The sequence below is a fragment of the Nostoc sp. DedSLP03 genome, from assembly GCF_034530815.1.
Lineage (GTDB): Bacteria > Cyanobacteriota > Cyanobacteriia > Cyanobacteriales > Nostocaceae > Nostoc.
Window position 1 is genome coordinate 1 of record NZ_JAVRCK010000064.1, and the last position, 42516, is coordinate 42516.

41 protein-coding genes are annotated in these 42516 nt (G+C 40.5%); 23 read left to right on the plus strand and 18 right to left on the minus strand.

Annotated elements, in window-relative coordinates; all coding sequences use genetic code 11:
• Positions 1 to 402: 402 nt before the first annotated feature.
• A complete protein-coding gene (gene lepB / locus RM368_RS25740; protein WP_322696664.1) occupies positions 403 to 1044 on the minus strand; it encodes a signal peptidase I in 642 nt (213 codons plus the stop codon).
• A 422-nt stretch (positions 1045 to 1466) separates the two neighbouring features.
• Here lepB and RM368_RS25745 point away from each other — a divergent pair, with 422 nt between their 5' ends.
• The 3 genes from RM368_RS25745 to RM368_RS25755 all read left to right on the plus strand — a co-directional run bounded on the left by RM368_RS25745 (position 1467) and on the right by RM368_RS25755 (position 5557).
• A complete protein-coding gene (locus RM368_RS25745) occupies positions 1467 to 2786 on the plus strand; it encodes a dihydroorotase (RefSeq protein ID WP_322696665.1) in 1320 nt (439 codons plus the stop codon).
• A gap of 557 nt (positions 2787 to 3343) precedes the next feature.
• Complete coding sequence (locus RM368_RS25750; RefSeq protein WP_322696666.1) at positions 3344 to 4519, plus strand: patatin-like phospholipase family protein; 1176 nt, start codon at positions 3344 to 3346, stop codon at positions 4517 to 4519.
• A gap of 477 nt (positions 4520 to 4996) precedes the next feature.
• Positions 4997 to 5557, plus strand: coding sequence for a nitrate transporter (locus RM368_RS25755; RefSeq protein WP_322696667.1), 561 nt, complete (start codon positions 4997 to 4999; stop codon positions 5555 to 5557).
• A 128-nt stretch (positions 5558 to 5685) separates the two neighbouring features.
• On the opposite strand, the gene RM368_RS25760 is transcribed toward RM368_RS25755, so the two are convergent.
• The gene (locus tag RM368_RS25760; RefSeq protein WP_322696668.1) at positions 5686 to 7110 is read right to left on the minus strand and encodes a collagen-like protein; all 1425 of its coding nucleotides are present in this window, start codon (positions 7108 to 7110) and stop codon (positions 5686 to 5688) included.
• Between the two features lie 97 nt (positions 7111 to 7207).
• The gene (locus tag RM368_RS25765) at positions 7208 to 8095 is read right to left on the minus strand and encodes a pirin family protein (RefSeq protein ID WP_322696669.1); all 888 of its coding nucleotides are present in this window, start codon (positions 8093 to 8095) and stop codon (positions 7208 to 7210) included.
• Between the two features lie 169 nt (positions 8096 to 8264).
• Here RM368_RS25765 and RM368_RS25770 point away from each other — a divergent pair, with 169 nt between their 5' ends.
• Complete coding sequence (locus RM368_RS25770; protein WP_322696670.1) at positions 8265 to 8756, plus strand: rhodanese-like domain-containing protein; 492 nt, start codon at positions 8265 to 8267, stop codon at positions 8754 to 8756.
• A 200-nt stretch (positions 8757 to 8956) separates the two neighbouring features.
• A complete protein-coding gene (locus RM368_RS25775; protein ID WP_322696671.1) occupies positions 8957 to 9712 on the plus strand; it encodes a TIGR04283 family arsenosugar biosynthesis glycosyltransferase in 756 nt (251 codons plus the stop codon).
• Here RM368_RS25775 and RM368_RS25780 read toward each other — a convergent pair.
• Positions 9697 to 10398: a DUF547 domain-containing protein gene (locus RM368_RS25780; RefSeq protein WP_322696672.1), complete on the minus strand. Its 702-nt coding sequence runs from the start codon at positions 10396 to 10398 to the stop codon at positions 9697 to 9699. The two genes, RM368_RS25775 and RM368_RS25780, sit on opposite strands and share 16 nt — an antisense overlap.
• A gap of 227 nt (positions 10399 to 10625) precedes the next feature.
• Between RM368_RS25780 and RM368_RS25785 the strand changes: the two genes are divergently transcribed.
• Positions 10626 to 11015: a hypothetical protein gene (locus RM368_RS25785; RefSeq protein WP_322696673.1), complete on the plus strand. Its 390-nt coding sequence runs from the start codon at positions 10626 to 10628 to the stop codon at positions 11013 to 11015.
• A 283-nt stretch (positions 11016 to 11298) separates the two neighbouring features.
• Positions 11299 to 12408, plus strand: a complete 1110-nt coding sequence (locus RM368_RS25790; protein WP_322696674.1) for a DNA-methyltransferase — start codon at positions 11299 to 11301, stop codon at positions 12406 to 12408.
• Positions 12409 to 12419: 11 nt separating this feature from the next.
• Here the strand turns inward: RM368_RS25790 and RM368_RS25795 are convergent, their stop codons facing one another.
• Together RM368_RS25795 and RM368_RS25800 are read right to left on the minus strand one after the other, a co-directional pair.
• On the minus strand, positions 12420 to 13109 hold the full coding sequence (locus RM368_RS25795; protein ID WP_416212261.1) for a BglII/BstYI family type II restriction endonuclease: 690 nt from the start codon (positions 13107 to 13109) through the stop codon (positions 12420 to 12422).
• Positions 13091 to 13339, minus strand: a complete 249-nt coding sequence (locus RM368_RS25800; RefSeq protein ID WP_099103407.1) for a helix-turn-helix domain-containing protein — start codon at positions 13337 to 13339, stop codon at positions 13091 to 13093. The genes RM368_RS25795 and RM368_RS25800 overlap by 19 nt, the downstream gene beginning before the upstream one ends.
• A 292-nt stretch (positions 13340 to 13631) precedes the next feature.
• Here RM368_RS25800 and cobJ point away from each other — a divergent pair, with 292 nt between their 5' ends.
• Positions 13632 to 15350, plus strand: a complete 1719-nt coding sequence (gene cobJ / locus RM368_RS25805) for a precorrin-3B C(17)-methyltransferase (protein ID WP_322696676.1) — start codon at positions 13632 to 13634, stop codon at positions 15348 to 15350.
• A gap of 615 nt (positions 15351 to 15965) precedes the next feature.
• Positions 15966 to 17012: a glycosyltransferase family 2 protein gene (locus RM368_RS25810; RefSeq protein WP_322696677.1), complete on the plus strand. Its 1047-nt coding sequence runs from the start codon at positions 15966 to 15968 to the stop codon at positions 17010 to 17012.
• 434 nt (positions 17013 to 17446) lie between these two features.
• Here the strand turns inward: RM368_RS25810 and RM368_RS25815 are convergent, their stop codons facing one another.
• From RM368_RS25815 to RM368_RS25830, 4 genes are all read right to left on the minus strand, one after another.
• Positions 17447 to 17809 (minus strand): DUF2809 domain-containing protein, encoded by a 363-nt coding sequence (locus RM368_RS25815; RefSeq protein WP_322696678.1) that lies wholly within the window; start codon positions 17807 to 17809, stop codon positions 17447 to 17449.
• A gap of 602 nt (positions 17810 to 18411) precedes the next feature.
• Positions 18412 to 18840 (minus strand): hypothetical protein, encoded by a 429-nt coding sequence (locus RM368_RS25820; RefSeq protein WP_322696679.1) that lies wholly within the window; start codon positions 18838 to 18840, stop codon positions 18412 to 18414.
• Between the two features lie 111 nt (positions 18841 to 18951).
• Entirely contained in the window at positions 18952 to 19884 is a 933-nt protein-coding gene (locus tag RM368_RS25825; RefSeq protein WP_322696680.1) for an FAD-binding domain-containing protein, read from the minus strand.
• Between the two features lie 275 nt (positions 19885 to 20159).
• On the minus strand, positions 20160 to 20363 hold the full coding sequence (locus tag RM368_RS25830) for a hypothetical protein (protein WP_322696681.1): 204 nt from the start codon (positions 20361 to 20363) through the stop codon (positions 20160 to 20162).
• Between the two features lie 127 nt (positions 20364 to 20490).
• On the opposite strand from RM368_RS25830, the gene bcp reads away from it, so the two are divergent.
• From bcp to RM368_RS25845, 3 genes are all read left to right on the plus strand, one after another.
• Positions 20491 to 20970, plus strand: a complete 480-nt coding sequence (bcp, locus tag RM368_RS25835; RefSeq protein WP_322696682.1) for a thioredoxin-dependent thiol peroxidase — start codon at positions 20491 to 20493, stop codon at positions 20968 to 20970.
• Positions 20971 to 21077: 107 nt separating this feature from the next.
• Positions 21078 to 21704: a type I restriction endonuclease gene (locus RM368_RS25840; RefSeq protein ID WP_322696706.1), complete on the plus strand. Its 627-nt coding sequence runs from the start codon at positions 21078 to 21080 to the stop codon at positions 21702 to 21704.
• A 5-nt stretch (positions 21705 to 21709) separates the two neighbouring features.
• Positions 21710 to 22867, plus strand: coding sequence for an IscS subfamily cysteine desulfurase (locus tag RM368_RS25845; protein ID WP_322696683.1), 1158 nt, complete (start codon positions 21710 to 21712; stop codon positions 22865 to 22867).
• Between the two features lie 48 nt (positions 22868 to 22915).
• Here the strand turns inward: RM368_RS25845 and RM368_RS25850 are convergent, their stop codons facing one another.
• Both RM368_RS25850 and RM368_RS25855 read right to left on the minus strand, forming a co-directional pair.
• Positions 22916 to 24691 carry a GmrSD restriction endonuclease domain-containing protein gene (locus RM368_RS25850; protein WP_322696684.1) on the minus strand — a complete coding sequence of 592 codons (1776 nt, stop codon included), beginning with the start codon at positions 24689 to 24691 and terminating at the stop codon, positions 22916 to 22918.
• 108 nt (positions 24692 to 24799) lie between these two features.
• Positions 24800 to 25741: a 1-aminocyclopropane-1-carboxylate deaminase/D-cysteine desulfhydrase gene (locus RM368_RS25855; protein WP_322696685.1), complete on the minus strand. Its 942-nt coding sequence runs from the start codon at positions 25739 to 25741 to the stop codon at positions 24800 to 24802.
• Positions 25742 to 25960: 219 nt separating this feature from the next.
• On the opposite strand from RM368_RS25855, the gene RM368_RS25860 reads away from it, so the two are divergent.
• From RM368_RS25860 to RM368_RS25885, 6 genes are all read left to right on the plus strand, one after another.
• On the plus strand, positions 25961 to 27691 hold the full coding sequence (locus RM368_RS25860) for a diflavin flavoprotein (protein ID WP_322696686.1): 1731 nt from the start codon (positions 25961 to 25963) through the stop codon (positions 27689 to 27691).
• A 209-nt stretch (positions 27692 to 27900) separates the two neighbouring features.
• Positions 27901 to 28413, plus strand: coding sequence for a phosphate-starvation-inducible PsiE family protein (locus RM368_RS25865; protein WP_322696687.1), 513 nt, complete (start codon positions 27901 to 27903; stop codon positions 28411 to 28413).
• A gap of 171 nt (positions 28414 to 28584) precedes the next feature.
• Positions 28585 to 30321 carry a diflavin flavoprotein gene (locus RM368_RS25870; RefSeq protein WP_322696688.1) on the plus strand — a complete coding sequence of 579 codons (1737 nt, stop codon included), beginning with the start codon at positions 28585 to 28587 and terminating at the stop codon, positions 30319 to 30321.
• A 212-nt stretch (positions 30322 to 30533) separates the two neighbouring features.
• The gene (locus RM368_RS25875; protein WP_322696689.1) at positions 30534 to 31400 is read left to right on the plus strand and encodes a GNAT family N-acetyltransferase; all 867 of its coding nucleotides are present in this window, start codon (positions 30534 to 30536) and stop codon (positions 31398 to 31400) included.
• A 47-nt stretch (positions 31401 to 31447) separates the two neighbouring features.
• Positions 31448 to 31576 (plus strand): hypothetical protein, encoded by a 129-nt coding sequence (locus RM368_RS25880; RefSeq protein WP_322696690.1) that lies wholly within the window; start codon positions 31448 to 31450, stop codon positions 31574 to 31576.
• A 910-nt stretch (positions 31577 to 32486) separates the two neighbouring features.
• Complete coding sequence (locus RM368_RS25885; protein WP_322696691.1) at positions 32487 to 34286, plus strand: iron uptake porin; 1800 nt, start codon at positions 32487 to 32489, stop codon at positions 34284 to 34286.
• A gap of 204 nt (positions 34287 to 34490) precedes the next feature.
• Here the strand turns inward: RM368_RS25885 and rpmA are convergent, their stop codons facing one another.
• Positions 34491 to 34787, minus strand: a complete 297-nt coding sequence (rpmA, locus tag RM368_RS25890) for a 50S ribosomal protein L27 (protein WP_322696692.1) — start codon at positions 34785 to 34787, stop codon at positions 34491 to 34493.
• Positions 34788 to 34816: 29 nt separating this feature from the next.
• The gene (gene rplU / locus RM368_RS25895; protein ID WP_322696707.1) at positions 34817 to 35224 is read right to left on the minus strand and encodes a 50S ribosomal protein L21; all 408 of its coding nucleotides are present in this window, start codon (positions 35222 to 35224) and stop codon (positions 34817 to 34819) included.
• A 566-nt stretch (positions 35225 to 35790) separates the two neighbouring features.
• On the opposite strand from rplU, the gene RM368_RS25900 reads away from it, so the two are divergent.
• Complete coding sequence (locus RM368_RS25900; RefSeq protein ID WP_322696693.1) at positions 35791 to 36024, plus strand: Nif11-like leader peptide family natural product precursor; 234 nt, start codon at positions 35791 to 35793, stop codon at positions 36022 to 36024.
• A gap of 315 nt (positions 36025 to 36339) precedes the next feature.
• Positions 36340 to 37434 carry a DNA polymerase beta superfamily protein gene (locus RM368_RS25905; RefSeq protein ID WP_322696694.1) on the plus strand — a complete coding sequence of 365 codons (1095 nt, stop codon included), beginning with the start codon at positions 36340 to 36342 and terminating at the stop codon, positions 37432 to 37434.
• A 117-nt stretch (positions 37435 to 37551) separates the two neighbouring features.
• Here RM368_RS25905 and RM368_RS25910 read toward each other — a convergent pair whose 3' ends face one another.
• On the minus strand, positions 37552 to 37848 hold the full coding sequence (locus RM368_RS25910) for a hypothetical protein (RefSeq protein ID WP_322696695.1): 297 nt from the start codon (positions 37846 to 37848) through the stop codon (positions 37552 to 37554).
• Positions 37849 to 38027: 179 nt separating this feature from the next.
• Entirely contained in the window at positions 38028 to 39152 is a 1125-nt protein-coding gene (gene bchI, locus RM368_RS25915; protein WP_322696696.1) for a magnesium chelatase ATPase subunit I, read from the minus strand.
• A 335-nt stretch (positions 39153 to 39487) separates the two neighbouring features.
• Here bchI and RM368_RS25920 point away from each other — a divergent pair, with 335 nt between their 5' ends.
• Positions 39488 to 40753: a glycoside hydrolase family 10 protein gene (locus tag RM368_RS25920; protein WP_322696697.1), complete on the plus strand. Its 1266-nt coding sequence runs from the start codon at positions 39488 to 39490 to the stop codon at positions 40751 to 40753.
• Between the two features lie 93 nt (positions 40754 to 40846).
• On the opposite strand, the gene RM368_RS25925 is transcribed toward RM368_RS25920, so the two are convergent.
• Positions 40847 to 41548 carry an ATP-dependent Zn protease gene (locus RM368_RS25925; protein WP_322696698.1) on the minus strand — a complete coding sequence of 234 codons (702 nt, stop codon included), beginning with the start codon at positions 41546 to 41548 and terminating at the stop codon, positions 40847 to 40849.
• Between the two features lie 224 nt (positions 41549 to 41772).
• Between RM368_RS25925 and RM368_RS25930 the strand changes: the two genes are divergently transcribed.
• Complete coding sequence (locus RM368_RS25930) at positions 41773 to 41988, plus strand: DUF2945 domain-containing protein (protein WP_094348753.1); 216 nt, start codon at positions 41773 to 41775, stop codon at positions 41986 to 41988.
• 9 nt (positions 41989 to 41997) lie between these two features.
• A complete protein-coding gene (locus RM368_RS25935; RefSeq protein ID WP_322696699.1) occupies positions 41998 to 42324 on the plus strand; it encodes a DUF3140 domain-containing protein in 327 nt (108 codons plus the stop codon).
• 6 nt (positions 42325 to 42330) lie between these two features.
• Here RM368_RS25935 and RM368_RS25940 read toward each other — a convergent pair.
• A partial coding sequence (locus tag RM368_RS25940) for a hypothetical protein (protein ID WP_322696700.1) occupies positions 42331 to 42516 on the minus strand: 186 nt, incomplete at its 5' end.

Sequence of the window (42516 nt, forward strand, 5' to 3'; positions counted from 1 at the left end):
CAAAATTCAAAATTCAAAATTCAAAATTCAAAATTCAAAATTCAAACATTTTAGACACCAGTCAAAAGAGGCAGGGGAGCAGGGAGCAAGGGGGAGAATTGGACGAAGCTTGATACTCCGACCAATCAAGAACGTCCTTTATGACGGGGCTTGATACCCCATGTTCCGCTTTGCTTCACGGCTTCGAGGCAGGGATTGCTCTCCCTGCCTCTTGCCCCTTTGCCTCTTCGGTCATAGCAATATTTGGATTTGAGATTTGGCGAAAAGTCGCAATATCTCGCAAACAGCGAACTGAACTTTTCAAGACGGATTTTGGATTTTAGATTGGTGATTTAGTAGTCCCCAATCTAAAATCTAAAATTCTTTTGTTAATGAGCTATTTCAGCAATATTGTTTGTTAATTTATGGATATACTGGCGATTTATCGATTCCGCCAACATGATTTAAAGGCCAGAAACGAACTACAGCACGTCCAATGATATTCTGGCGAGGGACAACACCCCAGCAACGGCTGTCATAACTACTGTTACGATTATCACCCAGTACCAAATATGAATCGGCTGGTATAGTCTGGGGTTTGGCCAAAAAAGGTGGCTGTGGCCCTGATTGGCAAACATCAATAACTGTGGTCTGCCCAGAACTGAGGTAATTAGATTCTGGGAGAGGTTTGTCGTTGATATAGACTTTGCCATCCTTAAGTTGTATTTTCTCTCCAGGTAAGCCAATTATACGTTTAATAAAAGCATCTTGATATTGTTCTTTTTGTAGCTCTTTCGTTGGTGAAAATACTACTATATCTCCCCGCTGTGGGTCAGCAAATTTATACTTCAACTTATCGACAATAATTTTGTCTGCCTCCCACTGGTTTGGCGTACCATGCAGAGTTGGTTCCATTGAGCCAGAAGGAATCCAGCGTGCTTCAGCAACAAAGGTACGAATTCCCAGAGCTAGAACGATGCTCAATACAATTGTTCTACCTAGCTCTGCGATCCAGGAATTATCGGGTTGTTGACTAGAGTTGTTATCAGACACTTGATTATGCATGAAATTACTTAACTTAACGAAAGACGTAGGTAATTAACTCGCCTAGTGAGACTTTATCTGTTAATCTTAACGGGAAAATTTTAATTTCCTAATTATGTTTGCATCTTGACTACCAATTTGAGATTGTGGATTGGGAAGAAGGCAGGGGGCAGTGTTTCGACTACGCTCAACAACCAGGTAGGGGGCAGGAGGTTTGAATTTAGATAAGGCTTCTATATGAGACGCTCTCGCGTTCAACTTTATCTTGCAGTCCACCAAATCGGAGATTTTGTGGCGGAATTAAACTCCTGCTGCCTCTATTGTTAAAAATAAACTTTTTTTTAAGGTGGGGCAAAAATTGGTTACTCCGATCGCGAATAAGTTTAACCTAAAAGCATGGTTCTCTGTAATACATAGCTCGCTGTCTAAACTTGGTTATCTTTATGTCATCGCCAAAAATGTTGCTGATTCGCCAAGCTCGCATAATCTTACCCGATGGTGAACTGATGGTTGGAGATGTGTTGACGCGCGATCGCCAAATAGTCGAAGTTGCGCCAGAAATCTCTCAAACACCACTAGCCACTGAAATTGACGCAGAAGGCTTAACTTTGTTGCCAGGAGTTATCGATCCGCAGGTGCATTTTCGGGAACCTGGATTAGAACACAAGGAAGATTTATTCACCGCCAGTTGTGCCTGTGCTAAAGGGGGAGTCACTTCTTTTTTAGAAATGCCCAATACGCGTCCCCTAACTACAACACAACAGGCTTTAGACGACAAGCTAGACCGGGCCTCACACAAATCCTTAGTTAATTATGGCTTTTTTATTGGGGCAACAGCAGAGAATTTACCAGATTTGCTTTTAGCAAAGCCAACACCGGGAATTAAGATTTTCATGGGGTCGATGCATGGTCAGTTGTTGGTTGATGGCGAAACAGCATTGGAGGCGATATTTGCCAAAGGCGATCGCTTAATTGCCGTTCATGCCGAAGACCAAGCTAGAATCAACCAACGCCGCCAAGAATTTGCCAATATTCACGATCCAGCCGTTCACTCGCAAATTCAAGATAATCAAGCGGCGTTGCTGGCAACCCAACTAGCATTAAAACTTTCTCAAAAATATCAACGTCGGTTGCATATTCTCCATATGTCAACAGCCGAAGAAGCAGATTTGCTGCGTCAGGAGAAACCGAGTTGGGTGACAGCAGAGGTGACACCACAGCATTTGTTATTAAATACTAGTGCCTATGAAACAATTGGCACATTAGCACAGATGAATCCACCTTTGCGATCGCCCCACGATAACGAAGTTCTCTGGCAAGCTTTGTGCGATGGCGTGATTGATTTCATCGCTACAGATCACGCGCCACATACCTTAGAAGAAAAAGCTCAAGAATACCCCAATACTCCTTCGGGAATGCCTGGGGTGGAAACTTCCCTCGCTTTGATGTTAACTGCGGCAATGGAAGGCAAGTGTACTGTGGCTCAAGTTGTGAACTGGATGTCTAAAGCTGTAGCTGTGGCTTATGGTATTCCGAATAAGGGAGCGATCGCCCCTGGTTATGATGCCGATTTGGTGCTTGTAGATTTAAACACATACCGTCCAGTCCAGCGCGAAGAACTTTTAACCAAATGCCATTGGAGTCCTTTTGAAGGCTGGAACCTCACCGGCTGGGCTAAAACCACCATTGTCGGCGGTGAAATAGTTTATGACAAAGGCCAGGTAAATACGCAAGTGCGGGGTCAAGCTTTAACTTTCTTGTAGCAAATATTTATTTAACTTTACTGAAACCTTGAATTTACAGCAACTACATAAGATATATTCCTCCCCAACCTTCATGCCAGATTGTGCAGGTGGGGTATTTCTGTAGCTCACAACGTGGAATTTTGCTGTATTTCTAAGTGTTTCAAGTTAAACGCTCGCAAAGACGCGATAAATCGCCGTCTCTACGAAAGATTGACTATTGTAGAGACGGCGATTCCTCGCGTCTCTTGCCTTAACCGAACAGTGTTGAGGGAGGCGGAGCCTCTAGGACGGCATTCCCAGTCGAAGACTGGGAACGAGATAACGAGATAATATTTAAAAGCTGGTTTGAGGCTAGCTTTCAGGTTAAGTTGACACCAATGCTACGCATACCCGTTCTACAGATAAGCAAGCTATAGGTAGTGTCTCGTAGAGAAGGCGATTTGTAAAAAAAAACTTAGGTATTCTTCCAGTCGGATAAATCGGATAAGTCGGATAAGAGTAAACAAGCTAATGGAATTGTATTGTGGTTCATCTCACGTTCCTTGTCCACAAAAAAATAATCAAAGAGAATTACTATGGCCTTCAAAATTTTGGCTTTAGACGGTGGCGGTATTCGTGGAGTTGTTGCAGCACGAATACTTCAACAAGTAGAACAAGAAATTAGAACTCAGGGAAAAGGAGAGTTTTTACACGAATATTTTGACATGGTTGCTGGTACTTCTACTGGTTCGATATTAGCAGGAGGGATTGCTATCGGAAAGGAGAGTGATGAACTCATTAAAATGTATAAAAATAGAGGTAAAGATATATTCCCTCTGGAAATAGAAGAGCGCTACAAAAACTTTCCATCCATCATCAAATCAATTATTGATGTATTTTCTCCATCTAAATATTCTCATGATGGAATTACTAGCGTACTCAAAGATGCCTATAAATTCACAAGAATCAAGGATATCGAAAAACCCATTCTTTTGATTCTTGCTTACGATACGCTATATCGCAACACCACCTTTTTTACAAATTGTCATCCCGATTTAGGAGACAGATGGTACGATGACTGTTATTTATGGGAAATATGTACCGCTTCTGCCTCAGCACCTACTTTTTTTCCACCATATAAATTAGAACCTGTAGATAAACAAAAATTTGGTGACTGGGAATTCCCCCACATTGATGGAGGAGTTTCTGCTAATAACCCTGCTCTGGCAGCTTTGAGTTTAGCGATGAGGATTAGCCAGTCTTCAGTATCTCCAGAAATCAAGCACCAATATAAACTAAATAATCTGCGATTAGAAGATATTTCTATCCTTTCTATTGGCACAGGTCAAACTGGTCAACCATATCAATATAAGCAAATCAGCAAATGGAGAGGTTTGGATTGGATCAAAAATCTTACTAATATCTTCATGGAACCTACATCTGAGATTGATAGTACGATTTGCCGACAAATTATGGGTGGATATGAGTCTAAACGTTACTTACGTCTTCAATTTGACTTAAATGAGACATTTAAACCCAAACCAAAAGAGACTTATAAAGATCCTCGCATTGTTTTACCTCCAGAAGAGCGGAAAAATAAATTTACAGGGGAAAAAGTCACTGAAGAAATAGATAATACTAATTCCGTGATTCTTCAGCAGTTAATAGATACTACTTCTGCATTCATTGAGGAAGGTCTTACGTACTATACCAGAGACGATTCCGGTTCTCCGATAAAAAAGGCGATCGCGTCTTTTATTAGAGATAACTAGCCATCTGTGTCATTATTTACAAGTTTCTACAATTGGTTGGGGTTTGAATACCCATCCAATTGATTTTTATATGTCGTTCAAGACTTTTTTTGGCTCGTTTCATCAGCTTAGATAATCAAGGAGCGATGCCCTTCGACAGGCTCAGGGTAAGACCTACGGCAGTAAACTACGCACGTCAGATATAACAATAACTGCCTTCTTTGATAAATTCTCGAAATTGTATTTAATTTACTAATTAAAATTTGCTTTTCTGATAAAGTTTAGTCAAGTCAAGCTTTACCTCTTCTTTGTACTACTCCTATCACATCGTAATAATACCTAAGTTTTTTAATTAATAATTAACAGGAGAAGATATAAAAAATCTTTTAGCAACAAAATAGAATGTGTAATCAAATACATTTTTCTCAGCCCTGTTTTGTGTTGTTGCCGCAGTATTTACCGAATGTTTTCCATGAGAACTGAGGCAGAGAAAATAATATGTTTTTAGACATTTTAGCTAGCCTACAACGGTTATTTGTTGGTTATATTCCAGCCGCTGTCTTGGGTAGTTTTATCGGATATTTCATCGGCATAAATAGCATGGTTTATCAGCTATTTCGGCTGATATTTCAGATACCTCATAGTATCCCTCCTATCGCTTTGCTACCTATTGCTCTCATCGCGTTTCAAGAGAGCGACTCGGCTGCTATTGTAGTAGTTTTTGTGGGAACTCTTTGGACAATGATTATTAACACAGCAATAGGGATGCGGCATTTCAAGAGACAGAATAATAACTTTCGAGTAGCTATTTTTCACATATTTCATGCCTTGAAAGTTAGCATTTGGGTAGCCTGGTTTATCGTTATTGCCACAGAAATGTTAACAGGCCCAAGAGGACTTGGCTTTACCCTCTGGGATGCTTATAAAGCTGGCAATGCTGATTACATAATACAGGAAATCTTATACATCGGCATCATTGGCTTTTTGCTGGATCAGTTACTAGATTTCGCAGCCTATATTCTCTCGCAAATGGTTTCAGATGGAAAAAAATCTTCTTAAGAATTCAGGAGTCAGGAGTCAGAATGAATTGTGTACGACTGGTGGTTAGCGCAGCGTAAAGTCTTCTCTTCTCCCAAAAGGAGATCGCGCAGCGTCTTGATTCTGAATTCTGTATTCTGAATTCTTCTTTATCTAGGCTTACGGATTGCACCCTGCCAGCTAATAGTTTGCTTGGCAGAACGTCTTCCTAAAGAACGAGTTGCTACGACTTCAACATCAACGTTGACACCAGGGCGTAAAGCTTCGTCAGGAATTTTGAGCTTACCCAAAGCTAGAATAAAACGGTTGTAGTCACGAGTCACAAGTTCTGTGGGAATATCCCCTTCAAATTCAGTTTTGTAGCTAGAAAAACCGTGCGAACTATCCTGGGCGCGGAATTTGACGCGAAACTGAGTATTAATAGCATCAGACTTGGCTGCCAAATCAACTATTTTTAAGTTGAGATTTTGTCCGACATCGGCAAACTCTGCCACAGCTAACCGAGTGACATCTTTTTTGGGAATTGCATGGTTAACGGTAAATGTTGTTAAATTAGCCTCACTTTTGCTGTTACCTTCAACCCATAATTCCTCAGAAAAAGTAATTTCTACTTGTTTGTTATCAGTTAAATTTAGTCTTACGTCTTGATTGCCAAAGCTGGTAATAGGTTGTCTTTCTTGCCAAACTATTTGAAAAGCCTCTTCTAGACGCTGTTCAAACTCAAGGTAATCATCGGCGATCGCAGAACCAGGCGCAAGTAGAGAAGCTGCCCCTATGCGTTGATTCCACTTATTCTTCGAGAGTTGAAACTGTTTGTTTATCAGTTCCGACATTGCTAGCTGCACAGTTGGAGTATCAGCTGCCAAAGGTTCCTTACTATTGACAATACTCAAAGTTCCTAAGCGCCCTTGGCTACCATCGCTACCATCGCTGCCATCTCGCCCATCGCTACCATCGCTACATCGATAAACCTTTTCGGTACACTTATAATCAGGGCTACCAGGAGTTCCTTGGCAGGTTTTTACTTCCCATCTTCGTCTGTGACAGTTACAGCCTTCCGTACCCCTACCACTTCTACCGCCGCGCCCACCTTCTCCACCAGTTGCCCGAACAGAAATATTCCGTAAGTCTGCTAAATTGCTGTAATACACTGTCAAAGAACCACCATTTCCCCCATCTCCTCCTTTGCCACCATTACCACCACTACCACCATCTGGTGCGTTTATATCATGGCTAACTCGTTGGCGTAGCCCGCCGTCGGCATCGCGTCGGGAACCACAGTCAGGTTGATAACCATCTTCGCCGTCTTCCCCGTCTTCACCATCTTTACCAGACAAGTCAAGATTTACAGGTGAACCATTGACAAAAATATTTTGGTTTTTACCGCTGCTACCATCTCTACCCGATCGCCCATCGGTTCCTGTGCGTCCATCTCTGCCATAATTTCTAGCTATTTTATAGTATTCATCAGAGGCAACGGCTGGACATAAAACTGAACCAGAGGCAGGCAAAAAGCTAGTAAATAAGCAGAATGTCAGTAGTAGTGGCAGTTTACTCCTAAAACCATTGTGCATCTATTTACACCTAAAACTTTAGTTGAATTATCTACTCCTGACGCTGACTTTCAACAATTTGCTCCCTCTTGTCCAGTGATATCGAAGTGTGACACACTTATGAAAAAGGATTAGCTTCTGTTACCACTTCTGGCAGTGGAATAAACTCCGTTTCATCTGGCACGTTAGCAAAGCGATAGTCGCGCCAATCAGCTTTCGCTTGCTCTATTCGCTCTGGTCGGCTAGAGACAAAATTCCACCATTTGTAGCGTGTACCTAACGGCTCACCGCCAATAATAATACATCGAGCAGCAGCTGTAGCAGAAACCTCAACCCGATCGCCTGGCTCTAGAATAGCGAGACGATATTGCTCGATCGGTTCACCATTAATCCTCAATCCCTCTGTGACACTGTATACTGCCCTTTGTGAATAATCTGTAGGGATAGTGAAGTGGGTGTTAGCAGACAACACTGCATCTAAATAGAGGATAGGTGAGAGAACTTTTACAGGTGAGGTATAGCCAAATGCTTGCCCAGCAATAAGTTTGATCGTAACGCCATTCTCTTCCCAGGAGGGAAGGATTTCAGCCGGATAGTGAATGAACGTTGGTTCGGTTTCTTCGTGTTCAACAGGTAAGGCAACCCAGGTTTGAATGCCATGAATAGTAGTTTCTTGCTGACGGTCAAAGTCAGGCGAGCGTTCTGAATGGACAATCCCCTTTCCTGCTGTCATCCAGTTGACTGCACCTGGTTGGATTTCCTGCACAGTACCCAAACTATCGCGATGCATCAAAGCACCATCAAATAAATAAGTTACCGTTGCTAGATTAATATGAGGATGTGGTCGGACATCGATGCCTTGATTGGGGGGCATAACGGACGGTCCAAGATGATCGAAAAAGATAAACGGCCCAACCGTTTGGCGATTAGGATATGGCAAACTGCGGCGGGCAGAAAAACCACCCAGATTTTTAACTTCGGGTTCAATCAGTTGAAGAATTGCCATAAATAATCGCAGGTGATTAGTAAATGCTGTAATTATTATAAGTATATTTACTTGCAAATAAGCTAATCTGGATGAGTTATCTGTTGATTTTGGAGAGTTGATGCCAATGCGATCGCCTGTTTTTGACTAGTTTTTTCCGATTAAATATGAAACACAGCCCCAGTCAGTATTGTTTCTCAACCAGAGAGTTTTTTCACAAGTGCGATCGCTCACCTTTAACTTTATTAAACTTCTGATTGGATTTCAGTTTCCTACTGTTGAGGAAATTAATTGTAACCAATTAGCTCAATTACTATTAGATTCTACAAAGCCCCATCCATTATTACTAGATGCACGAAGTCAGACTGAGTATGCAGTTAGTCATATCGAAACAGCACTACGCATAGATCCTCTCACAGATGACTTAACAGCAGTTTCAACAGTTTCCCAAGATAGACCAATTGTTGTGTACTGTGCTGTTGGCTACCGGAGCGCAAAATTAGCCCAAAAACTAGATGAAGCCGGGATTAAGTGCATTTATAACTTGAGTGGTGGAATTTTTCAGTGGGCAAACGAAGGCAGGCTGATTTTTCAAAATGGTCATCCGACAAAGGTTGTACATCCTTACAATGCAATCTGGGGAAAACTGCTAAAAGCTATTTATCATACTCAGGAGTGTTGACCTTTGGATTAAGAGCTTGTCAACATTAAGCAAGTAGAATAAAAGCAACGATAAAACTACTACTCTGCCAACCCAAAAATGCCAGGTGGAGGTTGGGGAAAGGTTAAAGGGGAAAGGGAAAGGGATTAAAAACATGAGTCCCTTTTCCCCTTACCCTTTACCCCGCTTGCGTCACGAAAGCGAACTACTACTTATACTGCATGTCTCAAGTTTCGATTATCATTCCTACTTTAAACGAAGCAGTTAGCTTAGAGCGGACATTGCGCCAATTGACTTTACTTAATCCGCCTGCTTTTGAAGTGATAGTAGTAGATGGTGGCAGCGATGATCGGACAGTGGCAGTTGCAAAGCAATGCTTTGGGTCATTCAATCAATCGCTAGGCGTACAAGTTCTTTCATCTGAACAGCGTGGGCGTTCTATTCAGATGAATTATGGAGCATCGGCTGCAACTGGAGATATTCTTTGTTTTCTTCATGCAGATACTTGGGTGCCGGATGACTTAATCACTGTAATAGAGCAAACTTTAGTAGAGTCAACCATTGCCTGTGGGGGGTTTATTTCTCTGATGAGTGGATCTCAAACGACTCGCTGGGGCATCTCTCTACATAATTATTTAAAAACCTACTATGCACCACTACTATTTAAGCCTCACCTGTTTTTTCGAGGATTGCGCCTGTTGTTCGGAGATCAGGTAATGTTTTGTCGTCGCACTGACTTTTGGGATTGCAATGGATTTGATGAGACATTACCGATTATGGAAGATGGAGATTTATGCCTGAGATTGGTTAAAAAAGGACGTATTTATCTGGTGAACCGCATTGTTCACTCTTCAGATCGTCGCGTCGCAAAATGGGGTAGCTGGAAAGCAAACGCAATCTACCTTTATATCGGTTTTTTGTGGGGAATTGGCGTTGATGCAAATTATCTCAAGCAATTTTATCAAGATATTCGCTGATTCAGGCTCCAGTCATAGTAGAGATAGGAAATCGGCGTTGAGGCATTTATTGGCAGGTCTGTTTCTAGGTAGGAGCGGATATATTCTGGAATGGAGGGTTTGACCTTAAGAAAATCTTGACGATACCATTTAAAGATTTTGCTACAGTAGAGCGTTTTAGTATCTAAGTCATAACGGACTTTTTCAGGATTGTTAATGAAGCGACGGGTATCTTCATCTAACTGCTGAGTAACTTGTTGAGGAAAATAAGCTCCAGCCCGCAGTAACGGGCAACCAACCGAAGCGCAGACAATTGCAAAATGAATTCGTGGCTCCTGTAATTTATTCCGCAGAATTTGGTTTTCTATTTGGGCTAAACTGTAATGCTTGTCAAATATATAATAAGCACGACGTTGGAAGAACCACAAAAAAGCCAGCCAGTTGGGAATGCCTAAGATGCGCGGACGAATTGACTCAAGCGGGTATCTCTCCAAAATTGTCGAAATGGTGAACGCATTGTAAAGGTTGATCCACAATGCCAATTGCTCAGAAATGTTGCTATTAGTTGTAAAAGCCAGATTTTTTTGACTCGACAACCAATTTGCGATCGCTTGAGGTTGCTCAGTTTTCCAAGCAATATAGTTTACACGACCTTGGCGATCGACATACTGACGCAACAACCTATCCCAAGGTTCAAAATCAATCATTATTGCTATGTTTATATGTTATCCGTTGTTTTTACTTATACCTATACCAATTGAATTCTCAAAATAGAATCAAATAGCCCTGATTTAAAGCTAAAGGAATTTTTTGGTTTCGCGATCGCAACGTAGAGTTGATTTGTACAAGTATTTATTTAACGAATTATAACAATACTATCTTTGGCAACTTGAAATCAGCGATACACTGAGGAAAATTCCTTGAGGAAGCGTTGATGGCACGGTCAAACGGGGTTACAAGTGAAACGTCTGTAGAGGAATTGCCTACAGCTTCAGACAAAAATGCGATCGCAATTGAAAATCCACCTGAGCCAGTGGAGGATGCCCAGGATATTGACGACATATTGAACTCACTAAAAACCTTGCTGAGTTCTTTAGAAAAGCTCCAAAAAGTCCGGCAAGAAGTAGGCGATATCAAACCGTTGATTGGGCGGATGCTTGATGGAGAACTAGTTGCTGGTGAAGAACTTGAGCAACTTAAGACAGGTGTGAGCAGTCTTTCTCGCCTTGTTCGTGCTTATAATGACCATCAAGTAGCGTTGGCTAAAGCACAACCTGCAAGAGACTTGCTAGATCGAGTTCTGAAAGAACGTAAAGCGAATTGAATTGAGACTGGAGATTGGGGAAGAAATTCTTTGGATATTTGGTTGGAGTCCCAATCTCCAATTTAACAAGCGATGTCTGGCGACAAGCCGCTTTGCGTCTACGCGCTTTTTTGAGAGAATGCGATCGCTTCTCCATCGCCTTTAGGTATGTATGTCTACGGCGGCAAGGTATATTGTTAAAGTAAGTATGGTATTATATTTCGTCTACTATTTAAATTTGCTAATAACCTAAAATAGGTTATTATGACAAAAGCCTAGTATTACTTGCAAAGTAGGTATCGTAATGAAGACTAATAGAGAGAATCTACCCTTAGACCAGATTCTCTTGGAGGATAGCTTACAAATGCTGAGTAATCTGCCAGATGAATGTGTTGATTTAGTTGTATCTTCTCCACCTTATAATCTAGGCAAAGAATACGAATCAAGGCAAGCTCTTGAGATTTATTTGGCAGAACAAACAGCCGTTCTGCTTGAATGTAGCCGGATTCTCAAAAATACAGGTTCACTGTTTTGGCAAGTTGGTGCTTTTTCTGACCGAGGAATGCTGATTCCTTTGGATATTCGCTTTTTTCCGATTTTGGAGTCATGCAGACTAATTCCTCGCAACCGAATTATATGGGCTAGGCAACATGGTCTTCATGCCCAGAAAAAGTTTTCTTGTAGACATGAAACTATTCTTTGGTTTACTAAATCAGATAACTATAAATTTAATCTAGATGCTATTAGAGTTCCCCAAAAATATCAAAACAAGAAACATTATCGAGGAAATCGAAAGGGGGAACTTTCATGCAATCCAGAAGGTAAAAATCCTGGTGATATTTGGCTGTTTCGGAATGTTAAGCACAATCATGAAGAACAAACTATACATCCCTGCCAATTTCCAGAAGACTTGGTAGCTAGAATTATATTAGCTACAACTAACGAAAATGATATTGTTTTAGATCCATTTATGGGATCGGGTACTACGGCAGTAGTTGCGAGAGATCGTAAACGTCATTTTATCGGGTCAGAAATTGAAGCGAAATATCATCAAGTTGCGTTGCGTCGTCTCAGTGGCAATCCAGATAAAAATGGTTGTTTTCCAAATTTAAAAACATTGCGTGATTATGTTGAAAAAACTGGTCAATCTATTGATAAATTTAAGTTTGATGTGCAAGTAGGAAATAAAGCTTCAGAACGCAGCAAAGCAAAGATTTATCCAGAAGAGTATCACTTGCAAGCAATGGAAGATAGATTAATTTATGAAGAATCTGCTTTTGCAGCTAATCTAAGAGGTGAAGAGATTCCAGTAGATGCAAAGCTTAATGGTAATGGTAAAAAGACCTCTTTACAAAATCAAATAGTAAAACAAGTAGAAGAAGTAGAACAAATTGAATTGAGATTATGGACTTAATAGATTAATTTTTACAATAAGTTAATTAGACAACGACTACGGGCTGAACGTCCCGCAATAATTTGGCATTGGCGATTAACTCTAGTATTTCCAGTTCTCGAATATCTTTTAGATAAATACTCAGTCCAGATGATAGGCACTATTGTATTTTGTTGTTCAAATAATCCAACTAGTCTGATTGGTACATCAAAAACTTGGTTTTTAGCCAAAGCTGTTAACTGATTAACAGCTTGCTCGTAATAAAGAGTGCTATTGGAGGCAGGAAACATCAGAGCCTTTGTTACTATAATTACCAAATTAGTCGGGTATCCAACAAATTCAGTTTTAGCTTTGAAGAACAATTCTGAGCGCAAAGTGTTATTGAGTAGAAAGGGATAGTTAGAAAATTGAATTTCAATGATAATGCCAGTTTTAACAAAATCAACATCTGTACCTAAAAATCTATAAGGTGCCGGAATAGGAATATTTGATTGCCAGCCATCATGAATAAAAGCAGCTTTAATATATTCGTTTGTACCTACTGGATCGAATATTGCATTACCTTGAATTCCAGCTTGATCTGAAGCCTTGATATGCAAAGGCATTTTAGTGAGAGTAGTACTAATCTCATGCCATTCGTTTTGGTATTGGGTATCAATTATTGTATCTGCTGCGTTAAAGTCAACATATTGAATAATGATTATTATGTCTCCTTTTGGTATTTCAACAGTTCTTTGATAAAAGCAAGCGGATCGATTTCAAGAACTTGGGCAACTTGTAAAAATTCAATCACGTCAAGACGACGCTCTCCACGTTCATACTTTGATACATAAGATTGTGGAAGCTCTAGCTTTGCTGACAACTCTGTTTGAGTGAGCTTTGCAGCTTTCCGCGCTTCTATAAGTAACTGGCGAAACCGATTGTAATCTTCGCTGAAAACTGATTTAGGCACTTTAGCTTGCCTTTTTTCTGGCGATGGTTTATTCGATCTCGATGAGAGTTATTACATATCGCTAAACTCATTTAAATTCTAAAACCTAATATAGGATAAACCCAAAATAGGTTTTTAACAGCTATTATGAGGACAGCACGCGCGTAGGTGTTGGCGTAGCTTCTCCAAAAGTTGCCCGTCGTAGATATGACACTCTCAATTCTGCAAGCTTGTAAATGTGAAGTCGCTACATGTCTAAATCTGTGGTTTCATTTGAAGGATATCAAATTTTGCAAGATATCTACTTACGATCATGAATGTTGCACCCGCCATTGTAGTACTAGGTCAAAATAGCGTGACAGTAGCACGTAAAATAATCAGCGTCTTGCCAGGAGCAACGTTATACGGTCTAGAGGGTCGTACATCGCAGGTTGATGTCAGTTTCACAAATTTTGGCGAGACGTTGCGCGAGTTATTTGTGCAAGGAAGACCACTGATTGGCATTTGTGCCACCGGCATTTTAATTAGGACGTTAGCTCCGGTAATCTCGGATAAACGACAGGAACCACCAGTGCTAGCTGTGGCTGAAGATGGTAGCGCTGTTGTCCCCCTATTGGGCGGACTTGGTGGGGTAAACGATTTGGCACGTCGCATTGCTGAAACGCTGGATGTCAAACCTGCAATTACGACCACAGGTGATTTACGTTTGGGCACAACGCTGTTATCTCCTCCCCCTGGATACCATTTAGCGAACCCAGATGATGCGAAGACATTTATCTCAGATGTCCTAGCTGGCGCGCAAGTCAAGCTCGAAGGAATAGCGCCTTGGTTGAGCAATAGTAAACTGCCCATAGATCCCAAGGGAGATTTGACCATTCAAGTTACAGAACGTTTGGTGACTCCTAAAGCTAATTGTCTTGTCTACCATCCAGCAACGATCGCGATCGCAATGAGTGGCATGATTGACGATCCAGTAGCTTTAGTACAACAGCTACTAGTTGATGCCAAACTAGAAAAAGCATCGGTTGCCGGGATATTTGCACCCATTACCGCCGCCGCCGATCCCGCAATCCACGCGGTAGCTAGCACCTTAAAAGTGCCCACCCGCTTTTTTACCCCAAATCAGCTAGAAAGTCTACTTTCACAAGGTTATAGCCCCGCCCAAGCCGCAGCGATCGCCGCCACAGGTACATCCCCCTTATCTCCATCTCCCCACATTGCGATCGCTATTGCTCCCCAACCAATTGACCCCAACACCATTGGTCAGCCACGGGGACGGTTAGCGATTATTGGTACAGGCCCTGGTGGTTCGCTGTGGATGTCTCCAGAAGTGAAGGAGATTCTCAAGTCGGCAACTGACCTAGTGGGTTATAAAACTTATTTAGATTTAGTTGGTTCTCTGGCTGATGGCAAGGAACGGCATGAATCTGATAACCGCGAAGAAGAAGCACGAGCAAAGATGGCCTTAGATTTAGCCGCATCTGGACGATATGTAGCTGTAGTTTCATCTGGCGATCCCGGTATCTTTGCAATGGCAACAGCGGTTTTTGAGGTGTGCGATCGCCATGCCAAACCAGAATGGGACAGTATCGACATTCATGTGGCCCCAGGCATCTCTGCAATGCAGGCAGCAGCAGCAGCCATTGGTGCGCCCCTGGGACATGATTTTTGTGCGATTTCTCTCTCTGATATCTTGAAACCTTGGTCGGCGATCGCCCAACGAATTGCGGCGGCGGCTGAGGCTGATTTCGTTATTGCTTTCTACAATCCTGTTTCCAAAGAGCGTACTTGGCAACTGGCAGAAGCGAGAAATATTTTGCTGCGACATCGAACGCCAGATACACCAGTAGTATTGGCCCGGAATCTCGGTCGTCCAGGACAAACGATAAAAGCGATCGCACTTGAGCAGTTAACACCAGCAAGCGCTGATATGCGGACAATTATTCTCGTTGGTTCCACAAAAACCCGAACTATCAACCGCCGCGATGGTAATATCTGGGTTTATACACCGCGTCGCTATACCGAATATTAGGCACGATTGGCGCTGTCACCGAAGAGAGCAAAAAAGGCAAGATAAGCACTTTTTTAAAGGCACTCAAAGATGAAGAGATGGACTTTTGCATTTTTTGGAATGCCGCGATGTCTAGCGACAAGCCGCAAAGCGTCTACGCTACCCTTTATGCTTTAGAAATAGGACAAATCAAGCGAGTTAAAATTCTTGACTGGCATGTACATCACGGGAACGAAACATAAGCAGTCGTGGAAAATATGCCCAACATTACTTTTTGTTCAATTCATCAATTATCAGGCTATTAACACACAGAAAAATCTGAAGAACATGCATAAAAGTTCCCAAAAGCTTACAACAACTAGTTACATCATCAAAATTTTGACTTTTCACAAGAGCAGTCATAGTTGTGCTAGTATACAACTCGTGTATGCAGTTCATTCAAACTAAAATTTTAATAAGTCTCACTTATCTGTAATATAAATAAGTAAAAACCATTGATGATTACGCTATGAAAAAATAAATTATTCTCAAAGAGAATACATGATTTTGACTTCTGAATTTTTACTTCAACAAACTTTCTTGGGAATTTTAACATTGTAATCTCAGCACATAGCGATTAGTCAGGAGTTTAGTTTGATGAATCCTAAAGTATCTATAATTATCCCTGCCTACAATACTGAAGTTTATATTAAGAAAGCAATAGAGTCAGTCTTAAATCAAACACTCACTGAGCTTGAAGTTATCGTTGTCGATGATGGGTCAACTGATAAAACTGTAGAAGTTGCAAAAAGTTTTACCGATGAACGTCTCAAAGTGATAGTTAATCCACAAAACCTTGGTGTTTCTGCTGCGCGTAATATTGCTCTCAAAGCAGCCCAAGGAGAATGGATTGCCGTTCTTGATTCAGATGACTGGTATGCTCATGAAAGATTAGAAAAGCTTGTGTTGCTGGCAGAACAAGCAAATGCAGATATGATTGCAGACGATATTTATTTTATCAAAGATGGTGCAACATCTCCTTGGAGTACATTGATTCAAGAAAGTGGAAAACATATAGATAAAATTCTCCAAATTGATATCGTTTATTTCGTAGAGACTGATGTCTACGGAAAAGCAGGGCTGCATCTTGGTTTAAGTAAGCCTATATTCAAACGAGAGTTTTTAGTTAAACACAGCATTGAGTACGATGAAACCCTAAGCATAGCTGAGGACTTTTGGCTTGACATGAAATGCTTAATTAATGGCGCTCGCTTTTTTCTAGTGCCAGAAGCCTATTATTTCTACCGTTCACGCTCTTCTTCTCTTGTACGTGAAAGCCGATTAAAACGTCTAAATCAATCTTGCATGTCTACTTCTTCTTTCATGGAGCAAAAATTTGTGAGAAAAGATTCAGATTTAATGCGTGCTCTGTCTTATAATCTTGCAGTTTATAACAGAAATTTAGCTTACTATCAAGTTTTATTGCCTCTCAAAGAAAGAGATTGGTTATTAGCACTGAGAGAACTTACAAAAAATCCGAGCGTTTTTTCTGATTTTATTTCTAGATTTAACGATATTATAAAACGTCGATTTCAATACTATGTTATGGGTAATAAATTAGTTTTTGAAATGCCTTATAATCTCCAAAGAAAAAGAAGAAAACCAATGCATCCCAGTTTCTATCCTCCCAAAAATAATAAATAAGTAAAACCAAAAGATTGTTACAAAAATATGAGGTAAGGGAGGAATCAGACAACCCTGTGACTGGGAAGATTATGAGGCTGTACGTGTTCACAACTTGGTTGCGATCGCAGCTTCATTCCAAGAAAATAATCTTGTAGTCTAAGAGATGATTTATAAAGTAAACCTTAAATTGTAGGGTGCGTTATAGCAACGCTTAACGCACCATGTTTCTCGGTACGTTACGGCTGATTCTTACTCTTTTAAACTTTCAAATCCTTGCACAGCCGTAACACACTCTACCTTAATATTTACTTTATAAGTAGGCTCTAATTGGATTAACAGCCAAATCATAGCTCCTATACTGATCTGTATTGGAGATGGATATGATGGAATTTAGAATATTATTTGTGAATTTACTCCCCCTATTGAACGCCGCAAAATACTCGATCGAGTAATCATGTTCTATTTTCCAACCATAAGACTATTATGATACCTATTGCATAAGCAATAATATCTTTCCAATCAAATACACTTCCCAAAGCAACAGCCAGAATCTTGTATTTTTGTAATCCTAAATTATTTACAAAATTAAAATATTGCAGAATCTCGATTGCACAAGAAAAGGCAAAAACTGATAAAGCGACTATAGATGAATGTATATTCCAAAAAGCTTTGACAAAGCAATAAATTAATATAACTACTAAAACATCACCGATAAAAGGACGAATAAAACTATCATTTATAAAAACTGCAATATATACCTCTATTAAAAATAGTAAAAGTGTGAGGTAAAAATATTTTTTATTGAAGATAAACATGGCAATCAATAGCGCTCAAAAAATACCTACTTTGATTATCAACCTCTTTAATTTTTGATAGAGTCTGTTGAAAACTCTATTATTACTAAGTAGGTTTCCAAATGACAATGGCAGATAAATTTCTTTGTATAATAAGAAACTTCTCTGTTTTGCCTTCCCTTTAGCAACTTCTGCTTTAACACTTTTGTATTTTGCGTAGCCTGTAGCAACTTCCGTCTTCTCTGTAAGAGCTTCTGTCTTCACGTTTCGGTGTTTCGCGCAGCCTGTAAGAGCTTCTGCCTTCGCGTTTCGGTGTTTTGCGCAGCTTGTAGCAACTTCTACTTTGACCGAAGACAAAAAGGATACAGAGCAACTAAATTCATTTATGGAAAATATAAAAACAATTGTCTACGGTGTATACACAAAGCTGAGAAATCATGCTTTTATATCATGTCCGGCTAATCACTTATGATTACCGTATCTGTGCAAAATCCCAAAAGTCTTTTTCCCCCTGCCCCCTGCCTTATCCCAACAATAATTATTTACGCCGACCTACTTAAATCCAGGATTTATGCTTCATTACCAAGATGTGTGTACACCGTAGCCCAATTTATAAGAGAGATTTAGGGTAAGGGCTTTTGATAAACATAATTTTGCGCCACTTTCCAATAGCGCGAGAACCGTTTCAAGTCAATATAGCCGTCATAGCTAAAAAATGGTTCTACCTCTAACACTTCCACTGCTATAGAACGCTCCATTTGATTACAGATATCATCAAATCGGGGACTGGGACTATTGGCTGTGACAACTAAATTAGCATCATGTTCTTGAGCAAAAGCTAAAATTTCTTGTGCCACATCGCCACGGCGAATAACAACAGGTAACTCTAGCAAACATTCGTAGATAAAAGTCAGACGTTTAAGACTCAATTGCCATTCTTCTATCAAAGCCTCGTCCCAAACCCAGATAGCTGGAGCATCAGGGTATTTGTGTAATGCGGGATTATTTGGACTGAGGCAATCTCCATGTACCCAAACAATTGGTTTAGTCATTTGTCATTTGTCATTTGTTATGGGGCATTGGGCATTGGGCATTGGGCGTTAGGAGTGCTGAGTAATGAGTAATGAGTAATGAGTGCTGAGTTAAGAGTTAAGAGTTAAGAGTTAGGAGTTTTGTTTATCCCCTTGTCCCCTCATCTCCCTCATCTCCCCTGCTCCCCTGCTCCCCTGCCCCTGCCCCCTGCCCCTCTTCCCTTTTTTATCACGCTGCCAACTTTGGCTATTAGGTTGTTTGCTAAATTCACCTTTGGGAAAAAGTCGCTGTTCTAATTCTTCATAACTGCCTTCAAAATCACAATGACCGTAAAGGGGACATTTCTGACAATAAATGCCTTTGGTGTAGCGTTCTAAGTTCTCACGGTTGAAAAAATACGGTTTCTGACTAAACGTGCTAGCAACCCACTGCCATGACATATTATTACTAGCAGGATCTCCATCTAAAAGATGCTCAAGAAACCATTTGGCTCCAGCTTGCCAACAAATACGCCGCCAATGGACAATATAAGCTGCTAGCCACATTCGGGCGTGGTTATGTAGATAACCAGTTTCTCTCAAATCACGACTGAAACTGTCAATGCAAACTCTGCCTGTAGTTCCTTCTCTGATATCTTGCGGCAATTCGGGTGCATATTCGCCCACAGTATAACCAGTTTTATACTCTTCTTGGTCTTTCCAGATTTCATCCCCCAACTTCATATACAACCGTTGCCAGTAATCGCGCCAACCTAATTCGTTAATTAGTTTCGTAGCTTCATCTTGGTTTTGTACTTGGTTGAGGACATAATCTCGAATTTCTCGCAAGCTCAAAACGCCATAGCGGATGTAAGGCGAAAGTCGCGTGACTGCACCTGCGAAAAAATTACGTGTTTGGGCGTAGCGAAGGGGGTCGATTTTTTGCAGCGCTGTTTCTGCCGCTTTGCGTCCCCCCACAGTTTCGCTGATGTGGCTATCGCGTTCCGCTGCACCTGGGAATTGTTCGCGCAGGTAGGCTACCAACTCATCGCGGTTGGTAAATTGGCGTTGCATATCTTTAGTCATGTGAACTTTGAAGAGTAAGAATAGATAAACAAAAATACCTGTAGGTTAAGTCATTATTATGGCGCAATACAGTTCAGAATGAGCAACAAAACCCTCATGTAGAGACGCGATTTATCGGGTCTTGAAAAACCAATTATCTATACCAATAACCCTTAACTGAAATGTATTGTATTATGGCGTATCAATATAAGTGTACACGGTAGGCATTTCTCTCAACTTAGTGAGAGGGCTTTTTTCATATTAAGCAAAGATGAATGAGTGATAGGGAAACCTAATTACTCAGGCAGTTTATCTAACTCTTTGATTCCTCGTTCTTGCAATAGTTGAATTACTTCATTATCAACAAATGTCACAGCATCAAGACTAAAACTATAAATGCAGTAACATGTTTTACTGTCTTCATCTACAAATTCTTCGGATTTGATGACTCGAAGATCGTCGATTAATCGGTCTTTCCACTCTTGTAAAGTTTCAGTCATTGTGGGAAAAAGGTTCTTCTATCGGTGTTTTTTGTCTAAGTTCCAATCAAAGAAAGCATAGCTATATGTACAATTCTAAAGCGATGTCTACGACGAGCTACGCTTACACAATCTCTCACATCCCATTATGAGCAACATTCCCCAAGTCGGACAACCAGCACCAGATTTCTCCACACCTGACCAAAATGGCAATTTAGTCACTCTCGATGACCTCAGCAGTCAGTGGGTTGTCCTCTACTTCTACCCCAAAGATGATACACCGGGCTGTACCACCGAAGCGAAAGATTTCACCGAGTTGTATCAAGACTTCAGCGCACTGGGAGCGAAAATTTTAGGCGTAAGTCCAGATTTGGGTAAATCCCATTGTAAATTTATCAGCAAACATAACTTGGCGATCGCCCTTTTAAGTGACCCAGAACATCTTTTAATCGAAGCCTACGGCGCTTGGCGATTGAAAAAATTTATGGGTAAAGAATATATGGGTGTTGCTCGGTCAACCTTTTTAATTTCACCTGATAGAATTATTGTCTATACTTGGCCCAATGTAAAAACCAAAGGTCATGCTCAGGCAGTTTTAACTAAATTACAGGAATTGGCAGCCACGTAAAATCCAAAGTGAGTCAGATTGGTCAAATCGATGTGGAAACCAGTAACGTTATCATCGAAGTAACAACTCAAACTGTTAGATAGTAATATATCCAGTTGAATAATATTATGGTTCAAGTCATCCAAGCGCATAATATCAGCCTTGCTGATTTAGAAGCAAAGTTTGGTCTGAAACAAGCTGAAAATGAAGATTTTTTTACAGAGTGGTTTGAGACTCTTCCAGAAATCACAGATATAGAAAAGCAATATCTAGACAGGGTGAAAACTAATTTTATGAGATTGGTAAAACACCCACCGCTTTTAGAAAGTGCAGTCAAAATGATAGTGCTATCTCCTTTATTAGACTTGGCAGGATTCTATCAAGAGCCATTTTTGATCGCTACTGAAGAATCTATTGAAATTGCCTTGGAAGATGAAGAAGAAATTATTAGAGGACGTATTGATGTTCTAGTTATTCAAGAAAAGTTGTGGTTGTTAGTCATTGAATCTAAAAGGGCTAGTTTTTCTCTTTTAGAAGCCATACCCCAAGCACTGGCTTATATGTTGTCTAATCCTAGTCAAGATAAACCTGTTTTTGGATTAGTAATAAATGGTAGTGATTTTATTTTTCTGAAACTTATCAAAGAGAATCAGCTAAAGTATGCTATGTCTGACCAATTTACACTTTTGAAACGAGAAAGTGAACTGTACCAGGTTTTAAGTGTATTAAAAAAACTGAGTAAGGTTTTGAGTTAATAATTATGTCTATTCGTTCTATATACATTGATTCCCACGCTACTACACCCGTAGATGAAAGAGTATTAACAGCAATGATTCCCTACTTCACAGAAAAATTTGGCAACCCAGCAAGCATTAGTCATGTTTATGGTTGGGAAGCAGAAGCTGCTGTGAAGCAAACGCGAGAAATTTTAGCAGCAGCAATCAACGCCACTCCTGAAGAAATTATTTTTACCAGTGGTGCAACAGAAGCAAATAATTTAGCTATTAAAGGTGTTGCGGAAACTTATTTTAAGAAAGGTCAGCATATTATTACTGTTGCCACTGAACATAGTGCAGTAATCGATCCTTGTAATTATTTAAAAAGTCTCGGTTTTGAAATTACTATTCTCCCTGTCCAAAAAGATGGATTGATTAATTTAACTGAGTTAAAAAAAGCTTTCCGTCCTGAGACAATTTTGGTATCGGTGATGGCTGCAAATAACGAAATTGGCGTGTTACAGCCTTTAGCAGAAATTGGAGAAATATGCCGCGAACACAACATCATTTTCCACACCGATGCAGCCCAAGCTATTGGTAAAATTCCCTTAGATGTGCAAGGGATGAAAATTGACTTGATGTCGCTAACAGCACATAAAGTATATGGGCCCAAAGGCATTGGAGCGCTATACGTCCGCAGACGCAACCCCAGAGTACAACTGGCTCCCCAGCAGCATGGCGGCGGACATGAGCGGGGGATGCGTTCTGGTACATTGTATACACCGCAAATTGTCGGCTTTGGCAAAGCTGTAGAAATTGCTTTGGCTGAACAAGCGACAGAAACTCAACGTCTCACCCAATTAAGACAAAGATTATGGGAACAGCTATCGCAAGTTGAAGGAATTCATCTCAACGGACATCTTCAACAGCGATTGGCGGGAAACTTGAGTATCAGTGTTGAGGGAGTGGATGGAGCCGCACTTTTACTAGGATTGCAGCCAGTAATGGCAGTTTCTTCTGGTTCAGCTTGCTCGTCAGCAAATACTGCTCCTTCCCATGTTCTCACAGCCTTGGGACACTCCCAACAGCTAGCTTATGCCTCAATCAGGTTTGGCATTGGCAGGTTTAATACAGAAGAGGAGATTGATATTGTAGCGAAACATGCGATCGCTACCATTCAAAGTTTACAAAATAAACGGTAAGCATAAAAGCCAGCAATATCTCTTCTTTAGACAATTGCTTTTCTAAAACTAAATATTATCTGTGCGATTCCCCATATCAAAAACATTAAATTCAATTCCTTCTAACTTCAGCCTCAAAGCCTCTAATAAGAGGTTTACCCTTTCTTCAATAAAAATAGTTAGGGCGTTTTCTGGAAGTGCATCGGCTCTTGACCATTCAAGAATCATCGTCGGTATAAGATGGGAACGTAGCACTATTTCTAAATCAGGTTCGTCATATTCTTTGAGATAATCTAATGGATTTTTATCGCTAATTTTCAAATTAGTGATTTGAGACAGATAGGCAATATTCATCAAGCTGTCACATTCTATTTGGCTAGCAATGCCACTTTGCTTAATAAAGTTAACTGGAAATATATGGTGTAAGTTAGGCTTATCTGTTAGCAAATAATAAACATCAGACAAAATATCTCTATGAGGTTTTGCCCAATCTTGCGGCTTGTGGTTTGCATAAAGTGATAGTATTGCTCTGGATAAGCGACCTCTATAACTGTAGAAAGATTTTCTCAGTGAATTCTTATCAATATCAAATTTATTGAATGAGTAAGTACTATTAGCCTTTTGTTGATTAACAAAGTATATATGTTCCCAGAGGTGAGTGGTGTTTGTTAGTAAATCTGCATTATGAAAACTATAATACCAAAAATACTTATTTAAAAAACTATAATCTGGTTTATCATTCCGATAAAAGTATGCTGTAATAGTCAAGTAGAGATATCGGTAAGGAATTAATCTTCCACCTTTAATATGTAAAATATTATCAAATAAATCAAAAGTTTTAGCAACGGCTATTTTAAAATTAGACCATACAGCTTCAATATGCTCTGTTTTTAGCTTATTAAGATACATATCAGTAATATTTTGTATCCCAGCTTCGGGAAATTCAGATTTTACTACTACAGCTAGCATCTGTAGCAATGTCCAATTATCAATATTGGCGTATTGACTGCTAGAAATACTTTTTTTAAATTTATCAAATAATTCACGAAGATAAAATCCAGAGATATTATTTGTCTTATTTTCGGAACGAAAGGTCTTAGCAACCACAATATCAAAAATATCCAAGGGTTTACCAGCTTGATTAATCCGCTCAAATATTTGACACACTTCGGCAACTTCAATACCTCTTAACTCAATAAAAGAAATTTTGTAATTAGCAAAAACCTCCTGAATTCTCCTCAATTGTTGTATGTAAGGATGATCGAATTCTCCATTAACACTCGTATAAAGATATTTTTCTATTTCTCTATAGTTTTTTATAATATCTAGTAAACTTACAATTAGTTTATCTTGATAACGTTTTTTTCTCCCAGCGTTTGCTCTTAGCTGACCATCTCTATCATCGATTTCGTCCCAAAATAAGAATCTTTTTGCATAGCTTGTATCATCAGTTGCATCAGTAAGTTCAATAGTTAAATCTATATATAGTGTTGGATCAAAATTTTCGTTATTAGCAATCTTGCCCCCATAGATTGATGTTAAAAGAGAAGTTGTTCTTTGTTGTCCATCTAAAATGTACTGATACTCATTGGAGTAAAAATTATCAGCAAATTTTATACCACCTATTTCTCTATGACTTTCTAGCTTTGTATTAGTTTTCCAAATTAGAATACTTCCTAAAGGATAAAACTTATAAATACTATCCCAAAGTTTTTTTACATTCTCTTTCTCCCAGACAACATCTCTTTGAAAAGTTGGAATTTGATACTTGTTTGATAGAAGACTTTCCAAATAGAGAGCAATACTTTGAGCATCCGGCTTTATGCGTTCAGTAGATGTAAACATTGAATTAACCTTACCTAACTTTGAGTAAATATCAATATTGATGTGTGAATTTCACTTGCTTTAGTAAAATTCCATACAAAGGTAACTGATATTTAATTAAGTGGCAACTCAGATTTTAGAAAATCTTTGCAATCTTTCTTCCATACCAACGTTACCCTGTAAGCCGCCTGTGTGTACTAGCAACAAGCGATCGCCTCTACAAAAAAATCCCTGCTGTAGTAAATCCATCACTCCGTAAAACATTTTGGCGGTATATACGTAATCGAGAGGTACGCCATGTTCCTGTGTGAACTGTTGGCTAAACAGTAGTAACTCATCGTTCACCTTTGCATAGCCGCCAAAGTGGTAATCACATATCAATTCCCAGGAAGCGGGAGAATTATATGGTGTAGGTAAATCAGAAGCGAGGTAATTTGTCAATAAACTTTCGATTTCTTGCGCAAGAAATGCCCCATTTTTCAATACGGGAAAAGCGATCGCTCTTTGTCTTTCATGCAACGAAAGCGCAATCCCTGCTAGTGTGGTGGCTGTACCGCAGGCTACGCAGATGCGATCGAATGCGATCGTCGCATCACTAACTATTTCTGTGCAGCCGCGCACACCATTTAAATTACTCCCGCCTTCGGGAATGATAAACACCTCGCCGAAACTTTGTCGCAGATATTCTTGTAGTGCTGGTGTATTGCGCTGTCGATACATTTCGCGGTTTAGATACACAAGCTGCATACCCTGTTGTACAGCAAAACTCAGCGTTACGTTTAATGGTAGCCTCTCCTCTCCACGAATTACGCCGATGGTGCGAAAACCGAAAAGATTACCAGCCGCCGCAGTTGCATAGATGTGATTAGAATAAGCACCGCCAAAGGTTAGCAGCGTTGTGAAATTTTTCTCCTTAGCCTCTAAAAGATTGTATTTCAGCTTAAACCACTTATTGCCGTTAACCCACGGGTGCATGAGATCCAGGCGCAGCACATATAGTTCAACACCAGCGTGACGGGCGATTTCGCTGTTGATTTGTTGTAGAGGAGGAGGAAGAAAGGTTAACGACATCTATCAAGATTTTAACTTAGAATTTGCACTTTCTCACGTTCATTATCGAATATAAAAGTAATGATAAACATTGAGTAATTCAATGGTAAGTCAAGCTAAATGATGAATAAATCTTTCTAATCATTAGCTTTAGAAATTGGCATTTTACTAATTGAGTGTTTCAGGTAAATATAAGAAACATAACACTCGCTCCAGATAATATTCTTTTGGAGAAAAGAAATGGTTGCACTCACACAGCTTACTCAAGTTATTTCCAATCCTGGACGTTTGACGATTGAAACTGTCGAAATTGCTCCTCAAACGACTGCTATACGTTGTCTCGATTGGGATAGAGAACGTTTTGATATCGAGTTTGGTTTACGGAATGGTACAACCTATAATTCTTTCTTAATTCAAGGCGAAAAAATTGCCTTAGTTGACACATCTCACCGCAAGTTTGAGCAATTATATCTTGAGGTAGTGACGGGATTAATCGATCCAACTAAGATAGATTACTTAATTATTAGCCATACAGAACCAGACCACAGTGGCTTAGTGAAAGATATTTTAGAATTAGCTCCTTCCATTACTGTTGTTGCTGCAAAGGTAGCTATTCAATTTTTAGAAAATATGGTTCACCAGCCATTTAAATCAATACAAGTGAAAAGTGGAGAGCGTTTAGATTTAGGCAACGGACACGAATTAGAATTTATCTCTGCACCTAACTTACACTGGCCTGACACAATCTTGACCTATGACCATAAAACTTCCACACTCTACACTTGCGATGTGTTTGGGATGCACTACTGTGATGACCACACTTATGATGAAAATATCACCTTACTTGAGGAAGATTTTAAATATTACTATGATTGTCTCATGGGGCCGAATGCCCGGTCTGTTTTGGCAGCTTTAAAGCGGATTGAAAAGTTAGAAATAGCAACAGTTGCTACAGGACACGGCCCTTTATTACAAAACTATATCTCCGAATGGCTGGGACGATATCAAAACTGGAGTTTAGAACAAGCAAAAACAGAGACTTTAGTAGCTCTATTTTATATTGAAGACTACGGGCATAGCGAACATTTAGTCCGTACAATAGCTCATGGATGCGCGAAAACAGGCGTGGCAATAGAATTAGTAGACTTCAATAGTGCCGAGCCTCAAGAAGTTCGAGAGTTAGTTGCACAAGCCTCTGGTTTAATAATTGCCATGCCAGCGCAATCTTCAGCAATGGCTCAAGCGGCTTTAAGTACAATTTTAGCTGCTGTTCATAAGAAACAAGCAATTGGTTTATTAGAGTCGGGAGGGGGAGAAGATGAACCAATTTACCCGTTACGTAATAAGTTTCAAGAACTGGGATTAACTGAAGCTTTTCCACCTATTTTAGTTAAGGAAATTCCTACCCAAGCAACAGAACAACTTTGTGATGAAGCGGGGACTGATATGGGTCAATGGTTAACCCGCGATCGCACCATAAAACAAATCAAATCTATCAATACCGAGCTAGAAAAAGCTCTAGGGCGGATTACCACAGGATTGTATATTATCACCGCCAAAAAAGGAGAAATTCAGAGTGCGATGTTGGCTTCGTGGGTGACACAAGCCAGTCTTGAGCCTTTGGGAGTAGCGATCGCAGTCTCCAAAGATCGGGCAATTGAATCCTTGATGCACGTTGGCGATCGCTTTGTTTTAAATGTTTTAGAAGAAGGCAAATATCAAGGATTAATGAAACATTTCCTCAAGCGTTTTGCTCCTGGCGCCGATAGATTTGCGGGAGTGAAAACATATCCAGCTAAAAATGAATCGCCCGTTTTAGCTGAAGCTCTAGCTTACATGGAATGTGAAATTACTAGCCGCATGGATTGTGGAGATCATTGGGTAATTTATAGCACAGTCCAAACTGGAAGAGTTGCCAATTTACACGCACTTACTGCCGCGCATCATCGCAAAATTGGCAATCATTACTAAATTGTCATTGGTCATTGGTCATTTGTCATTTGTCATTTGTCATTTGTCAATAATTCTTCTTCCCCTGCTCCCCCGTGCCTCTGCTCCTCTGCCCCCTGCCCCCTGCCCCCTGCTCCCCTGCTCCCCGCTCCCTGCTCCCCACAGACGTGATTCATCGCGTCTCTACCCACTCTTGTACAGACGCGATGAATCGCGTCTCCCAAAAAACTATGTATAAATCTGTTGAAAATACCCCGATTAGCATGTACGAAATCAATCGAGGGCGCGTTGTCCGAACCTTGGAATTTATCCAAGATGTGATTGTGATTTGTTTGTGTATCGGTTTATTTAGCTTTATGGTGCTTCAGGTGAGAGATATGTTTCTCTCCTTACTTCCACCTCTAGATTTTCATGCTGTTACTGCTGATATTCTCTTTTTACTTATCTTAGTTGAGCTATTCCGATTGTTGATTATTTACCTGCAAGAACATCGAGTATCTATTGGAGTAGCTGTTGAAGTTTCTATCGTTTCTGCATTGCGAGAAGTCATTGTTAAAGGTGTTTTAGAAGCAAGTTGGAGTCAAGTTTTAGCAACTTGTGCCTTTTTATTAGTGTTAGGAATTCTACTATTCCTGCGAGTTTGGCTACCCCCAACCTTTGAAGGTATCGACCCCGAACAAGAAGTATCTAAACGCTATAGAAGCCGAGCAAAGTCTGAACTAACACAAACCAATGGTCATTAAAAATAGGAAGTAGAAAGTGGGTAGAGACGCGATTAATCGCGTCTGAATCTTCTGTTATGCCCAATGCCCAATACTTCGACTTCGCGGTAGTTGAATCTCGACTTCGCTCGAATACCGCGTAGTCGAAACTCAGTACAAGTGCCCAATTCCCCATTATTAAGAGAGGTTATTATGTCTGCCGCCACATTAATGCCCAACCATAGCAGAGATGTACAAGTTGCTGAAATTGGTAAAAATACTCTGATTTTACGATCGCGGACTTGGGACAGATTAAAATTTGAGGTGGAATATTCCCGTCAACGGGGAACTACAGCGAATTCTTATCTAATTCAAGCTGATAAAAAGGCTTTAATTGACCCTCCTGGCGAATCTTTTACCGAAATTTACCTTGAGCAACTAGCACAACATCTAGATCTCATCTCCCTCGATTACATTGTTCTCAGTCATGTCAACCCGAACCGCAGAGCAACTTTGCAAGTATTACTCTCTCTGGTTCCTCAAGCCACTCTCATTTGTTCTCGTCCCGCCGCCAATGCTCTCAAAATTGCCTTTCCCGAATTTGAATCACCTATTCAAGCGATGCGATCGCAGGATACTCTAGATTTAGGACAAGGACATCTTCTATCATTTATCTCCGTACCGACTCCCCGGTGGGCGGATGGACTTTGTACTTACGATGCCGCTACAAAAATACTCTACACAGACAAACTTTTTGGCGCTCATATTTGCGAAGATACTTTGTTTGATGAAGATTGGAAGGGTTTAGATGCGGAACGTCGTTACTATTTTGAATGTCTCCATGCACCCCAAGCGAAACAAGTCGAAGTAGCCTTAGATAAAATATCGCTTTTGGGAGCCAGATGTTATGCCCCAGCACACGGGCCAGTTGTTCGTTACAGTCTGAGTCGTTTTACTTATGATTACCGTCAATGGTGTCAAGGGCAAAAATCTCAAGAATTGAGTGTCGCTTTGCTCTATGCTTCTGCTTATGGAAATACAGCAATTCTGGCGAATGCGATCGCTCAAGGTTTGATCCAAAATGGAGTTAATGTAGAATCAATCAACTGCGAACTAGCCGATTCTGCGGAGATTAACCGCATTGTAGCAACCTGTGATGGCTTGATTATTGGCTCACCCACTTTAGGCGGCCATGCACCGACTCAAATTCAAACTGCTTTAGGAATAGTTCTCTCGGTGGCAGCCAAAACTAAGTTAGCAGGGGTGTTTGGTTCTTACGGTTGGAGTGGCGAGGCAATTGATTTAATCGAAAGCAAGCTTAAAGATGCTAATTATCAACTAGGATTTGAAACAATTCGAGTGCGTTTCAGTCCGACTCCTGAGATTCTTCAGCAGTGTCAAGAAGCAGGTGCTTTTTTTGCCCAAAACTTGAAGAAAACTAAAAAACTGCGGACTTCCCGCCAGATTGTCACAGAAACCCATATAGATCGTACCGAACAAGCGGTGGGTCGGATCGTTGGTTCTCTTTGTGTTGTGACAACTCGTGATGAAGAAACTCACAAAGGGGTTTTAACTTCTTGGGTATCTCAGGCAACTTTTAACCCGCCAGGAATTATGATTGCGATCGCTAATGAGCAAAATGCAGATTTAATGCATCATCCTGGCGATAAATTTGTGTTGAATATCCTTAAAGAAGGAAGAAATGTCCGCCGCTATTTTTCTCGTCACAGCACTTTAGGGGATAATCCTTTTGCAAATCTTGACACAAAAACTGCTCTGAATGGTTGTTTGATTCTGAATGAGGCATTAGCCTATTTAGAATGTACAGTGCAAAATCAGCTTGAATGTGGCGATCGATGGTTAATTTATGCCGTCATCGATTGCGGTGAAGTGTTGGAAAATGATGGTGTCACGGCTTTGGAACATCGGAAATCTGGCAGCTATTATTAATCTGACTTTTCACAGTATTTCAAAAACCTCTCTCTAAATCTCTCTCCTTTTAGGAGAGACTTTGAATTTTCCCCCTTCCAGTAACAAAAGTTTTTCCGCTTCCCTCTCTTCGTAGGAGAGGGTTAGGGAGAAGCCGGGAAGGGGGTTAGGTTTTTCGTAGTCAGGTACTCCCTTTAGTGGTTTACTATCTTGAAACTGCTAGTCTACCTATTATGAAAAGCACAAACTTCATTTTGCGAGAGGGAAGGATTGAAGATGCTCATGAGTGCGGTTCAATCTCTTACCAAGCGTTTAAGATCCTCGATGAACGATATAATCTTACCACAGACTGGGCTTCTCCTGAAGCTACAATTAAGTCGTTTTCATCTCTACTGAAACGTCAAAATGTTTACTCGGTTGTAGCGGAGCTAGATGGACATATTGTGGGCAGTAATTTCCTCTGGAATAATGGGGCAATTGCTGGAATTGGGCCGCTATCTGTTAACCCCATAACACAAAGACGTTCAATTGGTAGGCATCTTATGCAATACGTCTTAGATTACGCACAGCAGCAAGAGTTTGCAGGTGTCAGATTAGTGCAAGCTGCTTATAATAGTAATTCATTATCCTTATATACTAAACTCGGATTTCGCGTGCGAGAACCGCTTGCAGTCCTAAAAGGTACGGCACTTCAACTTGAAGTTTTAGGCTATGTGGTTCGTAAAGCAACCGCAGCAGATATCGATATCTGCAACCAACTCTGTTTTCAAGTTCATGGTCATGTTCGCCAGATCGAATTACTTGATGCAATTGAGCAGCAAACGCTTACAGTAGTTGAACATAATGGTTGCATTACAGGATACATAACTGTACTTAGATTGGATGGACACGCAGTTGCACAAAGTAATCAAGACCTCAAAGCACTACTGAGCGCTGCAACAGCAATTTCCGAATCAGGATTTCTCTTGCCAACGCGCAATACTGAGTTACTGCGCTGGTGCTTAGAGAAAGGATTGCACATAGTTCGACCAATGACATTGATGAGTATGGGACTGTACAACGAGCCAGTAGGCGCATTTCTACCTTCAATACTTTATTAAATTGCCTATTGCTGCAACCACTAAACTAAGTCAGCACATTTGTAACAATGGTCAACAAAGTGCAAATGGAATGTGGCGATCGATGGTTAATTTATGCCGTTATCGATCGCGGTGAAGTGTTGGCAAATGATGGTGTCATGGCTTTAGAACATCGGAAATCTGGCAGCTATTATTAACCTGACTGTTCACTCTTGTCTAACAATACCTCTTTCTTTGTAAAGCTACGGTATACACACAAGTCTTTTAGAGTTGCAATGGCATTGTTTTGGCTGACAATACGATTGTAGGACTTACGCATCGTACATAAGTACTAAACACAATTTGGGTATTTTAGCCATGTTTTGCATCCAGCGATGTCTACGACGGGCTACGCCTACGCAAATGTCGGAATAAATCAAGGTTATCTGAAGCCTCTGAAAAGATTAAATAACGTAATACACGTTTTGGTTGATTTGTATAGTGCGTAAGTCTTAGATTGTTTCGCCTGACAATATAGCATTTCCTAGTCTGCTGAGGTACAAATCTCTGCGTTTCAAAATATTATCTGTACATCACTTAACTGGGAATCGCTATAAACTCATTATTGATTGCACGAACGCCCGCGTTATATATTTTAATATTATCAAAAATTTATTTATTATAATCTTAGATAATACTTTAATGTTATTTTTATATACCTCAAAAGTAAAAACTTTAAAAGTGTTTATTTTTGTAAAAAATATATGGTAAAGTACCACTTATCAAAACTATAGTGTATCTATAAATTTTAAGTAGTTTAAAAATTTCAAAAAGTAGTTTTTCAAGCAACGAAGTCTTTCCTAACGACTAAGTAATTGTTAAAATTGCAATTTTGAACTAGATAAAAGCTGCAACGACTCTAAGCCAATGTATGGGCTTAGATATTATTATACGAATTCCGTACAAAGTAATTTTGTACGGCAGCAATTCGTGTATTTAATCGGGAAACTCTCAGCAAACAGACTATTTAATTCTTGATAGCTTGCTTTAGCAAGTTAGCTTCAGCTTGTGAATAATACAGTATTCGCAACAAACAGTGGTGTTTGATTTTGTGTGTGAGGAACAAGTGTGAATTACTACAAGTTTATGTGTACCAAAAAAGTCAGTTGGCTGTGCTTACTTACTGCTTTAATTTCGCTGGGTGCATCTCCTGCAACTGCTCAATCAATTGCTGACAATCCTGTAAACAATTTTGAGAGTGCAGACAAAAACAAGAATAGCGGATTTTCAACTAATTTTAATTCTTTAGAATCGAATGCGATCGCTCAAGTAAACTCTGTATCTCAATTATCTGATGTTAAGACAACAGATTGGGCTTTTCTTGCACTGCAATCGGTAGTGGAACGTTACGGTTGCATTGTGGGATATCCTGACAGTACTTATAAAGGAAATCGCGCCTTAAGCCGTTATGAATTTGCTGCGGGATTGAATGCTTGCTTAGATAGAATCAACGAACTGATTGCTACTAGTACTGGTGATTTAGTTAAGAAAGAAGATTTAACTACTCTCCAAAAACTTCAAGAACAATTTGTATCTGAACTTGCAACATTGCGTGGTCGAGTAAATGCCTTAGAACCTCGCACAGCTACCTTAGAGAAGCAACAGTTTTCTACCACAACTAAACTTAATGGCGAAGCGATTTTTTCTTTATCCACAGCCACAGGTGGAGAACCAGGCAGTCAAGATGCTAAATTAGCCTTCAATAATCGCGTCCGGCTCAATCTTACCAGCAGCTTTAACGGCAGTGATTTGTTGATTGTTGGACTTCAAGCTTACAACTTTAGATCGAGCGGTTCATTTTATGAAAGAGGAACCATTCAAGGCCAATTACTGCCAAATTCAAGTCTTCTTGGTGCAGGTTCAACCAAGTTAAGCTTTGAACCTCAATTTCCTGGCTTTAACCCCCAGACATTACAACCTGATGGCGGAGCAAACTCAGTTAGTCTTTACAAGCTAGCTTATGTCTTACCGTTGTCTCAGAAATTCGTTGTCTTTGCTGGAACCAATGCAGAGATTACAGATGTTTTTCCTGCCATCACTCCCTACGCCAGCGATAGCCAAGGTGCAATCTCTCGATTTGCAGGTTACAACGCTGCTGTCAGAATGACAGGAGGCACTTCTGGTACGGGTTTATTAGCGGGTGCTGGTTTCTTGTGGAATCCTTCAAAACAAGTGGGACTCGGAGTTATCTACGGTAGTGGTTCGGCTCCGATATCAGAAGATCGCGGTCTTTTGAACACACCTTTAGGAGCAGGTGTCTTTAACGGTACACAAGCGATCGCTGCACAACTGACCCTCAAACCAATCTCAACTATTGATATCGGCATCAACTATGCACACAGCTACCACACAATTAACATTTTAGGTACAGGCTTGGGTAGCGCTGATATTGCTTCTATTCGATTTACTCCCAATGCAGCACAGCTGGCGAGGTTTGGTGGTGACGCGACACTAGCAACTCTTGATGAGCCAATCACTGTAAATTCTGTAGGTGCAACAGTAACGTGGCGGTTTGCGCCAAAAACATCCCTGTCACTATCAGGTGCATTGCTTTTTGCTAATCTCTTGAATGTAGATGCCTCAACAACCTTTAGTAGCTGGTCGGCTGGGTTGCATTTTAGAGATATATTCCATGAAGGGAACACCGCCGCCGTTATTTTTGGACAACCGCTTTACCGAGAATCTGTAGCGGGAATTGCTTCTCGTCCAGAAGACGCGACTCCCTATCATTTAGAAACATTTTATAACTATCGGGTTAATGACAATATCTCCATTACCCCTGGTGTATATTTCATCTTCAGCCCGGAAGGCTTTAGTGCTAATGACACAGCAATTGTAGGCGCACTTCGGACAACTTTCACTTTCTAGTACTTCGCTTTCGTGACGCAAGCGGGGTAAAGGGTAAGGGAGAAGGTGGGGCCCCTCTGGGGATAAGGGGCAAGAGTAAAGGGGAAAGAAATAGAATTTTCCCTTTCTCTTTAACCTTTACCCTTTTCCCTAAGAATGCAAAAATATATTTTTGCAAGAGGTCTCTTAACTTGGCACCAACGGCAGGATACCTACCCTAATACTCTAACTTGCTACTGCTTCAGCAGGAGCTGCCTCAGCAGCACTTGTAGGTAAATAAACACTAACTTTTTTACGGGTTTTACCCTTTCTCTCAAACGTTACAATACCGTCAATTAAGGCAAACAAAGTGTCATCGCTGCCAATACCGACGTTGTTACCAGGGTGGAATTTGGTGCCGCGTTGACGCACGAGAATGTTTCCTGCACGTACAACTTGACCGCCATAACGTTTGACACCCAGACGTTGGGCATTAGAATCACGACCGTTGCGTGTACTACCTGTTCCTTTCTTATGAGCCATGATTTCCTCTTGTGTATCTACTTCTTTTATTATTCAGCAGCGGTTTCAACTTCTTCAGCAGCGGTGTTATTTAGAACGGGGGTTTCTTTCTCCGGTTCTCCTTGGGCAGCAAACACTGCACCGTTGAGGGTGATGGAATCAATCATAAGTCTGGTAATTTCCTGACGATGTCCCCGTTTTTTGCGGGTTTTCTTTTTCGGCTTCATTTTGTATACCAGGACTTTACGACCTCTGTAATGTCGCATTACAGTCCCTTCTACAGTCGCACCTGTTACTAATGGCTGTCCAATGGTGACTTCGCCATCGTGCTGCACGAGTAATACGGAATCTATTGTAACTTTTTCATCTGGTTCGATCGCCAGCAGTTCAATGTCGTAAAACCGCCCTGGCTCTACTCGTATTTGTTTGCCGCCAGTTTCAATAATCGCGTAGGTCATGGAATTGTCCTTGAGGTTGCCGTACAGGTAGCTGGTTTTTATCTCCTGTGGAGATGCTTTTGCCAGCCTTTGTAATATGTCTACCTGATCCGAGCAGGAATTAGACAGACAATCTAACATACTATTTTATTAATAGGCGTCAAGTCAAGCTATAATCGGATTTTTGGCCTTTGGCATTGCTATCTGGTCAGCCTGAAGATGAGAAATCAGTTAATTACTTTGTGCGATCGCTCATTTTCCAAGGGTGGGGAGAAATTAGCCAACTGTCGTCATAAGTATAGACATAGCCCACTTGCACGAATGGAAATTGTATTTATCAGAACTCAAAATAAATATTTTTTAGATAAAAATTGCTACTATCTTAGGGCTGAATCTGCCAAAAATTAACATTAGTTAGTATTAGCTTAAAACTTATATTTTTTTATCAAAATCAACACATTTTTCTTCTTTGTTTTAAGATGAGATATACGGTGTCTCATCTAGAAATTATTTACAAAAGTTAGTAAATCCTCAAGAGTTAAACTATCGCATTCAAACCTGATATTTCAAACAGGAGATTGATTGTCATGACACAGCAAAATGCTGCCCGACTTTTTGAAGCTGTAAAACAAGATCAAGCGTTACAGCAAAGACTCAAAGCAACAGCCGATCCAGAAGCCTTCATCAAAATTGCTCAAGAGCGTGGCTATGATTTCAACGCCAAAGAACTAGACAGTGAAATCAGCAAATTATCTGAAGAAGATTTAGCCGCCATCGTCAACCCAGGATGGGGGAATAGACGCCACATTAATCCTAGATAATTTCTGTTCTAGGAAACCGAAAGTATAGAAACAACTGATTGACAAGTTTTACTCCTCAAGAAGATACTGTTGCATCATCTCCTTTAGGGGTATTCCTGTTAAACACAAGGCTCAAATCCCTGATTTCCTAGAGAAGTCGGGGATTTTATTGTTTGCAAATGATTAAGTAGAGCTGTTATGTACCAATTATCAGCTTTATTTATGCTGTGACAGTATCTATGCAAAATCTGAAGAGAGTTAAAACCCTTTCTCTACTATCCATCTCGCCACCTGCTTAATTCATGAGTTAGGATGACTATATTTTAATCAGATGATATGAAAAGAATAGAAGTTGAGCAAAGAACTATTTTAATTGGTTTGGCTGGTAGCCACGGCTATGGTTTAAATCGTCCTGATTCCGACTTTGATTATCGGGGAGTATTTATTGCGCCCAAAAGGTACTATTTGGGATTCGATCGGATAGAACAAAAAGATACTGGTTGGGATGAACCAGGAATATTTCCATTCATTGATGGTAACAAAGACACGGTTATATATGAATTAAGAAAAATCCTCCAGTTATTAGCAGGCGCAAATCCCAATGTTTTAGAATTGCTTTGGTTGAATAACTATCCTTTTTTAAACGCAGTCGGACAGAATTTAATTAATCATAAACAGTTCTTTTTGAGCAAGAAGGTAAAACATACTTACACTGGTTATGCCTTTGCCCAAATCAAAAAGATGGAAACTCATCGTAAGTGGTTGTTAAAGCCACCGCAAAAAAAACCGATACCATCTGACTTCGCTATAGAAGACGAAGCACCTCTGAGCAAAGATGAGCTAAATGCTTTTTTGGAGTATCTTTATAACTTAATTAGAGGACGGATTGAGTTTTTAGAAGAAGCAGAACAATTATATGAATTGCTGACAGCAGATATTGATTTTAAAGGAGTATTAAAACAATATGCTTTACCTGATGAAACTTTAGAATATACCCAAAAGTTAACCAATAGCCGTAAAGATTTTATTCGTCTGCTTCAGAAAAGCCAAAGCTATCAAATAGCTTTAAGAGAATGGAAGGCTTACTTATCTTGGCAGGAGAATAGAAATCCGGCTAGGGCAGAAATGGAAAGAAAATCGGGTTTTGACCTCAAACATGGAATGCACTGCATTAGATTGTTACGCAGTGGAGTAGAAATATTGCGGCGAGGTGAAGTGATTGTAGATAGGAGAATAGCTGGTGATGTTGAGGATTTAAAAGCTATTTTAAAAGGTGAGTATTCTTATGAACAGGTGATGAAAATAGCAGAAGATTTGGTCGCCGAAATGGAAGTTGTTTGCGAACAATCTGCCCTACCTCATAAACCTGATTTGGAGCAAATTAATGACTTGTGTATGGAATTGGTGGAAATGCAAAAATGGAGTCATTAGTCATTAGTCCTTGGTCATTGGTCATTGGTCATTGGTCATTGGTCATTAGTCATTAGTTATTGGTGCTTAAAAAAAACAAATAACAAAGGACAAAAAATAAATGACTAATGACAAATTTTAAAGAGTGTACATTAAATCAGCAAAGCCATAGAGGCTGATGATGAGTAATAGGAATGCTGTTAGTTGGGTAATTCGTGTTTGGGGTGAGGGAGCGATCGCCTCCCGCACTAAGATGGAAATAGATGCCCCAACTACTAAGCTCAAGCCTAAGATTAAATAGGGTATGTCAGGTAAAACACTGGCTATTGCCAGCATTGCGATCGCTAATAAGAGCATCAATAATTCTACAAACCTGGGCGGGTTGTATTGACTAGATAAAACAAAGCTGTTGAACCAAAAAGACCAAAATCTCATATTTCAGTAATAAGTTAAGAGTTAGGAGTTAAGAGTTAAGAGTTAAGAGTTAGGAGTTATATCTAGTCAGTGCTGATTGAGGAATTAAAGTTGTGAGATATGAAGCAGCTTTCCATTCAAAACTCTTAACTATTAATTCTTCATCGAAGGCGGAGCGTTTCCGGCTCCGCTCCTAACTTTTAACCCCTAGCTCCTAATTTTTGACCTGTGCCGTTCTTTTGTGCAGTATCACTTTCTGGTAGTTCGACACCAAAGACGCGGCTAAAAACTTTGGCGACTTTGTAGCCAGAATCAATCGATTCTAAAGGGTCTTTCCGCAGTCTGTGACGCAAACATAGTGTAATTACACGATGGATATCATCAACTGTAACTTCAGTGCGTCCTTCATAAGCTGTTAACGCTTTGGCAGCGCGATTACTAACAATGTCACCCCGCAAACCATCTACATCTAATTCTGAACAAACTTCAGAAATTTTCACCCGCAGATCGTAGTCAATTTTCACTTCTGGCAAAAGCTGTTGAGCATTGACAATTTGCTGCTGTAATGCTTCTTGCTGGGCTTTATAGTTTTCGAGAAATACTGGCGGGTTTTGATCGAAATCCGCCCGTTGTTCTACGATTTGCACCCGCAAAGCTGGTTCTTTTACGGTGTGAATTTCTGCGTGCATCCCAAAGCGATCGAGTAGTTGGGGGCGTAGTTCGCCTTCTTCTGGGTTTCCAGAACCCACAAGCACGAAACGCGCTGGATGACGGATAGAAATACCTTCTCGTTCTACAGTGTTCCATCCACTAGCAGCAGAGTCGAGTAACACGTCTACAAGGTGGTCATCTAGTAAGTTGACTTCATCCACATAAAGAATGCCTCGGTTAGCCTTTGCCAGAAGTCCCGGTTCAAAGGCTTTGACACCTTCAGATAAAGCTTTCTCGATGTCGATTGTGCCACAAACTCGGTCTTCTGTAGCTCCTAGCGGCAGGTCTACCATTTGGACTTTTTTGTGAACTACGGGAATTTCCGCCCCTTGTTCTAACAGTTGGCGGACTTCATCGCTCATCAAGTCAGGGTCGCTAGGATCGCTACTGAAGGGGTCATTAGCAACCACAGAAATTTCTGGTAGCAGATCCGCCAGCGCCCGAATAGTTGTGGATTTCCCGGTGCCGCGATCGCCCATAATCATTACACCCCCAATTTTGGGGTCAATCACGTTCAATAGCAGCGCCAGTTTCATTTCTTCCTGGCCCACAATTGCCGTAAAAGGAAATACTACGCGACGCGCACTTGCCGTGGATTGAGCAGTTGGACTCACTAAATTACCTTAACAATATTTTTCTTATTACAGTTCTTTATTGTGACACAGGTAGGGCATGGGGGAATGTGAAGATCGGGAGTAGGGGAGTAGGGGGAGAAATCAATTCAAAATTCAAAATTCAAAATTCAAAATTAAAGAACTTCTGCCTCCTCTTTCCCAATGCCCAATGCCCGATGCCCAATACCAATATCTGTTGGGCACAAATACTTATTAGCTGCGTCAACTACCTTAATTTGTCTGCTTTAGTTTTTTGGTGCAAAAGTTCCATAAGCAAGGAACGAACAACTACCAACTCATCAATTCTGTACTAAGCATAAATACTTGTAAACTATATGATTAGTAGATTCAATCGTAAAAGCGAGCAATGGCGTGTGTGGGTAGCTAATGCATCATTCAAATTTATGAAATCATCTTTTATTGTCCAAAGTTGGCGGCGACTACTCAAATCTCTTTTTCCGATTCTTATTTTAATATCCTTTGTTAGTGTATTGCTGGTGGACAGTTTTACCCCTGCGATCGCACAGATACCTCGTCAGGAAATTCGCGGGGTTTGGATGACCACTAATGATTTTGACACTCTCAAAAATCGGGACAAGGTGCAGGATGCAGTGAGTCAACTGCGCCGGATGAACTTCAACACAATTTATCCTGTGGTGTGGAATTCTGGCTATGTGATGTATCCTAGTGCCTTAGCACAACGTGTAGGTATTCAACCTTTTGTCTACAAAGGTTCAGATGGACATGATATTCTGGCAGACCTGATTACTCAAGCCCATCGCCAAGGATTGCTAGTGATTCCCTGGTTTGAGTTTGGTTTCATGGCTCCCCCAACCTCAGAACTAGCAATGAATTACCCAGATTGGTTCACACAAAAGCAAGATGGTAGTCAAACTTCAAACAGTGCGGCTGGTGAAGTTATGTGGCTCAATCCGTTTTATCCAAAAGTGCAAGAGTTCATCACTAATCTTGTGCTAGAAACTGTTACCCAATATGATGCCGATGGCATTCAGTTTGACGATCACATGAGTTTGCCTCACGAGTTTGGCTACGACCAATATACAGTTGCTTTGTACACCAAAGAAACGAAGAATCCTCCCCCAAAAAATTCTCAAGATGCAGCATGGGTAAAGTGGCGGGCAGATAAAATTACGGCATTCATGGGAAAACTTAATCAAGCGGTGAAGCAGAGAAAACCCCAGGCGATTTTCTCTGTTTCTCCTAATTACTATGATTTTGCTTACAAGTTTCACTTGCAAGATTGGTTAGGTTGGATGCGACAAAATATTGTGGACGAGTTAATTGTGCAAATTTATCGTCCGGATCTAAAAAGTTTTGTGGCAAATATTTCCCGCGCAGAAATTCAAGAAGCGCAACAAAGAATTCCAACTGGAGTTGGGATTATGACAGGGTTACGAAATAACCCTGTTCCCATACAGCAAATCAAGTCTCAGGTGCGGGCTGCCCAAGAACGGGGTCTAGGCGTAACCTTCTTTTATTATGAAAGTCTTTGGAACAACAATCTAGAATCTTTAGCTGAACGACAAGCTGGATTTCAAAATCTTTTTCCATCTCCGGCACTCCGCGCTAGAGCTGAATAACTTTTCTGTTTAAGATAATGTTAATAAGTTCGTAGTAAAAACTTTAGTCCTTATTTTCTAAGCACTAAAGTGCTTACTACAAACTCTTCATTACTAGCTTGATATAACTTCTTGCTTCCCACTACCTACTCCTAACTCAGCATGACAATCTTCCACCGAAGTACGTTGTCGCATAGCACTAACTAAAGTCTCATAGTTAGACCAATTTTCTTGCAGTAGAGTTTTTGCCTGGAGAGCATGAAACCGCATTTTCTGCTGATAAACTGATTCAGAAAAGCCTAACATTGTCAAGACTCCGATCAACTTGCTTTTATCATCAGTTCCACCCTCAGCATTGTTAAAAACCAGGGTTTCAGCAGCAATACCCGCCATCCAAACAGTGCAGTAGCGGTCTAGCATTTGGGCGCTGATTTTACCTAGTTCTAATTGAGATGCTAATTCGCCATCATCAAAGCTGACACCGCCTTGGCCAGATTGTCCCTGTTTCCAGGCTTCCCATGCGCTGAGTGTGTAGCCAGTAACGGGAATACCCAACAGGTAAGCAACTAAGAAATGTCCTGCTTCGTGGTGGACGATGCGATCGCGGTGTTCTTTTGAAAAACCAGCAATCCAATCTAAAAAGATAGTACCACCCTTGCCTTGCAAGCTGAAGCTATCTAATGTCGCGATGCCTAAGATGGTGAAGGTAGCAAGTGCTGGTACTGCCGGAGATAAGTTGAAAAATGGCCCCACCAATACCGATAGGGTCATGAGAAAGATAGATATTGCAACTAAATTTAGGCTAGTTTGGCTCATTGAGAGTTTTCTGACAATCTGCTTAATCTTTCTACATTATGAGGCGAGCGCACAGCTTTTGTCTCAAGCTAGTTGTAGCGATCGCCTAATTTTTTCATCTTACACCTAATTAAATTACTGGCTTCAGAATGGATGTTTTCTCTATCACCAGAATGATGGCTGCTTTTCCAGTCGCAGACATAATGTGAGTTTAGTAGGTATAAAACATCAAATAGGGAATGAATGTGGCTGAACAATTCAAAAAAGGCGATCGGGTTGAATGGAATACTTCACAAGGTAAGACAACTGGCAAAGTTGTAAAGAAGCTCACTTCACCTACAGATATTAAAGAACACCATATTGCTGCAAGTGAAGATAACCCTGAATACTTAGTTGAAAGCGATAAGACAGGAAAACAAGCTGCTCACAAGCCTGATGCTCTGAAGAAAGTAGAGGAGTAATGCTTAGTCATGAGTAAAGATGTTAAAGGGGTGATTGACGAGTTTCATCAAGTTGTCAATATGACACCTAAAGAACTAGAGTCTTGGCTAGATACGGATGAGTCACAAACTGTCGGGCAAAAAGATGGCGACGATGAGTCAATCGGTCATAAATCTGGACGGCGTATCATCCAGCTATTGCAGAAAAAGGATGATTACACCAACGACGATCTTTCGCACATGAAGAAAGTTATTAGTTACGTCCACCGTCATCTTGCACAGCAGCCATCGGGTGATTTGGAAGATACACGCTGGTGCTATTCTTTGAAGAATTGGGGACACGACCCACTCAAGTAAAGTACCTCATAATCCGCCATTGAGGTGGGCAAATTCCTGCGATCGCCCTAAGTACAGTTTTGCGTAAAAGCATAGCATTTTTAATGTAAGGGGATGCATTGGCATTGCAGAGGGACGCATTGGCATTGCAGAGGGATGCATTGGCATTGCAGAGGGATGCATTGGCATTGCAGAGGGATGCATTGGCATTGC

What these genes read in the sequence shown, in the direction of transcription:
- lepB (WP_322696664.1), bottom strand. Translation starts at nt 1,044, where the DNA reads ATGCATAATCAAGTGTCTGATAACAACTCTAGTCAACAACCCGATAAT.
- RM368_RS25745 (WP_322696665.1), top strand. Translation starts at nt 1,467, where the DNA reads ATGTCATCGCCAAAAATGTTGCTGATTCGCCAAGCTCGCATAATCTTA.
- RM368_RS25750 (WP_322696666.1), top strand. Translation starts at nt 3,344, where the DNA reads ATGGCCTTCAAAATTTTGGCTTTAGACGGTGGCGGTATTCGTGGAGTT.
- RM368_RS25755 (WP_322696667.1), top strand. Translation starts at nt 4,997, where the DNA reads ATGTTTTTAGACATTTTAGCTAGCCTACAACGGTTATTTGTTGGTTAT.
- RM368_RS25760 (WP_322696668.1), bottom strand. Translation starts at nt 7,110, where the DNA reads ATGCACAATGGTTTTAGGAGTAAACTGCCACTACTACTGACATTCTGC.
- RM368_RS25765 (WP_322696669.1), bottom strand. Translation starts at nt 8,095, where the DNA reads ATGGCAATTCTTCAACTGATTGAACCCGAAGTTAAAAATCTGGGTGGT.
- RM368_RS25775 (WP_322696671.1), top strand. Translation starts at nt 8,957, where the DNA reads ATGTCTCAAGTTTCGATTATCATTCCTACTTTAAACGAAGCAGTTAGC.
- RM368_RS25780 (WP_322696672.1), bottom strand. Translation starts at nt 10,398, where the DNA reads ATGATTGATTTTGAACCTTGGGATAGGTTGTTGCGTCAGTATGTCGAT.
- RM368_RS25785 (WP_322696673.1), top strand. Translation starts at nt 10,626, where the DNA reads ATGGCACGGTCAAACGGGGTTACAAGTGAAACGTCTGTAGAGGAATTG.
- RM368_RS25790 (WP_322696674.1), top strand. Translation starts at nt 11,299, where the DNA reads ATGAAGACTAATAGAGAGAATCTACCCTTAGACCAGATTCTCTTGGAG.
- cobJ (WP_322696676.1), top strand. Translation starts at nt 13,632, where the DNA reads ATGAATGTTGCACCCGCCATTGTAGTACTAGGTCAAAATAGCGTGACA.
- RM368_RS25810 (WP_322696677.1), top strand. Translation starts at nt 15,966, where the DNA reads ATGAATCCTAAAGTATCTATAATTATCCCTGCCTACAATACTGAAGTT.
- RM368_RS25815 (WP_322696678.1), bottom strand. Translation starts at nt 17,809, where the DNA reads ATGTTTATCTTCAATAAAAAATATTTTTACCTCACACTTTTACTATTT.
- RM368_RS25820 (WP_322696679.1), bottom strand. Translation starts at nt 18,840, where the DNA reads ATGACTAAACCAATTGTTTGGGTACATGGAGATTGCCTCAGTCCAAAT.
- RM368_RS25825 (WP_322696680.1), bottom strand. Translation starts at nt 19,884, where the DNA reads ATGACTAAAGATATGCAACGCCAATTTACCAACCGCGATGAGTTGGTA.
- RM368_RS25830 (WP_322696681.1), bottom strand. Translation starts at nt 20,363, where the DNA reads ATGACTGAAACTTTACAAGAGTGGAAAGACCGATTAATCGACGATCTT.
- bcp (WP_322696682.1), top strand. Translation starts at nt 20,491, where the DNA reads ATGAGCAACATTCCCCAAGTCGGACAACCAGCACCAGATTTCTCCACA.
- RM368_RS25840 (WP_322696706.1), top strand. Translation starts at nt 21,078, where the DNA reads ATGGTTCAAGTCATCCAAGCGCATAATATCAGCCTTGCTGATTTAGAA.
- RM368_RS25845 (WP_322696683.1), top strand. Translation starts at nt 21,710, where the DNA reads ATGTCTATTCGTTCTATATACATTGATTCCCACGCTACTACACCCGTA.
- RM368_RS25850 (WP_322696684.1), bottom strand. Translation starts at nt 24,691, where the DNA reads ATGTTTACATCTACTGAACGCATAAAGCCGGATGCTCAAAGTATTGCT.
- RM368_RS25855 (WP_322696685.1), bottom strand. Translation starts at nt 25,741, where the DNA reads ATGTCGTTAACCTTTCTTCCTCCTCCTCTACAACAAATCAACAGCGAA.
- RM368_RS25860 (WP_322696686.1), top strand. Translation starts at nt 25,961, where the DNA reads ATGGTTGCACTCACACAGCTTACTCAAGTTATTTCCAATCCTGGACGT.
- RM368_RS25865 (WP_322696687.1), top strand. Translation starts at nt 27,901, where the DNA reads ATGTATAAATCTGTTGAAAATACCCCGATTAGCATGTACGAAATCAAT.
- RM368_RS25870 (WP_322696688.1), top strand. Translation starts at nt 28,585, where the DNA reads ATGTCTGCCGCCACATTAATGCCCAACCATAGCAGAGATGTACAAGTT.
- RM368_RS25875 (WP_322696689.1), top strand. Translation starts at nt 30,534, where the DNA reads ATGAAAAGCACAAACTTCATTTTGCGAGAGGGAAGGATTGAAGATGCT.
- RM368_RS25880 (WP_322696690.1), top strand. Translation starts at nt 31,448, where the DNA reads ATGGTCAACAAAGTGCAAATGGAATGTGGCGATCGATGGTTAATTTAT.
- rpmA (WP_322696692.1), bottom strand. Translation starts at nt 34,787, where the DNA reads ATGGCTCATAAGAAAGGAACAGGTAGTACACGCAACGGTCGTGATTCT.
- rplU (WP_322696707.1), bottom strand. Translation starts at nt 35,224, where the DNA reads ATGACCTACGCGATTATTGAAACTGGCGGCAAACAAATACGAGTAGAG.
- RM368_RS25900 (WP_322696693.1), top strand. Translation starts at nt 35,791, where the DNA reads ATGACACAGCAAAATGCTGCCCGACTTTTTGAAGCTGTAAAACAAGAT.
- RM368_RS25905 (WP_322696694.1), top strand. Translation starts at nt 36,340, where the DNA reads ATGAAAAGAATAGAAGTTGAGCAAAGAACTATTTTAATTGGTTTGGCT.
- RM368_RS25910 (WP_322696695.1), bottom strand. Translation starts at nt 37,848, where the DNA reads ATGAGATTTTGGTCTTTTTGGTTCAACAGCTTTGTTTTATCTAGTCAA.
- RM368_RS25920 (WP_322696697.1), top strand. Translation starts at nt 39,488, where the DNA reads ATGATTAGTAGATTCAATCGTAAAAGCGAGCAATGGCGTGTGTGGGTA.
- RM368_RS25925 (WP_322696698.1), bottom strand. Translation starts at nt 41,548, where the DNA reads ATGAGCCAAACTAGCCTAAATTTAGTTGCAATATCTATCTTTCTCATG.
- RM368_RS25935 (WP_322696699.1), top strand. Translation starts at nt 41,998, where the DNA reads ATGAGTAAAGATGTTAAAGGGGTGATTGACGAGTTTCATCAAGTTGTC.